Raw genomic sequence first — 44,342 nt, 5'->3', positions numbered from 1 at the left:
AGCAAAGGGCGAGCAGAGGGCATGCGGCGAGGATAGCGCATTTTTGCGCTATGGCGGCGGTGAGCGTGGCGCGAGCAAAGGCCATGCGGCAGAATAGCGCATTTCTGCGCTATGGCGGCGGTGAGCGTGGAGTTAGCAAAGGGCGAGCAGAGGGCATGCGGCGAGGATAGCGCATTTTTGCGCTATGGCGGCGGTGAGCGTGGCGCGAGCATGGGGCATTGGGCGAGGATAGCGCACTTTTGCGCTATGATGGCGGTGAGCGTGGCACGAGCATGGGGCGAGCAGAGGGCATACGGCGAGGATAGCGCACTTTTGCGCTATGATGGCGGTGAGCGTGGCGCGAGCAAAGGGCATGCGGCAGAATAGCGCATTTCTGCGCTATGGCCGCGGTGAGCATGGAGTTAGCAAAGGGCGAGCAGAGGGCATGCTGCGAGGATAGCGCACTTTTGCGCTATGGCGGCGGTGAGCGTGGCGCGAGCAAAGGGCATGCGGCAGAATAGCGCATTTCTGCGCTATGGCAGCGGTGAGCGTGGAGTGAGCAAAGGGCGAGCAGAGGGCATACGGCGAGGATAGCGCATTTCTGCGCTATGGCGGCGGTGAGCGTGGCGCGAGCACAGGGCATGCGGCGAGGATAGCGCACTTTTGCGCTATGCGAAGGTGAGCGTGGCGCAGGCATGCGGCATGCGGCGAAGATAGCGCATTTTGCGCTATGGCGGGGGTGAGCGTGCGTGCAAGAGCGACACCTCCGGTATGAAGCGCGCCCTGCGCGCGTAAAAAGCCGCATTGCACCCTGAAGTGCAACACGGCTTCCTTTCCTTTGCCTATAGATCCGCAGCTCAATGCGCCAGCGGCGCGTCTCCGTCCTCCCGCTTCTGCAGCCCTTCCTTCTTCAGGAGCCAGCACAGCACGAAGGCGATGCAGACGAACACGATCGAGATGACATACAGATTGTGGTACGCGCCCGAGAACGCGGTTTTCACGTGTTCGAGCAGGTCCGGCGCGAGTCCCTTCGGGATACCGCCCGTCTGAATCTCGCCCGCGGTGCCCGCTGGCAATTGATCCGCGATCCCCTCGATGCCCTTTTTGATGTCCCCGGCCAGCAGCGAGCCGAACACGCTGAGTCCAATCGACGCGCCGATCGACTGGAAGAGCTGCACGGTCGACAGCGCGATCCCGCTCTCCTCCTTGCTGACCGACTCCTGGACGATCAGATTGTCCCCGCCGAACAGCGCGCCCAGCCCGACGCCCATGATGACGAAGCTGACGACGACGAAGATGACGCTGACGTCGATGTCAAACTGCAGCATCAGCGCCAAAGCGATAATCGGCAGCGTGAACGACAGGATAAAAATCGTCCGGTACGCGACTCGCGTGATCAAAAATCCGACCAGAATGCTGAACGGGATCGCCCCGCCCATGAACGCCAGATTCAGATACCCTGAAGCTCTCGGAGACAAGCCCATGACGTTTTGCGCGAAAAACGGGAAGTTGGCGAACGTGCCCATGACGCCAAGCATCAAAATGAACACGAGGCTCGACAACACGACGACGTTGCGATTGCGGAACAGGTGAATCGGGATGATCGGCTCATCCACGCGCCGTTCGATCCAGATGAGCAGCGCCGTCAGCACGACGAACAGGACGAGCATGCCGATAATCAGCGGCGAGCTCCATGACAGTCCTTGCGTCTCGATGAGCACGGGCGCGAGCAGCAGGGACAGCAGCGCGAGCATGAGTGTCGCGGCGCCGAGCCAGTCGATTTTTTTCTTTTCTTCGCCTCTCTTTTCGACCATCCCGAACCACATGACGGCCGCGGTCAAAATGCCGAACGGCAGGTTGATCAGGAAAATCCAATGCCAGTTCACGTGCGAGATAAGCTCGCCGCTGATCGTCGGTCCGAGCAGCTGCGGGAGAATCATGAGCGGGCCGAACAGCGCCTGCAGCTTGGCGCGCTGCTCGAGCTCGTACGTATCGCCCAAAATGACCATCGCGAGCGGCATCAGCCCGCCTGCGCCGATCCCTTGAATCCCCCGTCCGACGAGCAGCATCGGCATCGATTGCGCCAGTCCGCAGACGAACGAGCCCGCGATGAACAGCCCGATGCACGCGAGATAGACGCGTTTGCGGCCGTAAAGATCGGCCAGCTTGCCGAGAATCGGCATGAACAGCGTCATGGACAGCATGTAGATGCCGGCCACCCAGCCCATCAGCGGCAGCCCGTGCAGGTCCCGGATGATCGTCGGCATCGCGGTGGAGACGATCGTCTCGTCGAGCTCCGCGAAAATGAGGCCGAGCATTAATCCCGTCAGAACGAGCGCTTTGTTGTTTTTGCGTCCGATCGCGGCTTGCGCGAGTGGAGCCATAGCCATTAGCGTTTGCACCCCTTTAAATCGGCGGAGCCCCCCGCCTCCCGGGACGGCGCTCCGCGCTTTGAACTGTCGCCATCTTACGACCGGTTTGTGAACTCAATATGAAATGCGCAGCTCCCAGCCGGCTCAACATGCCGCGCCTCCGAACCGCCGCTCAATGCCCGCCCGCGGCCATTTCCGGCTTTTCTCCTTTTGCGGGAATCTCGAGCTTTGACCGGCCCATGAAAAAGACGGCAGCTAGCGCCAGGCCTGCGGGCACGAGCGACCAGAGGAACATGTGCGAGATCGAGGACGACAGCGCCTCGACGATCTTGTGCAGCGTATCCTCGGGAATGTTGGCGCGGTTTTCCGGCGTGAGCGATTGGCGGATGTCGCCGAGCGCCGCGCCCTCCGCACTGTCCGCCCCCGCGAACGCTTCCTTCATCTTGTCCGCGAGCGAATTGCGCTGCATGATGCCGAAGACGGTCAGTCCGACGGTCATGCCGAGCGATCGCACGAACGACATCGTCGAGCTCGCCGAGCCGCGCCGGTTGGCGCCGAAGCCGTGCATGCTCGCCATCCCGAGCACGGAGAACGAGAAGCCGACACCGACGCCCGTGACGATCATGTACCAGACCAGCGTCGCCCGCGACGTGTCCGGCGTGATTGTCGACAGCAGCACGGCTCCGATCACGAGGATAACGGCGGACAAGGTCATGACGTTTCGATAAGACGTCTTCATGGCCAGAAATGCGCCGATCTGGGAGGAGACGACCGAGCCGAGCGTCAGCGGGAGCAGAATAAGGCCCGAGTTCGTCGCGGAGCCGCCGTTCACGCCCTGCACGAAGATCGGGATGTACATCGCGAACGTGATAAACGCTGCGCCGTAGAACAAGCCCGCCACCGTGCTCGAAGCGAACAGCCGCTGCCGGAACATATCGTAGGAGACGATCGGATCGGCCGCCTTCGTCTCCGCGTACAGGAACACCGCGAACAGCACGAACGCCGCGGCGAACAGCGAGACGATCTGCGCCGAATCCCACGCGTACGTCCCCCCGCCCAGCTCCAGCGCGAACATGAGGCTGACGACCGCGCCGACGAGCGTGGAGGCGCCCCACCAGTCGATCCGTTGCTTCATATGAACGCGGGACTCCTTGTAGCCGAAGACGATCAACGCCAGCGCGACCAGACCGAGCGGAAGATTGATGTAGAAAATCCAGCGCCAGTGGACATGGTCGGTAATGTAGGCGCCGAGCAGCGGTCCCGCAAGACTCGAAGTGCCGAAGACGGCGCCGAAGATGCCGGACATGCCGCCGCGCTTTTCGACCGGAATGACGTCGAACAGGATCGTGAAGGCGATCGGCACGAGCGCGCCGCCCCCGATGCCCTGGATGGCCCGGTAGATCGACAGCTCGGTGATGCTCGTCGCCGTTCCGCACAGCACTGAGCCGAGCAGGAACATAATCATGCCAAAAATGAAAAACCGCTTGCGTCCGTACATGTCGGACAGCTTGCCGAAGATCGGCATGCCCGCCATCTCCGTGACGAGGTAAGCGGACGTCACCCAGACGATCTTGTCGTAGTCGCCGAGCTCGGAGACGATTGTTGCCATGGCGGTGCCGACGATCGTATTGTCGATGGCCGCCACGAAGATGCCGAGCATCAGTCCGGCGAGGACGATGCCCAGCTTGTTGCCTTGCGAAGCGTTCATGATTAAACCTCCCAAGTTAAACGATATTGGATTAAATGCGCACGCGCTGACCGACCTGGGCGCGCGAGTCCACGCGCAGCTCGCGGCTGTATTCGACGCGTCCGATCTTGCATCCGGGACCGATGACGATGTCCCCGCCTTTAACGACATCGGCTTCCGTATACTGCAGCTCGACCTGATCGCCTTCGATCGTGCCGGCCTTCAGCGAAGCGGCTCCCCCGGACGACACGAGATTTTTCAAGGCGCCCATTCGGCTGCGCCGAACGCGCAGCCGGCCTCCCCCGAGCTCGCCCACGCTGCTGGGGCCGAACAAGCCGAGATCCAGCCGATCGGCGCTGAGCAGACCGCCGCAGACGATCGCCCCGCGCAGTACGGCGTCGCCGAGCTCCGCGTCTTTGTCCACAGCAAGGTGGCCGCTGAGCCTCACTTTTTCGCTTCGCAAGCCGCCCTTTACCTTCAATTCGCCCGTTCCCCCGATCTCTCCGCTCACAAGGTCGGTCTCGACGCCGCAAGTGCCGGTGAGCTTGATCGCAGCCGCCGTCAGCCCGCCGCGCACGGCGACGCTGCCGGTACAAGCCAGCCTGCCGCAATCCAGGTCCCCGCGAAACTCGCACTCGCCCGTAATCTTCACTTGGCCGAAGACGCCTCCGTTCGAAGCGCTGGTTCCGACCAGCTTAAGCGCGGGCCGGCTTTGGTTATCCATTGGTTTTCGCCTCCTCGCCGATTCGGGCCGACGGATGCTTGCGAAGCTCGGTCCGATACTCTACGCGATCGATGACGCAGCCTTCGCCGATCGTCACCCGATCCCCTCGCACGATTTTTACCGTCGCATGATCCAGCTCGATCACATCGCCTTCGATCGTATCGGCTACGAGCTCCTGCGCGAAGCTCGGCATGATATGCTGCCACAGCGATTGCCAGGCGCCGGTCCGTCCCTTGCCGATGCGGATCGCTTCGCCTCCAATCTCCTTGGCAGCGCCTCTGCCCTGCAGCTTCAGATCGATCGTGTCCGCATTCAGCAGCCCGCCGATCTTGAAGGCGCCTTCCCCTTCGAGAACGTCCAGTTCGCAATCCTCTCCGACGGTCAGCATGCCGTTCAAGCGCAGCCGCCGCCCCGCATAGGTCCCCTTCACGGCAATCACGCCGTCGATCGCGGCCTCGCCGATGCTTGCGCCTCCCGTGATATCGAGCGTGCCGTCGAGGTCGAGCTCGGCAGCCGTCAATCGTCCGTCCACACGCACTCGGCCGTCCGCGTTGAACAGCTGCGCTTCCACTTCGCCGGCTACCTTACAGACGCCGTTAATCGCTATCTTTTTGTAGACGCCGCCTGCCGCCGTGCCGATGCCGTCCATTTTCAGGTCGCCGATCATCTCGTTCGTCATCTCCGCATCCTCCTATTTAATTCAGCTTGCTCCTCAACTGCTCTGCGAGCTCCGCCAGTTGGAGCCTGGCCACGATCTTGACGCCGGCATCGAAGTGCAGCGCAGACGGCGCCGCCGCGAGCGCGAACATCGACACGCCCATCTTCCGCATGAACAGCAGCTCGCACGGCTTGCCCTCGTAGGAGGGAAAGTGATTCCGCAGCGTTTCCATCAACAAATCGCTCTCGATAAGGCTAATCTCGCCCCCGGACAGCAGCTGATCCGTCGCGAACAAATACAACAGAAGCTCGAACGCGTATGTCTCCTGACCGTTCAACTGCGCAGGCGTGCTGTGCCGATTGATCGAAACTTCCGAAACAATGTTACGTTCCATCAACTCATGCTTGGACAGCGACAGGTCGGTTTGATAAGGAGACAGCTTGCCGGCCAGTTCATCCAGCGACAAATCTTCCTTCATGTTCATGATCCGATCGATTCTCGCCAATATCATATCCTTCGGGAAAAACGTTTCCTGCCCGGTAAAGGTAGACTTGCGGATAAACCATTCCTCGGGGATAAGCTGCTTCCGCTTCCAGCGATACAATTGACCGTAAGAAATGCCCATCAGCTCAAGCAGGTCTTTTTTGGAGATTAATTCGCGCTCCATCCTTCTCACCTCTGATAATAATGTAACATAACACTGTTACGTTGTAAACGGGCGAAATGAGATGAGCGGGATTCAGCATGCTGCGAATTTCATTGTAATCGGCGCGCTGGGAATGCGCTTCCGTCTGCGGTAGCTTAACGGTCTCGGTCTCTGGACCGAGCGTCAGGCATTCGGAGGTTGCGGGCGAAGAGCGTGTACCGGGGCACGTCCAAAATAAAAAGCCGACCCATTTTGAAGTCGGCTTAGATCCAAACCATCGATATTTACATTTGCTTTTTATTCATAACAGCGAATCTCGAATAACCGGGCATGGTCCAGCCCATTCGTGCCGTCGACATCCACACGCAGTTTGATTACATTCTCCTCGTTCACTTTTCGGACGATTTGCCGGAGATAGTTATTCTGGACTGAAAACAACAGCCGGTCTTCAGATTCAGGGTCGGCGTACCCCACCGTCACACGGAAGTCCTTGATCGTCTCCGGCTGCGGCCCCCATTCCATCGTGTTCAATACTTCGTCGGAATGGGTCAGGGTCAGTCTGCGATGCATGCCTGTGTCGAAGACGAGCACGATCTCGCTGATCGACACTGGCGCCGGCCACTCCAGTTCGATCCAAGGCGCCGGGTCGCCGGGCTGCGACATCCAGCGGTGCGTTCCGGGGACGGTCAGTTCCGGTCTGGCGCCGCCCGGTCCATGCATCGATCGGGTATAGCCGTCGGTTACGTTGGCGGCTTGACCTTCCGGCTGTTCGGAAGAAGCGCGAATGACCGCACTTGACGCCAAGTTATCGTTTGCCGGCGCAATACCGGGTAGATAAACATCCTGTTTCAAAAGCTGCCGCTGAACGTTTTGAATGAACGCCATGTCGGAAAGCGCATCGCTCAGCGTTAATCCGGATTGAACGATTAAAGCGGCAGCCGTGCCCGCGCCTTGTCCCATTGCGGCGCAGGTCCCCATCACACGCGTACTGGAGAAGGCGATATGCGTTGCCGAGATGTTTCGTCCGGCGAACATGAGATTGTCCACGTTCGCGCTGATGAGCGCTCTGAGGGGAATGCCGTACACATACGGGCTGAACGGTTGATGGGCCGGATTCAGCTCGGTCGCATCGATGCCTTGCGGCGGATGCGTGTCCATCGGCCATCCGCCGTATGCGATGACATCGTCAAAGTGACGCGCTTGTTCCAGATCTGCCTGCGTAAGCAAGTATTTTCCGACAAAACGGCGCGACTCCCTTTTTCCCGGAACGAACCCGAACCAGTCCAGCGCCCAATTCTCCGATTCAGGATGATTGCCGCTGTTCTTGATATGATCCCAGACGCCCAGCATAATCGCCAGCAGTTCATCCCGAATCGTCTCGTTATCGGCGATCGTGTCCATCATGCCGCCGAATTCGACCCACCAATAGCCGTATTCCCAGGTAGCGTGGTTACGAAACTTCAGATCGTCTTCCGAAAACTTGCGCGCCCAAGCGGGCGGTATGAACCGCATAGGCCGCCCGGTATCCCGGGTGGTGAACAAGAGCGACGATCCCTGCCGATAAGAGTCCCCGTTCTCATTGGCCAGTGTCTCCCCGTACTCGCCGGCCGCCTCGCGCCCTGTCTTATATAACGCGCCCGCTTCCATGCCAAGCCGTCCGTCCCCTGTGCAATCCATATACAATTTGGCATGGATCCGGAACCGATGCTCCGTGCTCTCCCGGACCGCCAGTGCGGATACAATCCTCCCCTCCTGCACCTCCGCTTCAATCACCGTCGTGTTCAGCAATAACGTCAGATTCGGCTCGGCCCTGCATTTCTCGTAAAGGATCAAGTCGAACATCGAGGCGCTCCGCTGGGGATTGCGAAAAGCGTTTTCCAGCAGAATTTCCTCAATAATGCCGCCTTCGCGCGCTTCCGTTTCCAGTTCCTTTCTACGTTTGGAGTTTGCCGCCCCGACGATATGCATCCGTATTTCGGAAGATGCGTTTCCCCCCAGCACAGGCCGATCCTGGCAGAGCACGACTTTTGCACCGTTGCGGGCGGCTGCGACCGCTGCCGACACGCCCGAGATACCTCCCCCGGCTACTAAAATGTCAGGCTCCAATGTTTGATTCGCCACCAAAAGAAGATACCTCCGTTATGATCGAATTTCAGTAAAGAAGGGCATTCGTCGCCTACGTTCAGCCGTAGCGTTCGTTGATCGCATCTCCAAGCCAGGCTCCCTGACGGACAAGCCTGCGCTGCAAAGTCTCGATATCGATGGCGCGCGTCTCGCGCAAGCCTTGTTCGGCCAGAATCGCCGCTGCAGTGCCGGCCGCTTCGCCCATGGCGAAGCAATTCGGCATGACCCGGGTGGAGCCTTGCGTCGCCCGGTCGGTCGAGATCGCCCTGCCTGCTACGATGACATTGTCTATGCCGACCGGCAGCAGCGCACGATAAGGGATGCCGTGCGATTCTCCCGGCGGCAGATGGACCATCGTCATGCCGCTCGTCGGCTTCGCCATATGAATATCGATGAAGTAGGCGTTGCGCGCGATGTCGTCCGGGAATGAACGGCATTTGAGAAAATCGTCTGCCGTGACGATGTAATCGCCGACGATCCGGCGGGTCTCCCGGATGCCGATCTGCTCTCCTGTCAGTGTAAGGAAGGCATGCTCGAAGCCCGGAATCGATTCCCGGAGCCACTCGGTAATGTGATCGACGAGCGCACGGCCTTCGATCGCGCCGCGCGTGAGGTCGTCGGCGTTCGAGCCGTCAATCCCGAAGACGTGCCCGAAGTTAAAGCCCGCCGTATGGTCGTTCAGCCAAGAGATGCCGGCCCAATCTCTCGCGACGCGCAGCCGCCCTTCGCTTTTCGCCTTGTTGATCGCATGCTTCAGGTCGCTGCCGTGGGTGTCGGCGCCGGCGAGAAACTTTTTCCGGTCCAGATTGTTGAGGACGAAGCACATCGTGCCCGGCTGAAGCTCGCCGTCGTCCCCGCCTTTAACCAACTGCCCTCCCGCCAGATGCGTCAGGTCGGCATCGCTCGTCGCGTCGATAAAGAGCGCGGCCTTCACCGCCTGCGTCCCGGATTTGTTGTGAATGACGACGGCCTCGACCATGCCGTCTTGCTGAACGACGTCTCCGACGAACGTATGGTACAGCACTTTGACGCCGGCCTCCGCCACTTTATGGTCCAGCAAGCGTTTTAACACTTCCGCGTCAATCGGCACCCAATCGAGCTCATTCCGCCACTCCTCCTGGAACGAAGCCTCCATCTTCTGCTTCATATCGTCGAGGATCTCCAGGCCTATGCCTCGAATCACCGGTTTGACATGATCGGTATACGGGCAAAAGGCGGGAACCTGCGACACCGTCGCCATACCGCCCAGATAGCCTCTTTGCTCGATGAGCAGCACGGATGCCCCGTTCCGGGCAGCGGCGAGCGCGGCGCCGACGCCGGCCGGACCGCCTCCGGCCACGACGACATCCACATTCGCGTAGACGGATAGTTCGCGCGCCGGCAAGAGAAGCGTTTGTACGGGATCGGTCAATGAGAACACCTCCAACAATTTGTATTCATTGTACCTCCACTAAAGCTTCATTTTTAGTTTCATTTTTGTTTCACTTTTCCCTATAATGTAAACAGAAGAAGCGAATGCGAGGAATTCATCATGCCGAATAAAAAGAAGATCACGCTGCAAACGATAGCCGATCAAATGGGGCTGACCGTCCATACAGTATCCAAGGCGCTTCGCGGTCTGCCGGGTATGTCCGAAGAGACGCGCAGCGAAGTGATCGGACTGGCCGCCCGCTTGGGATATCGGTCGAAGGAACAAGAGCGGGGCATGGCGGTGGAGCGAATTCCGATTTATTCCTCGAAGCCCCGGAGATTCGCGTTTATCGTCCCGCATGAGGGACTTGTCTTTATCCATCAGCAGTTATATGAAGGGGTCCAGTCGAGGCTGGCTGTGTTCGGTCATATGCTTGAGATGCTGTTTGCGCCGCCGGAACAAGGATCCGAGGCGGCATTCGAGGATTGGGCGGACACGCATGGCCTGCACTATACAGACGGTCTTTTTCTAACGCCAATGATCCCCGCAAAAATGGAAGAACAATTGCTGCGCTTGCCTGTAACCAAAATATTGCTCAACTATCCGCCGCCCGCCGCCCAAGTGGACAGCCTGATCTGGGACGTCTCCTCCGCCGTTCATCAATCCGTGCGGTACTTGCTGGATCGGGGACACCGGCGGATTTTGTATATCGGAGACATCCGTTTGCATCGAGGCTTTCGCCTGCGCTGGCAGGCCTTCCAGGAAGCGATGAATTCGGCCGGATTGCCCGCGGAAGAAGACCGCCACCTGACCCGGGCCGGATCGAAGGAATGGTATACTGCCATGCTGTCGGATCTGCTCATACGGGAGAAGCCGACCGCGATTCTCTCCGGCCTTGAACAGGATCTGGCCTGGGTGTATTACGGATGCAGCCTGCTGGGCCGCCACATTCCAAGCGACTATTCCCTGATTGGTCTGGAGCATGCGCCGAATGCGCACCTGCCGGATTTGACCCGACCTGAGATGCCCGTCAAGGAGGTTGGCGTTCGCGGCGCGGATCGCATGCTGTGGAGACTGTCCAATCCGAATCTTCCGTATGAGCATATCCGGCTTCAAGGGGGATTCCACAGAGGGTCGACGGTATTGGAGGCACCTGCTGAATGATTTGACGCAAGCTTGCCTATCGCTCCCCTGGGCCATCAACTGCTGCTGCTGTTCTGGAACTTATATTCGCTCGGGCTATTGCCGCTGTATTTTTTGAACACTTTGGAAAAATAGGCGCGATTGGAGAAACCGAGGGTGTACGCCACGTTTTCCACCGTTTCGTTCGGCTGGCTGAGCATCGTAATCGCCATATTCATCTTGTATTGGTTGACGTAATCGGTAAAATTGACGCCTGTCATCTTTTTAAAATAGCGCGAGAAATAACTCGCATTCAAATGCAGGTGATTCGCCATTTCTAAAGAGGAGACCATACGGTCGATATGTTCGTCGAGGAACCGGTCGATCTCCTGCAGTCGAATCTCTTTTTCCTGACCGGATACCGGCGCCAGCGTATGCTGCCTCCACAGATTCCGCAGTTCCCGCTTAGTTAATTGCGCGGCTTCCTCGACGTGTACGGCCTGACCCAGCAAGATAAAAAAGCGGCTCTCGGCGATGCCCTTCGATTCGAACACCATGTGACGGACGAGATCGCCGCAAATTTCTTTGACCACCCGCGGCTGGAGTCTCTCGGCGACGACCTGCTGAATCCAGGGATTGATGGCCATATCGATCCATGCGGCATTGCCTTCCTCAAGCGCCAGCGACAGCAAACTCCGCTCCTTTTCCCAGCCCCGCTCCGGCATTTGCCGGAATCCCCCGGATTGTCCCACGGCGGCAATGGCCGTTTTTTCCGGATTGCTATCGTAGAAAAGGTTGTCCCGGCGTTCGTTCAGCGATTTATAACCGGTGTCGAATTTCTGCAAGGGCACGGTCTGCTCCGCATAAAACCCGCTCACCTTGATTTTCAAATATTGCTCGACTTTTGCGCGAACCGATTCCATAAAATCGATCAGCGGTTGATAGGACACATCAGGGCCCGTCACATTCCAAATGAGATAAATCCCCGACTCCTGCGTTAAAATCGGCGTAATCGCCCCATGCGCTGCGGATAATTCCATGGCAATATTGTTCACCGCGAAGTGAATCAGGCGTACATCCGCGTAGCCGTAGCGCTCGATCAAGGAAGCGGCGTCGACATGAAGGAAGCCTTGGCGGAAATACGGAAGCTTCCAGTAGAGGCCAAGGCGCTCGCCTAATGCGAGCGTCTGCGCGGCATCGATGCCCGGAGACAGCAACTGCGCCAGCAAGCTTTGCAGCAGCACTTCTTTGTTGCGTTCGACGGTCTGCCGGAGCGAATATTGTTCCAGCAGCTCCTCTCTGTTGCGAAGTCGATTTTCCGCCTTGCGCAGACTTGTCCCCAGCTGCTCGATCGATAACTCATCCTTGATCAGATAATCGTCGGCTTCGAGCTGGAACGCTCGTTTGGAATATTGGAAGTCTTCATAACAAGTCAGGAACACGAGCCGGACCTCCGGCTTGGCCATCCGGAACGCTTCGGCGAGCTCGAATCCATCCATGCCCGGCAGACCGATGTCGACGATGACGACATCCGGCAGCGTCTCATGAAAATCCTCCAGCGCCCGATCGCTGCTCGACGCCGAAGCCACAAGCTTCAGCTCGATATCGAGAGATTCCAGCAAGTACGCCACATACTCCAGCATCGGGACATCGTCATCGATCAGCATGACCTTCATCATCATTGTCCGTCTCCTTTCCGATCGCGATCGGGATGTAAAAGGTAAAGATCGTTCCGCCGCCTTCGCGCGCCGCTGCCTTCAGCCGCGCCTGATCCCCGTACAGAACTTGCAATCGGCGTGCCGTATTGACCAGCCCTACGCCTTTCTCTGGCTGCGACGGCAGCTCGTCCGCCATCCCGAGCATCCGCCGGTTCAAACGGGCGAGGTTCTCCTCGCTGAGCCCCCGGCCGTTGTCTCCGATAACGATCACCAGCATGCGGTCATGAATCGCGGCGCTCAGATCGATGGTCGGATTTTCCGGCCTGGCGGACAATCCGTGTTGAATGGCGTTCTCGACGATGGGCTGCAGAAGCAGCCTCGGCAGCTCGATCGATTCCGTTCCCTCTCCCAGCTCGTAATGGAACGCAATGTGCATCCGGTTGCGAATTTGCATGACCTGCACATAACTTCCGAGCACCTTGCACTCTTCGGCCAGCTTAAGCGGTTCGTCGATATGAACGTAGGCCCGCAGCAGCTTCATCAAAGCGTCGATCATCGATCCGTGCGGCTCGTCACCGCTCAGCAGCAAGCTGACTTTGATCGAATTGAGCGTGTTCAGCAGAAAATGCGGACGAATCTGCGCGGCCAACGCTTTAAGCTCGAGCAGGCTTTTCTCCTCCTGCTCGCTTTCCACCTTTAACAGCAGTCCGTTGATGTCGTCCAGCATCTGGTTAAACGCGGCGGACAGAACGGCTACCTCGTCTTTGCCTTTCACGGGAATACGGACATCGCGCTTGCCCCCCACGTACTGCTTGACACTGAGACGCAGCAGGCTTATCGGTCTGTTGATATGACCCGCCCAGAACAGGGACAGGATAAGGAACGCGAAGAAAAACAAGCCCACGAGCGATAGGGACACCAAAAACTCCCGGTTAATCTGGCTGTCGATAAACGTTCGAGGCATCCTGCTGGTGAGTTCCCAGCCCGTCTTCGGTATGGAAACCCTTGTCGTCAGCATGCTGCCGGAATCCCCGGGCATGGGTTTGCCTTTAACGGCAATGATCTCGCCCGACCGGTCGGCGAGCGTGAAGCTCATGTCGGGATTGCCGGTGTCCAGCAAGCTGTGGAAATAAGATTGGGGGATCCCCACGAACATGGTCGCCAGCTTCTCGCGATTGCGCGGATCGACGATGAGGCGGGCTGCATAATAGTAGTCCGGAGCGACGGCAGCCTCGCCGGAAGCAAACCATTGCAAAGAAGTCGTTTCCTTCTCATCGAGTCGACTGCTTTCCCGCAAAAAGGACGGCGGCAGCGCAGAGAATACGGGAACGGATTTATCGCCCATTATCATTCGGCTTTTCTTATTTACGATCATCATCTTCAAGTTGGCGTCCGCCGATTGCATCAACAACAGATCGGCCACGGAATCGAGCCGCGTGTAAGATTGAAAAGTCGCGAAATCGGCAAAGCTTTCGGCATCCTTCAGATGCCGAAAGCTCTCCAAAATATCCGGATTGTACGTTTGGGAAAAATAAACCGATGCGAACGAGATGCTGTCGATCGTCTTATCCAGTTGGTTCGCAATGACCGTCAGCGTTTCTTCGTTGGAACGAGCGAGTTTGTCGCTTACGTTCTGCTTGACCGAAGAATAGGCCCAAAAGGTTACGGCAATAAACGGCAAGAGGATAAGCATCAGGAACGAGAACTGCATTTTGCGGTGAAACGAAAATCGGCTTAACCATTCCATGACATCGATCGACCACCCGAATTCCCATAATACGCTTTATTATAGCTTATCCCGTGCCGGCTCTCCGTCCGTTAACTGCTTTATTTGTTCGCATCGACCACTTTTTTCACTTCATTTGTCATCGTCGTCTTCACTTCATCGAAGTCGAGGTGGTTCAGCATATAGCTGGAGAAGCCGTTCTCCACGATCGTTTTTAATTCGGATCCATAAGGCACGCTGAACGCGTTCGGCACTTTGATGCGCGGATCGAACAACGTCTTGGTCAACGATTCGGTGTCGATCAGATTCTGATTATCTTTGAAAAAGTCTTTGATCAGCGCGGCTCCGTCGGCACCTTTGTAGGCGGGAACTTCGTTCGTGTACTTGGAAGATTCCTTCGACATCCATCTCACGAAGTCGTAGGCCGCTTCCTTATGCTTCGATTTTGCGCCGAGCGCAAGCGGAGCGCCGGAAATGTTGGTCATGCCGACTTCTTGCGAATCGACGGATCGCGGAATCGGCGCGTATACCATCTGGAAGTCGTGCGGGAACTTCTGCAGGTTCAGGCCGGCTCGTACGACATAGCTAGGTACCGCCAGCATGCTGGCATTGCCGGCAAAAAACTGCTGCAGGACATGGTAGTTGGAGGCCAGCACATCCGCATACGGCTCCACGCTCTTGTCCTTCTCCTCCATGTCGCGACGCAGTTCGAAGAAGTACTTAAAGGAAGGATCGTCGAAGATCGGGTTCAAGTCGGCATCCAGCTGCGGATTCGGGCGTTCGGTATAAGCGATGACATTGGCGTATTCGCCCCAGGTGTGGAAGTACGTCCCGTAATGTCCGTCCACCGTCAGCTTCTTGGCATAATCGCGGAAGTCGTCCCACGTCCATCCCATCTCGGGAAGCTTTAGTCCCGCCTTGTCCAGATGCTCGCGATTGAATACGGTGAGCCATTGCGTCGAGCTCGTCAAGAGGCCGTAAATTTGATTGTCGAACTTAACCAGCTTTGTATATTCGTCTTCAGGCTTCACATTTTCTTTGTCAAAATACGCGTTCAGCGGCTCTACAACGCCCCTCGAAGCCCGTTCAAGCACTTCATCTTCGTTGCCGGTCATGAACACGTCAATGACTTCGCCGCTTCCGATCATAATGTCCAATTTTTTCACAAAATCCGTACTGTTGCTGTTTTGTACGAGGGAGACGTATTCCACTTCCACTTTATCCTGCGATTCATTGTACGCCTGAACGGCCTTGTACGTCGGCTCATCCGGATTGTTCGCTTTAAACGTGTAAAATTTGATCTGTTCTTTGCCGGCCGCCTGCCCGCTTGCGGTGGGTGCATTCGATCCGGATGCCTTTGTCCCGGATGCATTCGTCCCGGATGCGTTATTGCCGTTGTTGCTTCCGCATGCGGCCATGGAGAGAACCACGAGCAGACTCGTTGCCCACATTGCTGTTTTCTTCAAAATCATTTCCCCCTTTAGTGGATGCTGCAAGCTCATTATACAGCCCTTGATACTGCCCATACCGTCTACAAAATTGAGTTGTTTGCGTATACATTTTTGACCTGCCGAGTGCCGATCATCCTTTGACCCCGCCGATCGCAATTCCGTTTATGACCTGTTTTTGCAGCAGGAGGAACAGCACGATGAGCGGTACGATCGCCGCTACGGAAGCCATCATCATCACCGCGATTCGCGTGCCGAATTCCTCCTGGAAAAATTGCATGCCCAGCGGAATCGTGAATAGCTTTGTCGAATTCAGCATGATAAGCGGCCCTTGATAATCGTTCCAGGTCCAGATGAATTTGATGATTCCGACCGTCGCCAATATCGGTTTACTTAAGGGGAGCATGACGTTCCAAAATACGCGGAAGAATCCCGCGCCGTCCAATTCCGCCGCTTCCAGCAAATCGTTATGGATACCCGCCATGAATTGGCGCAGAAGGAAAGAGAAATAGCTGGAGAATATTCCCATCAGTATCAGTGCGGTATGCGTGTCGTACAACCCGATTTCCTTAATCATAATATAACGAGGAACTAAAGTAGCCTGCTCCGGAATCATCATAAATGCGAGCATCAGGCTGAACACGAGTCCCCGGCCTTTGAATTCCAATTTGGATAGCGCGTATCCGGCCATGGAAGAAATGAGGATCGTCGCCAGGGTGGAGATGGCCGCAATCTTGATCGAGTTCATGTAAAACAAGCCGAAAGAGACGTCGCCTAGCCATACCGCTTTGAAGTTTTCAACCCAATTCCATTCCTTCGGAATCCATTGAATCGGAAACGTCCACACATCCTTTTCCGTCTTGGCGGCGGCGGACAGCATCCAGAACAGCGGCAGCAGGAAAAATACAGATAATGCCGCAAAGAAAAGAGTCAAAATCAGCCTGCTTGTCTTTATTCTAGTCAATAGCATCGCATGAGTTTCCTTTCATAGCGCATTAGTAATGGACTTTCCGGTTTTGCGAGATCCAGGTAATCGACGTGACGATCAGTATCATCAGGAACAGCGCCCACGACATGGCCGAAGCGTATCCCATCCGGAAGCGCTCGAACCCTTCCTCATAAATTTGGTAGACAATGACCGTGCTTGCGTAATTCGGGCCTCCGTTCGTCAAAAACTTGATTAGATCGAACACCTTGAAGGAAGAAATGGTGCTCGTGATCGCCAGAAAAAATATCGTCGGCCCGAGAAGCGGAACGGTAATGCGCCTGAACTGCTGAATGCCGGTCGCGCCGTCGATTCTGGCGGCTTCGTACAGTTCCTCCGGAATGTTGGACATCCCTGCCAGAAAAATAATGATCTGATAACCGAGAACCTGCCAGATGTAAATGACCATAATCGCGATCAGCGAGAAGCTCGTATCGACCAGCCAGCGCGGCGGGTTAGACATGCCCAGGTCCATCAGCATTTGATTGAGCGGACCCTTGGACGGGTGATAAAGCGCCTGCCATACGGCGGCAATCGCGACGGTCGAGCAAATATACGGAATAAAGAAGGCCACTTTAAAATACGTCTTCGCATACAGCTTTTTATGAATAAGCCCAGCGAGCACGATCCCGATCAGCATCGTGAGCGGTACTGTGCCGACCGTAAACCATACATTGTTCTTTAGAGCAAGGATAAAATGATCGTCCTTGAACAATTGAACGAAGTTGTCCAGTCCGATAAACCGGATCGCCGACAAACCGCCTACCAGGTTCCACTCGGTAAAACTGAGCACGAGACTGGCGATCAGCGGAAACAGAGAAAGGACGACAAGGCCGACGACTTCCGGCGCGATAAAGATCCATCCGGCCCATTGCTCTCGCCGTTTGCGCGTCCAATACGACTTTGGACGGACAGCCGCGACCGATTTGCGGGCAATCACTTGATCATTCATTTGCGCTTACCTCCAACTAAATATGTGGATTCATTGTAGCAAGAGGCTTCGGACATTGCGGTACAGCCTTGCGACTCTTTAATGTGCATTATTTTGACCTTCTGGACAATAAAAAAAATCGGGACGATTCTCGCCCCGATTTCTGCCTTACCTATTTATTGCCTATTTTTTCAGTCGGCTGTATTCAGTCGCCGATCAGCAGCGCTCTTGCCGGCGCCGCATCGATCCCGGTCATCTTGAGCGGCGCGATGACGAGCCAATAAGAACCCGCCGCGACGTCCTTTAGGCGCAGGCCTTCGACGATGACGACGCCCGCGCGCATCAGCGTGCGATGCGTCGGATATTCCTCCTGCGACCGCTCGATGCCGAGCGCGTCCGTGGCGGCGACCGCAATGCCGATCTCGGCCAGGTAGCGCGCTCCGTCTTCGCGCAGGAAGACAAAATCCATCAGAAATTCCTCGCTGAACGAGCTGCTCGTCTTGAACAGCAAGCGCTCGCCCTTCTGGATATTGAACGGCACGAGGTCATCCTTCGTGATCGAATCCTTCACATGCATCAAATCGAGCACGCGCGCCGGGCCGACCAATTGCTCCAGGGAGATCGTCTCGATCGTAGCGCCGCCCGCCAGCATGTGCAGAGGCGCGTCCACGTGCGTGCCCGTATGGACGTTCATCGTCAGCAAGCTTTCGTGCGGCTTGCCCTGATCGTGATTTTGCACGTTTTGAATGCTCGGCTTTTTCGCTTCGTAGTTTTTCCAGACCTGCATCCCTTCATCGATCGTCATGCTGATGTCGTAAATACGCGGCATCCGATAACTCCTCCTCCGATTAAAGGCTGCCCGCACAGGCGGACAGCCCTTTCTTTACTTGCTTGTGTTCGATACCCAAATAACGTTGTCCTCGTCCTGTCCGTTCACCGGCCACCAATGGAAGCCGTCCTGATGGAGCAGCTTGTGCGCCTGCTGCGGTCCCCAAGCGCCGGCGGAGTAATAAGCCAGGTCCGCGGCATGCTCCTGCCAGGCGGCCGCGATCGGATCGACCAGCTGCCACGCTGCCGCAAGCTCGTCCCAGCGGGTGAAGTAAGTCGAGTCTCCGCGGGCGGCATCGAAGATCAAGCGCTCGTAGGCTTCGGGTGTATTGATGCCGATCTGGCAGCTCTGGCAGAACTCCATCGCGACAGGCTGCACCGTCATCTCGTTGCCCGGCTTTTTGGCGTTGATCTTGATATAGATGCCCTCCATCGGGTTGACCCGGATGACGAGCAGGTTGGGCTGAAGCTGCTGACGGCTCGCGAACAGCAGGTTGCCCGGCACGTTCTTGAACTCGACGACGATCTCGGTCGACTTGACCGGAAGCCGCTTGCCCGTTCGAACGTAGAACGGGACGCCGGACCAGCGGAAGTTGTCCACGAACAGACGCGCCGCGAAAAAAGTCTCGGTCGTCGAATCCGGCGGCACCGAATCCTCCTCGCGGTAACCATTAAGCGGCTGGCCCCTCAGCTCGCCCGACGTGTACTGCCCGCGGATAACGCGCTCGCGCACCTCGTCGCCGGATTTGAAGCCGCGCAGGGAGCGAAGCACCTTGACCTTCTCGTCGCGGATCGCTTCGGGATCGAGATGGCTCGGCGGCTCCATGGCGATCATCGTCAGCATCTGCAGCATATGGTTCTGCACCATGTCGCGGAGCGCGCCGGACTTGTTGTAGTAGGCGCCGCGTTCCTCGACGCCGACCGTCTCGGCCAGCGTGATCTGGACGTTCGCGATATGCTGTTTGTTCCAGAGCGGCTCGAAGAAGGCGTTCGCGAAGCGAATGACCTCGATGTTCTGCACCATTTCCTTGCCTAGATAATGGTCGATCCGGAACACTTCTTCCTCGCGGAACACGTGCCGAATCTCCTCGTTCAGTTTGGACGCGGACGGATAGTCGTAGCCGAACGGCTTTTCGATGACCAGTCTGTGCCAGCCTGCGCTCTCCAGCATGCCGCCGTCGCGCAGGTTCCGGGAGACGGTGCCGAAAAGCTCCGGCGCGAGCGCCAGGTAGAACAGGCGATTGCCGGGAATCGAATAACGCGCCTCAAGCGCCTCCGTCGACGCCTTGAGCTCGCGGAAGCCGTCCACGTTGCCGATGTCAAGCGAGTGGTACGTAAAACGCTCCGCAAAGCCCTGCCAGTCCTGACCGTCTCCGATCTTGTATCGGCAAAATTCCTTGATCGATTCGAGCACGTCCTCGCGGAACTGCTCGTCCGTTCGCGGACGGCGCGCGAGGCCGACGATCGCGAATTTGTCGCCGAGCTTGCCCTCACGGTAAAGACTGTACAAAGCCGGGAAAAGCTTGCGGCGGGCCAGGTCGCCCGTTGCGCCGAAGATAAAGTAAACCGCGCCTTCCGCGGTTACGTTGTCGTTCAGTTGATCCGTCATGTGTTCGTCATCTCTCAATGCGATAGGATAGCGTGCGCCCGAGGTCCGGTCGGATCGCCGAAAACGCCTCTCGGACTGCAGCGCTTTAAAGCCCAAATTTTACCCTTACTCATGCAAAGTAGTTTATCATAATTGACTTATTTTTTACAGCCTGCCCGCCCGTGTTTCAAGCGAATGCGGATCGGGTAATTCAGCATAACTTTGCAATAGGGAAAAAACGGCCGAATGCCGAGGAGGTCAGCGATTATGGCCATACGCTTCAACAATGTGACCGGTTCCGCCCGGCTCACGTCCCGGGTATCCCCGGTCAATCGGATTACGCCGCTCCTGCCGTTCCAAGAGGTGCTCGACGAGGAGACGTATCGGTACGTGCGGGACGAGGACGAGTCGAGACGTCCGCCGTCGCCGGCCCCGCTGCCTCCTCACGTCAAGCGCGCGGCCGAAGCCGCTTCGTCCGTCGTGCAGCAGGCGATCGAAGTGAATTACGCGGTCGACAGAGTGTATGCAAGTCCGTCCGACGACGCGATGATCGAGCTGCGGGACAAAGCCGAGAGCTTAAGCCGCAGCCTTCAATCCGAGCCGGAGCTTCAGCTTGATCCGGGTATCGAAGAGCGACTTTCCGCCGCATATTCGCCCATGGGCTGGCGCAGGGTCGCCGAGCCGCTGGCCGAGCAAGCCCCTTGGCGGATGATTCCCATACGCGAAGCGATCTATACCGATCAGATGCAGCTGCAGTCGCTGTATCCCGACACCGGGCTGTTGCTCAGCGCGGAAGCGTGAACGAATAATAAATTTAAAAGGCCAACGTCCTTAAATATACAGGATGTTGGCCTTTTGACTTAAATGCCGCAAGTGTAATCCGCCAATTGTAGCGTTTCCCCGTTCAGCTTGCGCAGTGGCGACGACCGTTCCGACGCGATTAATGCGAGCCTGTCTCCGTCCAACGTCTCATACTCGACGCTGAATGCGCTGTCGCCCGCCTCCGCAACGTCCATCCACGACGGACCGCGGCTTGCCATTTGATCGGCGAAGGCGCGAAGCAGGCCGCGTGGATCATCTCCGCTCTCCCCGATGCCGAGCTGGATCGCCGCCTGCGCCGCGTCTACCGCCTCGACGACGAAGCCGTGGCGGCCGGGCGCGCCCTCGCAATCGAAGCGATCCGCCGATTCGGCAGCCCTGCATTCACCGAATAGATAGACTGCCAGCAGCACGCCGTCCGCGTATCCGAACCATCCGCGTTCCCGGAAGATCCATTCGCCCTTCGGCAGTACGCCCGCAACTCCCTTCGCTGCCGCCGGGTATAGCGCGACGGCCGTCCCGCGGTGGAAAAACGTCTCTCCGCCCTCCGAAGCATGACGCGGATCTCCGGCCGAATATCCCTCTCCGCAAGGGAAAAAGTAGAGCCGGTTCGCGCCCGCGACGGCCGCGAGCGGCAGCGTCACTTCCCAGCGATGCTGCTCGTTGTCGAACTCGGCCGCGCGCTCGAGCAAACCGCCGACGGCAAACCGTTCCGCGCGATATAAATAGCTGTGCAGCGGCTGCCGATCCTCGCCCGCAGGACGAATGAGCCGCTTAGACTCTTCCGGCGCGGAGCGATCCAGCGCGGCGCGCCTCGTCGGGGCCGGCGCTTCGTGCAGCAGGAAGCCGGCGTATTCGACTCGGAGCAGCTCGTCCGGCAGCGCAAAATCGCCGAACTGCACGTAATCGAAGGCCACGTTGCCGTCTCTCGGCAGGTCGGCAGGCAGACTGCGCATCCTTCCTCCAGCCCAAGCGCCGCCTAAGTAATGCCGCGCGCGATAAAGCCACAGCGCGTCCAGCAGCTCGGCGGCTTCCGAACGAACGGTCGCATCCCGCACGACGTCCTTCACGCAGACGAACGCCTGAACCCAGTGCCAGAACCAGGGCAGAGCCCCGTATTCCGCCATGCCTTGCTCCCGCACGCGCGTCAGCGTCAGGCGAAGGTCCCGCAGGCCGGCTTCTAGCAGCTCCGAATCTGCGAAGCGGTCGCCGAGCAGCAGCTTCGTGGCCGTATACTTGGCCTCATGATGACCGAAGGTCCGCTGCGCAACGCGGTAGTAGGCGCTGCCATGCAATCTGACGATCGCCGTCTCGACCGCTTGCGCGAGCGACGCCTCCATCTCTGCGCCATACCGGTCCGCGAACCAGATCAGAAGACAGCCCATCAGTTCGGCGGGCAACGGGTTGATCGGCGCGAGCCGAGGCTCCGGATGCAGGCCGAGCGGCCAGTGGCCATAAGTCGGGCTCCCGGAATCGCCGTCCTGAAGCGCGAGGATCGTCGTTAACACGTTGGTTGCCAAAGCTTTGCCAGCCAGCCGATCGCAGGGCGGCTCGACATTCGGATCGCTGCATACCGCGAACAGAGACGAAGCCGCATAAAAATTGTTTCGGATATCGCCATGGGTCCACAATCCGCTGTCCAGCAGCGGCGCCGACCACGCGGCGGCCGCGGTCTTCAGCCGAACCTCCAGCAATCGCGCTTGAATGTGCATCTCGGTCATGCTTCGCATCGCTCCTGTTCCAGTCAACTCGGCCGAGCACGCACAGGTATTGCTGCGTCCGTTTGAACGGTATCCCTCTCGGTCAGGCAAGGCCGCTATGCTTGTATTTTAACAGTATCCCTTTCGCTCAGGAGACAGGTTTATCGAATTATTTGCAAAAAAATGCCTCTTGCTCGCGCTGTCTCGCGCACCTCCTGTTCGAAGGGGATATAGTTCAAACGCGTCAGCCTACAAGTCCCGACCGTTCCTGACCCAAGGGGATACCGTTCAAACGTGTCAGCCTACAAGTCCCGACCGCTCCTGATCCACGGGGATACCGTTCAAACGATCGGCGCCACGCCGATTTTTGCTTATTGTCCGAAGAGAGCATTAATGCCGTACGCTCGCCATCGGCCCCGGCTGGCCAAGCAAGTAACCCTGCGCATAAGGCACGCCCATGGCGATGAGCTTGTCGAGCTCCTGCTGCGTCTCCACACCCTCTGCGATCAGTCCGATGTCCATCCGATCCGCGGCTCCGACGAGCGTGCCCAGCATATGCTCTTTGAACGTATCCGCATGCAGGCCGCTGACGATCGATCGGTCCACTTTGATATAATCCGGTCTCAGCTCGACGATCGACAGCAAAGAGGAGTAACCCGCTCCGACATCGTCGATCGCGATCTTGTAGCCTTGGCTCCGGTAGTGCGCCAGCACGCGCTGCACCGAGCCGAAGTCGCGGATGCTCGAGCGCTCCGTAATCTCGAAGACGACCTGATCCGGCGTCAGTCCGTGCGCCTCAAGCAGCGCCAACGTCTTCCAAGGCGCGAACTGCGGCGCATCGATAATGCGGGGCGACAAATTCAGGAACAGCTTCTGCTCCTTCGCGAGGCCCGCGCTGCCCGAGATGGCCCGTTCCCTGGCAAGACGATCGAGCGCATAATCCTTGCCCGCGCGCTCCGCGAATTCGAACAACGGCAGAGGTCCGCTGAAAACGTCCGTATCCATCGGTCTGGACAACGCCTCGTACCCGAGCGGACGACGCTCGCGAATATCCACGATCGGCTGGTAGACCGAGCGCAGCGCCTGCTTTTCCAGAAGCCGCTCCAATTCGCCGAGCCTGAGCGCGTCGTCCAGCGCATCCTCGCGCTGACCGCTCTGCATCGCTTCCCGCGCCATCTCGTGCAGCTTGCGGCCGGTTGCCTCGCCTCGTTTAAACTCGCCGAACGCGCAGCCTGCGCGCAGCGACGGCTCGCCCGGCAGCTCTTCCCGCAGCGCAGGCTCCAGCAGCCGCTGCTTGTACGCCCTCGCGGATCGCATGAGCTCGCGTCTGAAGCGGCCCGGCTCCTCCTGCTTGTCCGCACAAAAAAAGAGCATCAGGTCGTTATGCACCCATTTCGCCGCGTACGGCTTGGCCGGCTCTGAAAAGCTTACCTCAAGCAGCTCCTCCGCCCTCTTTTTCCACCTCGCCTCGATCAGGGAAGCCGCGCCCCCTACCGCGCCGTTCCAATAGAAGTAAAGCAGGGCCGCCTCTCTGTCCGCTACCCTGGAAATGCCCGGCCCCGGATACGTTCCCAACGCCATCGTGTCTCCTCCTCAAGCCGTCTTATGCCCGTTCCTCGACGGATGCGGCGAATGCCTCGCTGATGGCATACGCGCTTCCCGGCCGTTCTTTGGCCTTTTTCTTGCACGCCGCGGCCAATCGCGACAATTCCTCATGACTGACGGCACCCGAGCCGTCCCAGCGGATAACGGCGATCGACAGCGAGACGCCGGGCTGCTCGACGGCGACGCCATGGCGGTCCAGGACCGTGGTCGGCCGGGCCGTCCCGTACATCGGATCGACGCCTGCATGGAATCGGTCGATGAAGGTGCGGCAGCGCGCCTCGGGATCGGGACGATCGCTGATCGAGATAAAGTCGTCTCCCCCGATATGCCCCAGAAAATGATCGGCCCCGTCTTCCTGGTTAAGGACGCTGCCCAGTACCGATGCTGTGTAGCGGATCATGTCGTCGCCGGCGCTATAGCCGTAGCTGTCGTTAAACCATTTAAAGTAATCCAGGTCCGCGTAATAAACGCTGAACGGCTTTCGCATTTTAATGCGCGCTTCGATCTCCCGGCGAATGCTGTCCCCGCCGGGCAATCCCGTCAGCGGGTTGACACGGCGAGCCGCTTCGGCTTGCAGCGATGCGAACGATTCGAGCAGCGCCTTCACGGTGACGCCGCCGACATATTTGCCCTGCTCGGTTACGATGACGGTGTCGTATAGCTGCGAATCCGGACGTTCCATGGCCAGCCTGGCGACCGCCTCTACCTGCATGTCCGCTTCCGCGACGAGCGGCGCGTTCTCCATGATCTTGTCGATGGTCCGGTTCCAGTACAGCGGCATGCCGAACTTGGACGCCAGCATCCGATTCAGTCTGTCCCGCGTGATCAGGCCGCGCGGCTGACCGGCGATTTCCACGACGATGCTGTGGGTATCGGGCTGGTGCTCGAACCACTCGGCCGCGGCCGAAACCGGCGTCTCAGGCGGCATCGCCGCCATCTCGGTCGCCAGGCGTCCGACCGTCAGTCCCGACTCTCCCTCCGACCAGGGACCGGACGCCTGGACTTCCGCCGGCTTCCTGGCCGGCTTCGCGGATAGCTTGGGCACGCCGGCTATCGCTTCGTCCAGCGATCGGCAGGCGAGCGCGCCCGCTTCCAGCATGCCCTCCATCAGCAGCTGCTCGGCCTGTTGTCCCTGTGCCCGCTGGCGTATAAAAATAAATCCGAAGCCGACCGCAACACCCGCACCGTCTTCGACGATGCCGCGAAGCTGCGCCTCCAGCTCGGCTCGGGCCGCCTGCCGGCGGCGTTCGTCCTCCGGCAGCCGTACGGCGAGCAGGAGCAGATGCTCCCCCTGCCAGCCCCACAGGATTTGGGAGCGGCTGTCCATCCATTGCTTCAGCTTTTTTTTCGGCCAAGCCGCATGGCCTGGACCAAGCCGCCCTGCCAGCATGCCGACGCTCGCTTCACGGGAGCCTCCGACGATCGTCCTGACGCATGCCGGATTCAGCAGACTTTTTACCCATTTACTCATGGTAGCCGCCTCCACTGACAACCTGCTTCTTACCTATTGTAATCTCAATTCATTAACGGAAGGTAATATTTACCGTCAGAAAATAAAAAAATTGTCGATCGCGGTCGAACGTCGGATCGCAGATGCTCGCATTCGGGCATAAAAAAACCGCACAGGACGCGATAGCGCGCTCATGCGGTTGCCTTGCTTTTCGAAGCGATAGGTCATTAGATTATTCCGCCAATCCGTTGCGGTGCGCGTAAATCGCCGCTTGGGTACGGTCCTCGACGCCGAGCTTGCTGAACATGTTCGTCAGGTGGTACTTCACGGTTTTGATGCCGATGAACAGCTCGTCCGCGATCTCCTGGTTGGACTTGCCCTGCGCGATCAGCTGAAGCACTTCCATCTCCCGGTCCGTCAGCTCCTCATGCGGCTGGGCCTCAACCTGCGCCGGCCTTCTGAACCGGTTCATCATCTTGGAGGCGACCTGCGATTCGAGCACCGACTGGCCGCGAGCCGCAGCCCGGATCGCGTCCGCGATCTCGCTCGCCCTCGATGTCTTCAGCAGGTAGCTGAACGCACCGGCCTCGATGACGGGGTACATCTTCTCGTCGTCGAGAAAGCTCGTCAGCACGATGACGCGGCATTCCGGCTGCTGCTCGAGCAGACGGCGCGTGGTCTCGATGCCGTCCATGCCTTCCATGACCAGATCCATCAGCACGACGTCCGGATCGTACGCCTTGGCGAGCCTCAGCCCTTCTTGGCCGTTGCCCGCTTCTCCCACCACTTCGATGCCTTCCTCGGTACCCAGCACCGCGGCCAGTCCGATTCTCACCATCTCGTGATCATCGACCAGCAGCACTTTGATCGGCTGTTGCTCCGTCATCTTCCCACCCTCTCTCTTCCGTCATGATCGGCACCCGGATCTCGATGCGCGTGCCCTTGCCCGGCGCGCTGGCGATGTTCAGGGAACCGCCGAGCTCGTTCACCCGTTCTTCCATGCTGACGATCCCGTAAGAGGCGTGCTTCTTTTCCTGAAGATCGAAGCCGACGCCGTCGTCCCGGATCGCCAGTCTGACGGTGTCTCCCCGTCTATGTAAGGCGATGTCCATCTTGTTCGCGCGGGCATGCCGGAGCGTGTTGGACAGCGCTTCCTGCACCATGCGGAACAGATGGTTCTCGATGCCTTTGTTCAGCGGCAGGTCCTCGTCCATATCGAGCGAGATATCGATATCGACCTTGGCCCGCATTTCCTTCACCAGCTCCGGCACCGCTTGGGACAGCCGCTTGCCTTCCAGATGGACGGGCCGCAGGTGCAGCAGCAGCGCGCGCATCTCGGACTGCGCGACCGAGGACATCTCCTCGATGAGGGCGATCTGCCGTCTCGCCCGCTCGAAGTCCTGGTCCATCGTACGCCCGACGGCCGTGGCCGTCATGGAGATCGCGAACAGCTGCTGGCTGACCGCGTCGTGAAGCTCGCGCGCGAGCCGCTGACGCTCCTCGACAACCGCACTCATGCGCGCCTTCGCCGCAAGCTCCGTGTTGTTGGTCGACAGCCGCTGCAGCGAGGCGACCTGCTCCTCCCACTTGCGGCTGAAGCGTACGAGCTGTTCGGCGAGCAGCCCGATCTCATCCTTGCCCATGTTCGGCAGCGGCTGCACCGGACTGCCCCGCTCCATCAGCAGCAGCGTATGACGCATATGCTCGATGCGGCTGCGCGTCGGCAGACTCCTGAACAGACCGAAGCCGACGCCCGCTACGATGAGGACGCCGACTGCGGTAAGGCCGAAGGTGATGACGGTCGACCACGACTCGAACGGAGCCGCGAGTCCCTGGCTTTCCAACAAATAAATGACGACGAAGCCGATCCCGAGGGAGAACAGAACAGCTTCGCCGATATGACGCCAGACCATTATGCGCTCCTCCTCAGATCGGCCTAATGCGAATATTGCCGACGATATAGTTGAATTGCAGTTTAATCTGCTGATCCTGGCGCGCCAGGCCGGGCGAGCTCCACGACATGCGCCGCATCATGCCCCCGTCGCCTTGGCCGTCGACCGTCACCTGGCCGAGCAGCACATTGGCTTCGACCTGCACCGCGTAGTCCTCGGGGACGACGATCTCGATATCGCCGACGATGCCCTGCAACACGACGTTCGTCACATTGTCCTCGGGCACGACGCCGTTCAGGTCCAGCCTAACCTCGCCGTACAGATGCCAGCAGCCCATCGATCGGAGCACCCAGCCCGGCCGGTCCTGTCTCATGTTAAGAATGAGCCTCGGCCTGCTCGCGTACCCGACGCCAGGAGAGGGTCTGACGCGCAAATAATAGATCGCCGCGAGGATCAAGCCGATCGCCAGCACGAGTCCGATCTGGTTGACGACCAGCACGATGGCGCTGACGGCGATGACCGCAACCGATAATCTGCTGCGGTCCTGCCTGTAGCGCTCGATGCCGAGCCATAGCAGGATGGCCGCGTTGACCATCGCGAAGCCCGCGATGGCGCCGACGGCCAGATAGAGTCCGGCGGCGATGAACACCAGCGACTTTTTGGACAAGTTCAGGTTTCTCATACCGGCCGCCTCCTCTCGTACGATCGTCTGCGCTGCGGCCTGTCGCCTTCCTATCGCGGATAAAGCCATAACGGACGGGATCGTCCGTTATGGCCTCGGCGAGCATCCTAGCTAGCATACCACATGTTTCCTGCGGCGTGAATGCCGCCTGTCGTCGTTGCTTACTCCGCCGAAGCGGACGGAGGAGCGATGCGGCTCTTCAACGCGGCCAGCTCCTGGTCGACCTTCATGGCTTTGGCCGGATCGACCGAGGACGGCGCTACGGATACGCCTCCGAAAGGCGCGCCGGGCAGGCGGGCGACATCGGCTTCGGCTTCCATTTGCAAAATTTTCTCTTCCATCCGGTAGAAGCCGCGCGACGCGTTGCCGCTCTCGATCGTATGCGTCTGGCTCGATTGCGCCAGCTGCTTGCGCGCCTTGGCCATTTGAGCGCGGGCCGCCAGCTCGTTGCGCTTGTTGCGCAGCTTGTAGAACTCTTCCTTCATCTCGTGCAGCTGGCCGGTCAGCTCGGCAACCTGCGCGCTCGCTTGGCTGTGCAGCTCTTGCAGGCTGTTCGCCTGGCCTTCGTAGTAAACCTTCTCCTCGAGCAGCTTGCGGGCGATGCCTTCGTTTCCCGACAGCAGCGCTTGCTCGGCTTGGCCGATACGTTCCGCGGAGATGCGGACCGCCTCGTCGAGACGCTGCTTCAGCCGGCGTTCGGCCGCCATCTGGCGCGCTACCGTCACTTCCGCGTCGCGGATCTCCACTTCCATGTCGCGAATATACTGGTTGAGCATGATGACCGGATCTTCCAGTTTGTCCAGCAGCTCGTGCACCGATGCCTTCGTCATGTCCTTCATTCTTTGAAATACGCCCATTGTATTATTCTCCCTTCGATTGTTGTTCAAATTTGGTAATGCGGGCTTTCAGTTCTTCGATCTCCTTCTTGAGCGCCTTCTTCTCGATATCCTCCATCATCGCGTCCAGCGTCGACGAAGCCTGCGAAGCAGGAGCCGCCGTCTGGGGAGCGGGCCTGGCAGCCGGAGCCGCAGGACCGGGACCCGGCCAGGCGGTGCCGGAGTTCCAGGAAGAAGCGGGCGGTGCCGGCGGACGTTGTTGCGGGGGCGTCCAGCCGCCGTGTTGGGGTGGCGGTGCCCAGCCGCCTTGGCCGGCATTCGGCCCGCCGAAGGCGCTGCCGCCGCCGAAGTCCGAATCGCGGGGAATGATGAACCCGGCGATGATATAGACGAACAGCACGGTACCTCCGGAGAAGACGGTCACGATGACGAGCAGGATTCGAAGCAGCGTCGCGTCTACGCCCAGGTAGTCGGCGAGTCCCGCGCACACCCCGAACAGCTTGCGGTCACGGGTCGATCTATACAGCTTGCGCATCGTTTACCCTCCTTGGTCCAGCTTGCGTTTCAGATTTTGCAGCTCGCGGTCTACAGCCTGGGAGACCACCGTGCCGGCTTGGTAGACGAGCTCCTGGCCCATGCGCCGCAAATCTCTGAGGCTCTTGGTCTCCAGCTCCATGTCCGTCAGCCGGTCGTCCACCTTGCGCAGCATCTGCGAAGGATCGACGCTCCCCGGCGAGAAGCGGGCGTTCAACCTTTGCTGCAGCTTCAGCGACTCCATCCGGGCGATGTAGAACTGCCTGCGGTCGTACACGCTGCGATATTCGTCCCGCAGCTCCTGGAGCAGCTGCTCCAGCTCCAGCAGCTCGCCGCGGCTCTGCTCGTACAAGCCTTGGTAGCGCTCCGCCCGCTCTTCATGGGCCACCTTGTCGGCGAGCGCCAGCTTCGCGGCGTTCTCCTCGCCTGCCTTCAGCGCGGTCAGCGCCTGTTCCTCGCGGCGCTGCGCCCATAGCTGCGCGTCCTTCAGCTGCTTGTGCATCTGGTCGGTGTGCGCGGCGTATTGCCGTTGCAGCGCCTCGCATTGACAGATCTCCTGATGCGTCGACCAGAGGAACTGGTCGATCAATCTTACCGGGTCTTCCGCGTTGTCCAATCTCTCGTTCAACGTTGCGACCGTGATATCCCGCACTCGTTTGACTACGCTCATTTTTATGGATAACCTCCTTTGCTTACCATCTGCGGGCACGGCCCGTCTTGCCGCTCAACATCGATATTCCCAGCACGATCAGCCCGATCGCCGCGACCCAGAAGATTACGACCGACAGCTTGCCCAGCAGCATGAAGCCGCCGATGATGCCGATCACGATGCCGATCAGTCTGTAACCGTTACGCCATGCCATGACGCCAAGCCCGATGATCGCGATCGGAATGAGCAGACCGATGACCCACCCGACCAAATGACCCAGCTTACCGAAGAGAAGAAGTACGCCAAGCGCGATCAGCACCACTGCCCAACCACTGTTCTTTTTCAACTCGTCTCACCCCTTTGCGTCGTTTCCTGTTTGCTTTACCTCACAAACTCATTGTAAACGTTCGGACGCCTCCGGATAACGGACCCGCGCACGGAATTGGCCCTGGACTACAGTCGAGGGCCGGCACGGTCTCAAGGTGCCTAATAAGGCGAATTTAGACGAATCGCCTGCCGGCAGCGCCCTCTGACGCCATATGATTAAAGGCTCCGCCCGCTTTTTCGGGGCAGAGCCTTCTTTTCACAGCCAGGTCCAGCCCGGAAACATCGCCGCCTGGCCTAGGTACGCGCCTTTCTCGTCGATCAGATTCCACACTACCGCCTGCTCGATGCGGAATCTTTTGCCGCTGCTCGATACCCTGACGCCTTCGTAGCAGTCCGAATACCCTTTTAGTCTGACATCCTCCATAAAAGCTTCCCGAACCTCGCGCTGCATCGGCTCCGCCGTCAATCTCGAGGGCATTCGGGTAAACGACTGCCAGTCCATTTCCCATAACGCTTGTGCGGTCCGATTGCCGTAATTGAGCACCGGGTCTTCCTCGGTCCCATGCGACAGCAATGCGAACGGCGCTTCGTATAAATCGTCCGATGCCTGTCCCGCCCGACCAGCTTTAATCAACGCTTTGCCCGTTAATGCCCGGTAGCTGTCCATGAGCAGCCGGCTATGCCGCTCCAGCCATTCGCCGTCCTCTACGCCCATTCGCTGCACGCTCCTTCCCATTTCCCCATTGTACTTCCGTTTCACCCGCGGTCAAGATGGACAATAGGAAGTAGTCACGGGCGGGTGCCCCCCGCGATGGTCTTAGGTTTGACGGCACGGATAGAATGTCCGCGCGATAGCGCAAAATGACATTAACTTTAAAAGGAGGCATTCAGAATGAACGAGAGCCAGCATATCATCGATAAGGAAGAACAAGTCGACACGTCGAAGGTGGGCGACACGATCTCCAGAATGGACGCTTCGAAAAAGGACGAGATCCTGAGCAACTTCGAGGCGTTCAAAAGCTATCTGAACAGGCGTATCGCGCTTGGCGAATCGCTCGGCCTGTCCGAGGAGCAGCTCGCTCAGGTGGCGGAGAAGGTCGCGGACTATCTGGCCCAGCACGAAGATCCCCGCAACGCCGAGGAGAACCTGCTGCAGGAACTTTGGAAAGTCGGCGATCAGGACGAGCGGCACAAGCTTGCGCATATGCTCGTCAAGCTGGCGCAGCAATCCTGATCTGAATATCGCCCTGAGATCGCGTTCGATCGCCGCGCGAGCGGCGGTCGATCTCTTACCGAGGCAAGGAGGAAAGGAAGATGGACAAAAAAACGAAAAAAAAGACGCTGCGCTTTGCCGAAAATTTATACTGCCGCTTTCAGGATGACGAAGTGCCCGCGATGGGCGCCCAGTTGACCTACTATTTAATTTTGGCGATATTTCCTTTTATGATTTTCCTTGTCGCCTTGATCGGCTTCACGCCGTTCACGACGTGGGATATGCTGGACGCCCTGCACAAGGTGCTGCCGCAATCCAACAGCCAGGTGCTTGTGGATTGGATCAAAAACGTCCAGGACAACCGCAGCGGCGCGCTGCTGTCGTTCGGGATCATCGGTTCGCTATGGTCGGCCTCGAGCGGCATCAATGCCATCATCAGAGCGCTGAACAAAGCCTACGACGAGCCGGAAACCCGTCCGTTCTGGAAGGTCAAGGGCTTGTCGCTTATCGTCACGATCGTCCTCACGCTCGTCATCGTCAGCAGCTTGGCCTTGCTCGTATTCGGCCGTTGGCTCGGCGAGTGGATTTTCAAGACGTTCGCGTTACCCGATTTCTTCGACGAAGTCTGGTCCGTAGCCCAGTTTCTCATCCCGATCGTGATCATCGCGCTTGTATTCACGGCCATGTACAAGTACGTCCCCAACCGGCATCTGAAATTCAAAGAAGTGCTTCCGGGCGCCCTCTTCGCTACGGTCGGCTGGATCGTCGCTTCGGGACTGTTCGCCTTTTACGTCAGCAACTTCGCCAACTATACGAAAACGTACGGCAGTCTAGGCGGTGTCATCGTATTGCTCACCTGGCTGTATATCAGCAGCATCATCGTCGTGCTCGGCGGAGAGATTAACGCGACGCTCGCATTCGACCGGGAAGGCAAGAGCAAGCCTGAATGCAAAAAGTATACCCACTCCATCACGAACGTCTGGAATAAAGTCAAAAACTGGCGTTCTCCCAAGCGTGGCGACAAAGGAAGAAAGGTGCCGCCTCACGTGCATACGTAAGTAAGATCCTGCCGATTCGGCTTCCCCAGGATTACGAAAGAGTCGCCTTGCGATCGGACTCCGCCTTCGCCAGATGCATGATGCAAGTCACTGTTGAAGCTTTTGAAGTCCGGAAGCGGGTTCGATATAAAAAGGCCGGAATGTGGATTCCGGCCTTTGTTCTGCATGCATGCCTTATCGCGATGTCGACGTCCTCATCTTCGAGTATCGTCGCTCCCTCATCTGTCCGCTGCCGCAACCTTCTGCCGATGCGCCACATAGAACAGCAGCCCCGTGAATATGGCGCCGCCCACGAAGTTGCCCAGCAGGACGGGGAACCAGTTCCACAAGAGCATGTCCGCAATCGAGTAGTTTCCTCCGAGCATGATTCCTGCTGGCAAAAGAAACATGTTGACGATCAAGTGTTCGAAGCCTTGTCCGAAAAAAAGCAGCACCGGCATCCACATCGCCGCGATCTTGCCGATCGTCGAAGTGGAGGACAAGCTCATGATGGCGCCAAGCGCGACCATCCAGTTGCAGAGCGCGGCCTTGACGAAAGCCAGCATCCAACCTTCTGCGCCGATATGGATATAGGCGCTCGTCTTGCCCTCTGCCGCGGAGACGACCGCCTGCACGAGCGGATTGCTCATATCATGGCCCATCTTTGTGATGGTCATCGCATAGAATGCCGCGTACAGGCCGGCCCCGATCGCGTGACCGAGGAGCGCCCAGGCGAAGCTCGAGGCCATTTTTGCCGCGCTTGTCCGTCTCTTGAGCACGGCCAGCGGAAGCGCCGCGAAGCTGCCGGTCACAAGTTCCAGACCTAATAGTAAAATAAGAACAAATCCCATCGGAAACAGGACGGCGCCCGCGATCGGCATCTTCGTCTGTACGGATGCGGTGTACGCCAGCGTCGTCGCGCATCCGAGTATTGCGCCCGCCATTGCGCTCCTCGCCAGCTTTTGCGATACGGGTAACTTCGCCTTCGCTTCTCCCATCGCAATCAGACTTTCCAACATCTGTCCCGGCTTCACATAATCCATGCTAACGCCCCCTAAGCTGCCGCCGGACGAGCGCGATTCCGCTTCGCTCCGGCTTCTTCGCTTCATTATAGACAGGGACAGTCTGCTGCGCTGTGACTAACTTAACTGCAAAAAAGACAGCCGCCGGCTGTCTCGAAAATCTTGTTATGTAACTCTACCTGTTCTACGATTTGCTAGAAAAAATAAAAAAACAAGAAATTAAAAAAATTTCTTGAATTCGTAGTTATGGTGCCGGTGAAGGGACTCGAACCCCCACTCCCTCTCGAGAAGCGGATTTTGAGTCCGCCGCGTCTGCCATTCCGCCACACCGGCATATTAAATTAGGTTTAAATAAAAAAATGGCGCGCCCTAAGAGATTCGAACTCCTGGCCTTTAGATTCGTAGTCTAACGCTCTATCCAGCTGAGCTAAGGGCGCAAATATGAAGTTGGAGGCGCCACCCAGACTCGAACTGGGGGTAGAGCTTTTGCAGAGCTCTGCCTTACCACTTGGCTATGGCGCCAAGAACTTAGATGGAGCGGAAAACGGGATTCGAACCCGCGACCTTCTCGTTGGCAACGAGATGCTCTACCACTGAGCTATTTCCGCATAGGTTAGTTAGTCCGAGGGCCAACGTCGTCGTTGTCTTCGTTAATGTTTTCCCCCAAAAGCGACTTTTTTATATTAACAAATCCCCTAGAGAATTGCAAGCGGTAATTTAAATAAAGATGAAATTGTTTGTCGGACGCGGTTCGAAGGCGGTATCTTGGGGCCAAACGTGGCAAAGTGACGTTGCACAGCGCCACATCCCGGGACCTCAACGCCAACGGTGGCCAAGTGACGTTGTACAGCGCCACATGCCGGAACCTCGGCTCCAACCGTGGCAAAGTGACGTTGCACAGCGCCACATCCCGGGACCTCAACGCCAACGGTGGCCAAGTGACGTTGTACAGCGCTACATGCCGGAACCTCGGCTCCAACCGTGGCAAAGTGACGTTGCACAGCGCCACATGCCGGGACCTCGGCACCACTAGTGAACAAACAACGCTCTACAGCGCCACATGACGGAACCTCGGCACCCACCATGGCCAAGTGACGCTTCGCAACGCCACATGCCGGGTTCCCCGCCCCCAACCGTGGCGCAAAACGACAAGACGCTGCCAAGAGCTTCTCTGCGAAATCGTGAAACCGGCCGAAGCGAAGCAGCCTTTGGGGCAGGCCTTTCAGTCTGCCTGCGGCCGGACAATGCTCATACGGAACCCGTATAAATCTCCGTCTCATAATCGAACGATACGTACCCGTCCTGCTGATAACGATCGAAGATATCGCGCAGGTCGCGCATCATCGGCTCATAGTTCGGGTGCCCCGGCACCGGGGTATACGAGGAAGAACGCAGCCGCCCGCTCAAGCCGTCGAAGTCGAACAGCTGGCGGTTGGGAAAACGAGCTTCCCGCTTCGTGCCCGGCTCGAAAAAGGCCGCGAGCTGCTCGGGCGTAATGTTGCGATGGTTCACCGTCGCATAGTCGGTGCCCAGACGCAGCAGCAGCGCCTCGTACGCCTCCAGGAACGGCGTGCCGCTCGTGAGGCGCGTATTCCAGATCAGCGCCGCCTTCCCCTCGGGCCGCAGCAGCCTGTGGAACTCCCGCTTCGCCGCCGCCTGATCGAACCAGTGAAACGCTTGGGCGCAAACGATAAAATCCGCCGAAGCGTCGGGCAGCCCCGTTTGCTCCGCCGCGCCGTTCACCGCCTTGAAGCCGGGATATCCGCCCAGCGCCCGCTCCGCTTCCTCGCGCATCGCCCGGTTCGGCTCGACGGCCGTGACCGGTGTGCCCCGATCCAACAAAAGCCGGGAGAAGATCCCGGTTCCCGCGCCGATGTCGACGACCTGCGAATCGCGCCTCAACCCCGCTTCCCGATACAAATAATCAATAGCGCCTGCAGGATAGCTCGGCCTGTACTTCACGTACGTTTCCACACGATCGGTAAAACGCTCTTTGTTCTCCATTTCCGCCGCCTCCTCGCTCTATTTTACTTTTCCCCATTTTCCTCGGCGCTCTCCCCTTGCCAAAGCTTGCGGAAGCTTTCGCTCGAAGCGAGCAGCTCCGCCGCCGTGCCCTGCGCCTCAATGCGGCCGTCGCTCAGCAGGACGATCCGGTCGGCTCGCGCCAAAGCGGCCTTGCGATGAGAGACGACGAGGCAGGTCGCGCTGCCTTTTGCCTCGAACAGGCGCTCCCACAGCCGCCTCTCGGTGTCCACGTCGAGCGCGGAAGACAAGTCGTCGAACACGTACAGCTGCGCGTCCCGCGCGAGCATGCGCGCCGCCGCCGTCCGCTGCGCCTGTCCGCCGGACAGCTTCACGCCCCGCGGTCCGACCATCGTCTCCAGGCCGTCCCTCAGCCCTTCGATGTCCTCCTCCAGCACGGCGGCGTGCAGCGCGCCCGCGAGCTCCTCGGGCGTCGACTGCGCGCCGAGCAGGATGTTGTCCCGCAGAGTGGCGCTGTACAGCCTGGGAATCTGGGCGGTATACGCGCTCTGCGGCGGTACGAAGAAGTCCGCGGGTTGCGCGACCGGCTCGCCGTTCCAGCGGATCGTGCCGCGTTCCGCTGGCAGCAGGCCGAGCAGCGCGCGCAGCAGCGTCGTCTTGCCCGAGCCGACCATACCGGTGATCACGGTGAAGGAGCCGCGGGGCAGCGTCAGATCGATGTCCTCGATGCCCCTTCCCGTCTCCGGATACCGGTAGGTCAGGCCTGACGCTGCGAGCTCGCGCAGCGGCGCCGCCCGAACGACCGGCGCGAGCGTTTCCTCCTCCCCATGCCGCGCCGTAGCTCCGTGCCGCTCCTCCTCGTCGTTCGCGTTTCCTCGGCCTTCCTTTTTACCCAGTCCGATATACGCCTTCCGTACGAGCAGCGCCGGCGACGCGCCGCGCAGCATCTCCTTGAGCCGGCCGAAGCTGACGTCCATCTGCTTGTAGTAGGTCATGAAGTTGCCGACGTTGGAGATGAGCTGCGTCACGAACGTCAAATAATAGACGAACAGCGAAAAGTCGCCGATCGTAAATTCGCCGCCCCTCATCTTAATGCCCGCCAACAGCAGGATGATGCCCGTGCCGAGGTTGACGGAGTTGTTGAACACCGACGACAGCGTCTCGGTCAGCAACTTGTCCTTGATCATCGACTGCCGCCTGCTCTCGCCCAGCTTCGCGAACCGGTCAACAACCCGCTTCTCCGCGCCCGCCACCTGAATGGCCAGCACGCTGCCGAACATCTCGCTGATCGCGCCCGTCACTCGGGCCGTCGACTCCCGGCTTGCCGCACGGTACTTGCGGATGCGCGTCGTGGCGATCTGCGCGGCCGTGACGACGAGAATAAGCGGCACGAACACGAGCACGGTCAATTCCGCGTCGATCGAGAGCAAAATCCAGCTGGCCGCGACCACAAAGCCGACGAGACCGAGCGTGTCCACCGACCAGCTCGTCGCTTCTTCGGCCTGCTCGACGTCGTCCCTGAAGTTGCTGATCGCTTCGCCGGGAGAGCCGGGGAGCGCGCGGGCGCCGGGCGCACGCAGGACGTGGGCCAGCAAGTTGCGCCTCAGCAGGCTGGAGATGCGGTACCGGAACGCGACGTCCGTGAGAAATCCGCAATAAATGAGCGCGATGCGCGCCAGCGCCGCGGCGATGAGAAGGGCTGCGATCGCGCCGGCACCGAAGGGGAACGGATGCGTGCCTTCCAGATGATCGAAGAACGCTTTGGTCAGCAGCCCCGGCAGCAGCGGCGCCATATGAATGAGCGTCCATGCCAGCAGGTTCAGCACGTACAAGCCGGGCCGGTAACGCAGCATCCGCCAGAAAAAACTGCTGGTTTTCATACGAGCACCTCCTCCATGCCGACGGCCAGCATCCGGCTGAAGCGGGAGTCGGGATCGCCCGCAAGCTGCGCGCGCTTGCCTTGCTCGACCACCCGCCCCTGCTCCAGAATCGCGATCTCGTCGGCACGCTGAATCGTCGCCAGCCGGTGCGCGATGATAATGCAGGTTCGGTTTTGCAGCAGCCGGTCTACGGCCGCCTCGATTCGGCTCTCCGTCAGCGGATCCAGACGCGACGAAGCTTCGTCCAGGATTACCAGCTTAGGATCGGTTAGGAATACGCGGGCAAAAGCGAGCAGCTGCCCTTCGCCGGCAGACAACCCGGCGCCGCCCGACGACAAATACGTATCCAGCCCGTCCGGCATGCCCGCGAACCAGCCGTCCAGCCCCAACTCGGACAGCACGTCCATAATGCGGCTATCTGGAATTCGCTCGTCGAAAAGCGTCAGATTGTCCCTGACCGTGCCGGCTAGTATTTCGATGTTTTGCGTCACCATCGCGACGTACCCGCGCAGCTCGCCGAGCTTGAATTCGCGCAGGTCCGTGCCGGACAGCGTGACCGCCCCCTGCTGCGGGTCGTAGAAGCGAAGCAGCAGGCGCGCGATCGTTGTCTTGCCGCTGCCCGTTCGTCCCAGCAAGCCAAGCGTGCGGCCGCTCTCCAGCCTCAAATTCACGTCGTGCAAAGTCGGCGGCCCCTCTTCTTCGTAGGAGAAGGTGACGCCGCGCAGTTCGACGGCGGCCGGACCGCTCGGCAGCGAGGCGCCGGGCCCGTCCTGAACAGCAGATCGCGTCGCCAGCAGCTCGCCGATCCGAACAAGGCTGGCGTCCGCCTTCTGCAGGTCCTCGAGTTGAGTCCGGATCTTCTCGATCGGCTTCGCCAGCAGCTCCGTATAGTAGAAGACGAGATACGCTGACCCGATCGTAAGCTCGCCCCGCTTCCAGAGAATCGCGCAGACGACGAACGCAGCTGCGTTGCCAAGCGCGAACACCAGGATCGTCGTGCTCCACATGAGGAAGTAACCCATAAAAGCCCGCACGCGCATAGGCAGCATCCTGCGGGTCATGTCATAAAAGCGGTTCATCGCGAAGCCGACGGCTCCGTTGGCGCGGGTGTCCTCGGTACCTTCGAGCTGTTCGCCGATAAAGCCGTAATATTCGGCGTTGGCCTGCCGCCACCGCGTCCAGACGGGGACCGCGAACGCCCGGATACGCTGAATCGCCCAGATGCTGCCGCCGACGAAGACGGCCATTACGATGCCGATCCAGAAGTTCTCGCGGAACAGCAGGACGAGGATGCCGAGCGTGAGCAGCCCGTTGCCCGCGAGATTGATCATAAAGCTGGAGAAAAATTGCGCGAGCGCGTTGACGTCTCCGTCCACCCGTTCGATGAGCGAGCCCGACGTATGCTTTTTGTGAAACGACATGTCGAGCGACAGGCAATGCGCCGCAAGATCGACGCGCAGCTTGTTGGTCGTCTTCCAGCCGAGATTTTCGCTGAAGTAGGAGGCCGCGACGGACACGCCCTGCTGCAGCAGGGAAAACCCGATAAATAGCGCGCCTGCATAGTAAAGCGGCGTCAGGCTCCCTTGCCCTTGCGCCGTATCGATAAAGTAGCGAATGATTTGCGGATTGACGAGCTGCAGCGCGATCGAGGACAGCAGCAAAATGCCGAGTCCGATCAGCGCTCGCCATTCGGGCAGCAAATAGCCGCGCAGCATGGCGCGGTATTTTCCGCCCGGCTTGTCGCCGGATATTTGGTAACTCACTGCCTGATTCACCCTCCTTGAACCGCATGCCGTCTATTATACACGTCAGGCGGCGACCAGGGCAGACGAACATGCCAAAAAAAGCCCGCAGCCCCGCGGGGCGTCGGACCTTCATGGCCGCTGCAAAAGTTCGTTAGTCACTTGAAAGTTAAGCTCTTGGACGTTAAGTGCTAGACCGTTAAGCGCTTGAACCATAAGGCTTGCCCGCCCCTACAGCTTGATTGCCGTCGACAGCAAGCCCTGCACGTAATAGCGATTCGTAAACGTAAACAGCAGGATAAGCGGCACCGACGCGACCAGATAGCCGCCGAACGTCACTGACATGTTGGACGAGTACTGTCCGGTGAAGCTGATGAGCAGGCCTGCCGCGATCGTCAGCTTCTCGTGGTCGGCGATCGTGATCATCGGCCACAAATATTCGTTCCAGGCGCCGACGATCTACATGATCGCGAGCGTCCCCATGATCGGAATGCAGAGCGGCAGCGCGATATGGTAGTACAGCTTGAAGTCGTGCGCGCCATCCATCTGGGCCGCCTCGAAGTAATCCTTCGGAATGCTCTCGAAAAACGATCGCAGCAGGAAAATGCCGAAGATCGGACCGCCCGTGACGATCGGCAGTATGAGCATATACGCCATTCTTTGCCGAAAAACTTCATGCGGGCGAACGTGAACGCCGACAGCGAGGCGATCAGCAGCATGCCGCCGTGCCGACGCCGGCGACGAACACCGTGTTGAGCAAATAGCGCCAGATGCTGCCGAACGCGCTGGACACGTTGCCGACGCGAAGCGGCAGCGTCGGATACCACCGGGTCGCGGTGAACGCCACGTCCGACTTGAACGCGCCCCACAGCGTGAAGCCAGCACCAGTTCGCCGTACGCAGCGGCGAAGCGGCAGCCGCGGCCTCGGCACGGCGTACAATCCGTTCGGCGTCGGCGGCATTATCGTTCAGGTATGCCCTGGGCGGAGGAGGCTGCCGCGGGATAAAAGAAAAGACGCCGCATCTGCATGCAGCAGATCGACGTCAAGTCTACAAATCTTTATGCGTCAATGCCCAGAGGGAGCGATTGCTGACGGAAAGCGAGGTCGCTCCTGCGTTCAGCGCTGCCGCAGCCTCGGCGGCATTGTCGATCAAGCCGCTCGCGACGACGGGAATGTCGGGGAGGGTGTCCGCGAAGGCGCCGATGATTTTGGGAATGGCGCCGGGCATGATCTCGACCGCGTCGGGCCGGAGCGATTCGGCCAGCGACAAGCCCGCGGACAGCGCACGCGAATCGATGACAAACAGGTGCAATATGGCGTAAAGCCCGATTCGCTTCGCCTCTTTGATCAGATGGGCTTTGGGCGTGACGACGCCGTCCGCGCCGATCCAGTCGCGCAGAAGAACAAGGCTTTCCTTGTCGGTGCTCGACAGCCCCCTTACAAGGTCCAGATGGACGAACACGCCTTTGCCGCGGGCCCTCGCAGCTTCGGCAAGACGGGCGACCGCGTCCGCGGTGCCGTCCATGACGAACAAATTGGCTGTGCCGCTCGCCAGCGCCTGCTCGCCGGCCTCCTCGGAGCGGACCGCGGCAATGACCGGACTTTGCGCCAACCGGTGCAGCAGTGTCATTTAGGGGTCCACCTTTCCTGCTGGATCGTCCGACGCGCGCGCGGGCAGCAGCCTGATAACCCGGTATCCACCGTCGAAGCCGGCCGCCGTTACATACTGCCGCGAGCCTCTGCCGAAGGCGTCTTCGTGGGCGAAGTGTACATGACCGCAGAAAAGGCCGATCAGATTTTCTGCCGGATTGCTCAGCAGCAGGTCGTAAAAGGCGAGCGTCGCCTTTTCCGGCGGTTCCACCTGCCATTGCTTCATTAGTTCTGCATCCCACCCCTGTGCAGCCATCATAATCGGAGAACCCCAGACGCGCACGACATCCGGCAATAACGAGGGTACGTAAATCGGAATGTGCATAAACAGCAGCGTAGGCAAGCCCCGCGACAGCGCTTGTTCGAAGGCGGCCAGTTGCGCTTCCGATATCTGATAAGTGCTATTGTCTACGGCGACGAGCAGCACGCCGCCGATCTCAAGCGTTCGGAAGGCTGGATCTCCCGCCGTGAACGGCGCGAACTTGGGGTATTGCTCGGAGCGGGTCGCCTCGCCCCACGGACGGCCTGGGTATTCCCAGTCGTGATTGCCCGGCGTGTACAAATAAGGCGCTCGCAGACCCGACAGCCGCTTTTCCAAAAAGGCCAGATTCCCCGCAGTCGCTCCGTTTACGATATCTCCGGTCAGCACGACGCCGTCGGCCTGCAGGTCATCCGCATAAGCGAGCGCCCTGTCGAAGCGGATCTGCGTATCCAAGGTGTCGAAGTTATAGAGCCGAATCGACTCCGCCAACGTCTCGATGCCTTCCGTCAGATCGGACGCGTTCATATGACTGTCCGTCACGTGCAACAGGGTGACCGGCGCCGGCAAACCCGCGATGCGAATAATCGTCTGCCTGTCGCTGTTCGTTTGTACGTGTTCATACCTCAAGCTTATCCCCTCCATGCCGCATCCCTTGTACGATTTCTGCCAAGCTTCGTATGACCTTATCCGCCATGGGGCGTTCTTCTGCAGGAATTCCCGACATAGTTAACCATAACGTATATAGCCCCGCCTGTTTGGCCCCCGTTATGTCGGTATCGTAGTTGTCTCCGACCATCGCTGCGCTCGAAGCTTCCCCGCCGCACCGTTGGAGCGCGCAATGGAACAAATACGGCTCCGGTTTGCCTACGTACGTTGCCTTCATATTCGACGCTGTCTCCAGCGCGGCCGCGAGCGCCCCCGTCTCCGGCACCGGACTGCCGCCCTCACCCGGATGAAAGGCATCCGCGTTCGCGGCGATTAGCATCGCCCCGGCAGCGACCGTTTGGCTCAGCCATTCCAGCTTCTCATAAGTGAAGGTCGGATCGAGCCCGACGACCGCTGCGTCGACCGCTCCCTTTTCGCCCGGCTCCAGCACATGATGCCCGGCTTTCCGAAGCGCGACGAGGAACGCATCGCTCCCCGCCGCCGCGAGCTTCAGACAGCCATGCCGCTCCCTGAGATAGCGCCCCGTATATTCGGTAGCCGTCACGATGTCACTGGACGAAGCTTGGATGCCCATGCCGTTCAGCTTACTGGCGATCTCGGCTGCCGAATGCCTGGAATTGTTCGTTACGAATTGAATCGGATTGCCTACCGATCTGAGCATGTTTAACGCTTCGCGCGCGCCCTGCATCGGCTCTCCGCCGCGGTAGAGCGTTCCGTCCAGATCGAACAGCCAGGTACGAATGGCGGATAGCCCTCTCGCTTTTATTTCGCCCGACATATTTGTTTACCTCCTCCGGTCTGCCGGCAACAAAAAAACTCCACACGGCAAACGAAGCGGAATCGCACCGCTAGCGTTAGCCGTCTGGAGTTATCGCTTGTCCTTAGCCCCAAATCGACGAGGCCAGTATATCACGCATCGCGCCTCGCGGGCAATAGCCTATGCCAGTATTTACGATTGTCGTTGTTTCGACTACGATTTGGAGGTAAACTTTGTCTATGATTGCTGACTATGAGAGGAGCATTGCTTTGGCCCCGCACTATTCGATTGCTTATCAGGCTGGCAGTATCGATGAGAAGACATGGTTAAACGTCCGGCCCGCTCCTATAGCCAATTATCTGTGGGAAAAGGATACGTATGCCCCATACCGCCCGGAAACAAATGCACAGCTCTGCTGGACGCAAGATGCGCTTCTAGGCAGATTCGTTTGTTACGAACAATCTCCTGTCATTCGTTATTTAGGCGCCAACGAACCGGTTTACCTCGACAGCTGCGTCGAATTTTTCCTGCAGCCGATGCCGGAGACAGACCGTCGCTATTTGAATTTCGAATTCAACGCGGCTGGCACGCTGCTGCTTGGCCTCGGCGTAGACCGCAACAATCGGGACCAGTCTTACGGTCTGGAGCCCGAACGCTTCTCCATCGTCGCCGAACGCGGACTTGCCGACGAAGCGGGCCGTATCTACTGGACGTTATCCTTCCGTATTCCGCTCGATTGGCTGGCCGAGGTGTTCCCCGGCTTTTCCGCCGCGCCGGGCCATGCGCTCAAGGGCAACTTTTACAAGTGCGGATCCGAGACGCCAGTCGCGCATTATGTATCCTGGTCTCCTGTCGGCGTTCCGACGCCGGACTTTCATCTGAGCGAATATTTCGGGACATTATCCTTCGGTGAATAAGGCTGTGGCAGCGCTCCTCTGCTCCTAAGACGGAGCAGGCGAGCGTTTTTTTATTTCATTGATGTTAAACCATGCGAACCATTTATCAGGTGAACCGAGAAATAAAAAACTCCCTTATCTATTAAGGGAGTTTAGCACTTTTATAAAGTTGGTGCGCGTAGAGGGACTTGAACCCCCACGGTTGCCCGCCAGATCCTAAGTCTGGTGCGTCTGCCAATTCCGCCATACGCGCAGATGGCCAGTGTCTAGCCGGCTGTAAAAACCAAATGGCTGGGGATCTAGGATTCGAACCTAGGAGTGACGGAGTCAAAGTCCGTTGCCTTACCGCTTGGCTAATCCCCAACGGATAAGAGAATGGATGGTGGAGGCTGAGGGGATCGAACCCCCGACCCTCTGCTTGTAAGGCAGATGCTCTCCCGGCTGAGCTAAGCCTCCGTATGTATGGTGACCCGTGGGGGAATCGAACCCCCGTTACCTCCGTGAAAGGGAGGTGTCTTAACCGCTTGACCAACGGGCCATAAAAGCTGGAGCTCTCAACCGGGATCGAACCGGTGACCTCATCCTTACCATGGATGCACTCTACCTACTGAGCTATGAGAGCTTATGTTCACAGAGCTTGCGCCCTGAAAACCGGATGCGAAACGAAGATGCGCTAGAAATTCTCTTCACCTGTGCGGCTTGCCGCTGGTCTGCTTGAAGCAAACCGTAGGATAAGCCCTCGACCGATTAGTACTCGTCAGCTGCACATGTTGCCATGCTTCCACCCCGAGCCTATCAACCTCGTGTTCTTCAAGGGGTCTTACATACTGGGAAATCTCATCTTGAGGCGGG

At 58.8% G+C, this 44,342-nt stretch carries 40 protein-coding genes, 9 tRNA genes and 1 rRNA gene; 5 read left to right on the top strand and 45 right to left on the bottom strand.

The annotated features are described in order from the left end of the window. Nucleotides 1-836: 836 nt before the first annotated feature. The 7 genes from KVT38_RS06790 to KVT38_RS06760 form a co-directional block, all read right to left on the bottom strand. The gene (locus KVT38_RS06790; protein WP_254639048.1) at nucleotides 837-2,369 is read right to left on the bottom strand and encodes an MDR family MFS transporter; all 1,533 of its coding nucleotides are present in this window, start codon (nucleotides 2,367-2,369) and stop codon (nucleotides 837-839) included. Between the two features lie 154 nt (nucleotides 2,370-2,523). Further along, the gene (locus KVT38_RS06785) at nucleotides 2,524-4,059 is read right to left on the bottom strand and encodes an MDR family MFS transporter (RefSeq protein WP_217592934.1); all 1,536 of its coding nucleotides are present in this window, start codon (nucleotides 4,057-4,059) and stop codon (nucleotides 2,524-2,526) included. Between the two features lie 31 nt (nucleotides 4,060-4,090). After that, the gene (locus KVT38_RS06780) at nucleotides 4,091-4,762 is read right to left on the bottom strand and encodes a hypothetical protein (RefSeq protein WP_217592933.1); all 672 of its coding nucleotides are present in this window, start codon (nucleotides 4,760-4,762) and stop codon (nucleotides 4,091-4,093) included. After that, a complete protein-coding gene (locus tag KVT38_RS06775; protein ID WP_217592932.1) occupies nucleotides 4,755-5,441 on the bottom strand; it encodes a hypothetical protein in 687 nt (228 codons plus the stop codon). Before KVT38_RS06775 ends, KVT38_RS06780 begins: the two co-directional genes overlap by 8 nt. 16 nt (nucleotides 5,442-5,457) lie before the next feature. Continuing rightward, nucleotides 5,458-6,087, bottom strand: a complete 630-nt coding sequence (locus tag KVT38_RS06770; RefSeq protein WP_217592931.1) for a YhbD family protein — start codon at nucleotides 6,085-6,087, stop codon at nucleotides 5,458-5,460. Between the two features lie 276 nt (nucleotides 6,088-6,363). Then, entirely contained in the window at nucleotides 6,364-8,187 is a 1,824-nt protein-coding gene (locus tag KVT38_RS06765; protein WP_368859061.1) for an FAD-dependent oxidoreductase, read from the bottom strand. A gap of 61 nt (nucleotides 8,188-8,248) precedes the next feature. Continuing rightward, a complete protein-coding gene (locus KVT38_RS06760) occupies nucleotides 8,249-9,601 on the bottom strand; it encodes an FAD-dependent oxidoreductase (RefSeq protein ID WP_217592929.1) in 1,353 nt (450 codons plus the stop codon). A 120-nt stretch (nucleotides 9,602-9,721) separates the two neighbouring features. On the opposite strand from KVT38_RS06760, the gene KVT38_RS06755 reads away from it, so the two are divergent. Beyond that, entirely contained in the window at nucleotides 9,722-10,765 is a 1,044-nt protein-coding gene (locus KVT38_RS06755) for a LacI family DNA-binding transcriptional regulator (RefSeq protein ID WP_217592928.1), read from the top strand. 35 nt (nucleotides 10,766-10,800) lie between these two features. Here the strand turns inward: KVT38_RS06755 and KVT38_RS06750 are convergent, their stop codons facing one another. The 7 genes from KVT38_RS06750 to zwf form a co-directional block, all read right to left on the bottom strand. Beyond that, a complete protein-coding gene (locus KVT38_RS06750; protein ID WP_217592927.1) occupies nucleotides 10,801-12,405 on the bottom strand; it encodes a response regulator transcription factor in 1,605 nt (534 codons plus the stop codon). Next, nucleotides 12,377-14,128, bottom strand: a complete 1,752-nt coding sequence (locus KVT38_RS06745) for a sensor histidine kinase (protein WP_217592926.1) — start codon at nucleotides 14,126-14,128, stop codon at nucleotides 12,377-12,379. Before KVT38_RS06745 ends, KVT38_RS06750 begins: the two co-directional genes overlap by 29 nt. Before the next feature lie 80 nt (nucleotides 14,129-14,208). Further along, a complete protein-coding gene (locus KVT38_RS06740) occupies nucleotides 14,209-15,573 on the bottom strand; it encodes an ABC transporter substrate-binding protein (protein ID WP_217592925.1) in 1,365 nt (454 codons plus the stop codon). A gap of 115 nt (nucleotides 15,574-15,688) precedes the next feature. Next, nucleotides 15,689-16,525: a carbohydrate ABC transporter permease gene (locus tag KVT38_RS06735; RefSeq protein WP_217592924.1), complete on the bottom strand. Its 837-nt coding sequence runs from the start codon at nucleotides 16,523-16,525 to the stop codon at nucleotides 15,689-15,691. 25 nt (nucleotides 16,526-16,550) lie between these two features. After that, nucleotides 16,551-17,492: a carbohydrate ABC transporter permease gene (locus KVT38_RS06730; RefSeq protein ID WP_217592923.1), complete on the bottom strand. Its 942-nt coding sequence runs from the start codon at nucleotides 17,490-17,492 to the stop codon at nucleotides 16,551-16,553. Nucleotides 17,493-17,676: 184 nt separating this feature from the next. Further along, on the bottom strand, nucleotides 17,677-18,300 hold the full coding sequence (locus KVT38_RS06725; protein WP_217592922.1) for a cyclase family protein: 624 nt from the start codon (nucleotides 18,298-18,300) through the stop codon (nucleotides 17,677-17,679). A 54-nt stretch (nucleotides 18,301-18,354) separates the two neighbouring features. Continuing rightward, entirely contained in the window at nucleotides 18,355-19,908 is a 1,554-nt protein-coding gene (zwf, locus tag KVT38_RS06720) for a glucose-6-phosphate dehydrogenase (protein WP_217592921.1), read from the bottom strand. A 246-nt stretch (nucleotides 19,909-20,154) separates the two neighbouring features. Between zwf and KVT38_RS06715 the strand changes: the two genes are divergently transcribed. Then, entirely contained in the window at nucleotides 20,155-20,688 is a 534-nt protein-coding gene (locus KVT38_RS06715; RefSeq protein WP_217592920.1) for a hypothetical protein, read from the top strand. 59 nt (nucleotides 20,689-20,747) lie between these two features. Here the strand turns inward: KVT38_RS06715 and KVT38_RS06710 are convergent, their stop codons facing one another. The 11 genes from KVT38_RS06710 to KVT38_RS06660 all read right to left on the bottom strand — a co-directional run bounded on the left by KVT38_RS06710 (nucleotide 20,748) and on the right by KVT38_RS06660 (nucleotide 31,096). Beyond that, nucleotides 20,748-22,427, bottom strand: a complete 1,680-nt coding sequence (locus KVT38_RS06710) for a hypothetical protein (protein ID WP_217592919.1) — start codon at nucleotides 22,425-22,427, stop codon at nucleotides 20,748-20,750. 369 nt (nucleotides 22,428-22,796) lie between these two features. After that, nucleotides 22,797-23,987, bottom strand: a complete 1,191-nt coding sequence (locus KVT38_RS06705) for an EAL domain-containing protein (protein WP_217592918.1) — start codon at nucleotides 23,985-23,987, stop codon at nucleotides 22,797-22,799. 22 nt (nucleotides 23,988-24,009) lie between these two features. Beyond that, nucleotides 24,010-25,482 (bottom strand): GGDEF domain-containing protein, encoded by a 1,473-nt coding sequence (locus KVT38_RS06700; RefSeq protein WP_217592917.1) that lies wholly within the window; start codon nucleotides 25,480-25,482, stop codon nucleotides 24,010-24,012. Between the two features lie 211 nt (nucleotides 25,483-25,693). Next, complete coding sequence (locus KVT38_RS06695) at nucleotides 25,694-26,347, bottom strand: response regulator (protein WP_217592916.1); 654 nt, start codon at nucleotides 26,345-26,347, stop codon at nucleotides 25,694-25,696. Further along, nucleotides 26,307-27,374 (bottom strand): sensor histidine kinase, encoded by a 1,068-nt coding sequence (locus tag KVT38_RS06690; protein WP_217592915.1) that lies wholly within the window; start codon nucleotides 27,372-27,374, stop codon nucleotides 26,307-26,309. Before KVT38_RS06690 ends, KVT38_RS06695 begins: the two co-directional genes overlap by 41 nt. 13 nt (nucleotides 27,375-27,387) lie before the next feature. Continuing rightward, nucleotides 27,388-28,035, bottom strand: coding sequence for a cell wall-active antibiotics response protein LiaF (gene liaF, locus KVT38_RS06685; RefSeq protein ID WP_217592914.1), 648 nt, complete (start codon nucleotides 28,033-28,035; stop codon nucleotides 27,388-27,390). Nucleotides 28,036-28,196: 161 nt separating this feature from the next. Further along, nucleotides 28,197-28,892, bottom strand: coding sequence for a PspA/IM30 family protein (locus tag KVT38_RS06680; RefSeq protein ID WP_217592913.1), 696 nt, complete (start codon nucleotides 28,890-28,892; stop codon nucleotides 28,197-28,199). A 4-nt stretch (nucleotides 28,893-28,896) separates the two neighbouring features. Next, nucleotides 28,897-29,406: a PspC domain-containing protein gene (locus KVT38_RS06675; protein WP_217592912.1), complete on the bottom strand. Its 510-nt coding sequence runs from the start codon at nucleotides 29,404-29,406 to the stop codon at nucleotides 28,897-28,899. Between the two features lie 3 nt (nucleotides 29,407-29,409). Next, a complete protein-coding gene (locus KVT38_RS06670; protein WP_217592911.1) occupies nucleotides 29,410-30,075 on the bottom strand; it encodes a PspA/IM30 family protein in 666 nt (221 codons plus the stop codon). Nucleotides 30,076-30,097: 22 nt separating this feature from the next. Then, complete coding sequence (locus KVT38_RS06665; RefSeq protein ID WP_217592910.1) at nucleotides 30,098-30,400, bottom strand: hypothetical protein; 303 nt, start codon at nucleotides 30,398-30,400, stop codon at nucleotides 30,098-30,100. Between the two features lie 237 nt (nucleotides 30,401-30,637). Further along, complete coding sequence (locus KVT38_RS06660; protein ID WP_217592909.1) at nucleotides 30,638-31,096, bottom strand: MEKHLA domain-containing protein; 459 nt, start codon at nucleotides 31,094-31,096, stop codon at nucleotides 30,638-30,640. A 177-nt stretch (nucleotides 31,097-31,273) separates the two neighbouring features. Between KVT38_RS06660 and KVT38_RS06655 the strand changes: the two genes are divergently transcribed. After that, a complete protein-coding gene (locus KVT38_RS06655) occupies nucleotides 31,274-31,615 on the top strand; it encodes a DUF3243 domain-containing protein (RefSeq protein WP_217592908.1) in 342 nt (113 codons plus the stop codon). An 80-nt stretch (nucleotides 31,616-31,695) separates the two neighbouring features. Beyond that, entirely contained in the window at nucleotides 31,696-32,652 is a 957-nt protein-coding gene (locus KVT38_RS06650; protein ID WP_217592907.1) for a YihY/virulence factor BrkB family protein, read from the top strand. A 218-nt stretch (nucleotides 32,653-32,870) separates the two neighbouring features. Here KVT38_RS06650 and KVT38_RS06645 read toward each other — a convergent pair whose 3' ends face one another. The 14 genes from KVT38_RS06645 to KVT38_RS06580 form a co-directional block, all read right to left on the bottom strand. Further along, complete coding sequence (locus tag KVT38_RS06645; RefSeq protein ID WP_217592906.1) at nucleotides 32,871-33,674, bottom strand: formate/nitrite transporter family protein; 804 nt, start codon at nucleotides 33,672-33,674, stop codon at nucleotides 32,871-32,873. Between the two features lie 226 nt (nucleotides 33,675-33,900). Then, nucleotides 33,901-33,986 (bottom strand) — tRNA-Leu (locus tag KVT38_RS06640). 27 nt (nucleotides 33,987-34,013) lie between these two features. After that, nucleotides 34,014-34,090 (bottom strand) — tRNA-Arg (locus KVT38_RS06635). Between the two features lie 11 nt (nucleotides 34,091-34,101). After that, nucleotides 34,102-34,175 (bottom strand) — tRNA-Cys (locus KVT38_RS06630). Between the two features lie 11 nt (nucleotides 34,176-34,186). Then, nucleotides 34,187-34,261 (bottom strand) — tRNA-Gly (locus tag KVT38_RS06625). A 640-nt stretch (nucleotides 34,262-34,901) separates the two neighbouring features. Then, nucleotides 34,902-35,657, bottom strand: coding sequence for a class I SAM-dependent methyltransferase (locus KVT38_RS06620; RefSeq protein WP_217592905.1), 756 nt, complete (start codon nucleotides 35,655-35,657; stop codon nucleotides 34,902-34,904). A 23-nt stretch (nucleotides 35,658-35,680) separates the two neighbouring features. Then, nucleotides 35,681-37,516: an ABC transporter ATP-binding protein gene (locus KVT38_RS06615; protein WP_217592904.1), complete on the bottom strand. Its 1,836-nt coding sequence runs from the start codon at nucleotides 37,514-37,516 to the stop codon at nucleotides 35,681-35,683. Continuing rightward, nucleotides 37,513-39,231 (bottom strand): ABC transporter ATP-binding protein, encoded by a 1,719-nt coding sequence (locus tag KVT38_RS06610; RefSeq protein ID WP_217593012.1) that lies wholly within the window; start codon nucleotides 39,229-39,231, stop codon nucleotides 37,513-37,515. Before KVT38_RS06610 ends, KVT38_RS06615 begins: the two co-directional genes overlap by 4 nt. Nucleotides 39,232-39,489: 258 nt before the next feature. After that, on the bottom strand, nucleotides 39,490-39,693 hold the full coding sequence (locus tag KVT38_RS06605) for an ABC transporter permease family protein (RefSeq protein WP_217592903.1): 204 nt from the start codon (nucleotides 39,691-39,693) through the stop codon (nucleotides 39,490-39,492). A 24-nt stretch (nucleotides 39,694-39,717) separates the two neighbouring features. Further along, nucleotides 39,718-39,906, bottom strand: coding sequence for an ABC transporter permease subunit (locus KVT38_RS06600; protein ID WP_217592902.1), 189 nt, complete (start codon nucleotides 39,904-39,906; stop codon nucleotides 39,718-39,720). 61 nt (nucleotides 39,907-39,967) lie between these two features. After that, a complete protein-coding gene (locus KVT38_RS06595) occupies nucleotides 39,968-40,219 on the bottom strand; it encodes a hypothetical protein (RefSeq protein WP_217592901.1) in 252 nt (83 codons plus the stop codon). An 88-nt stretch (nucleotides 40,220-40,307) separates the two neighbouring features. After that, nucleotides 40,308-40,889 carry a glycerol-3-phosphate responsive antiterminator gene (locus KVT38_RS06590; RefSeq protein WP_217592900.1) on the bottom strand — a complete coding sequence of 194 codons (582 nt, stop codon included), beginning with the start codon at nucleotides 40,887-40,889 and terminating at the stop codon, nucleotides 40,308-40,310. Then, nucleotides 40,890-41,798, bottom strand: a complete 909-nt coding sequence (locus KVT38_RS06585; protein WP_217592899.1) for a metallophosphoesterase family protein — start codon at nucleotides 41,796-41,798, stop codon at nucleotides 40,890-40,892. After that, nucleotides 41,788-42,615, bottom strand: a complete 828-nt coding sequence (locus KVT38_RS06580; RefSeq protein WP_217592898.1) for an HAD-IIA family hydrolase — start codon at nucleotides 42,613-42,615, stop codon at nucleotides 41,788-41,790. The genes KVT38_RS06585 and KVT38_RS06580 overlap by 11 nt, the downstream gene beginning before the upstream one ends. A 218-nt stretch (nucleotides 42,616-42,833) precedes the next feature. Here KVT38_RS06580 and KVT38_RS06575 point away from each other — a divergent pair, with 218 nt between their 5' ends. Further along, the gene (locus KVT38_RS06575) at nucleotides 42,834-43,511 is read left to right on the top strand and encodes a carbohydrate-binding family 9-like protein (protein ID WP_217592897.1); all 678 of its coding nucleotides are present in this window, start codon (nucleotides 42,834-42,836) and stop codon (nucleotides 43,509-43,511) included. Between the two features lie 149 nt (nucleotides 43,512-43,660). Here KVT38_RS06575 and KVT38_RS06570 read toward each other — a convergent pair. The 6 genes from KVT38_RS06570 to KVT38_RS06545 all read right to left on the bottom strand — a co-directional run. Further along, nucleotides 43,661-43,743, bottom strand: a tRNA-Leu gene (locus KVT38_RS06570). 35 nt (nucleotides 43,744-43,778) lie between these two features. Next, nucleotides 43,779-43,853, bottom strand: a tRNA-Gln gene (locus KVT38_RS06565). Nucleotides 43,854-43,870: 17 nt separating this feature from the next. Next, nucleotides 43,871-43,946, bottom strand: a tRNA-Val gene (locus KVT38_RS06560). A 7-nt stretch (nucleotides 43,947-43,953) separates the two neighbouring features. Next, a tRNA-Glu gene (locus KVT38_RS06555) sits at nucleotides 43,954-44,028 on the bottom strand. An 8-nt stretch (nucleotides 44,029-44,036) separates the two neighbouring features. Then, nucleotides 44,037-44,112 (bottom strand) — tRNA-Thr (locus KVT38_RS06550). Between the two features lie 105 nt (nucleotides 44,113-44,217). After that, nucleotides 44,218-44,342: ribosomal RNA gene (locus tag KVT38_RS06545) — 23S ribosomal RNA — on the bottom strand; the annotation flags it as partial.

The organism is Cohnella sp. GbtcB17 (assembly GCF_019091135.1).
In the GTDB taxonomy this organism is placed as follows: domain Bacteria; phylum Bacillota; class Bacilli; order Paenibacillales; family Paenibacillaceae; genus Cohnella.
The sequence above is the reverse complement of the archived record's forward strand: the minus strand, read 5'-3'. Positions and strand labels throughout refer to the sequence as shown.

Coding starts and splice junctions, on each gene's coding strand:
- KVT38_RS06660 (WP_217592909.1), bottom strand. CDS start 31,096: ATGGGCGTAGAGGACGGCGAATGGCTGGAGCGGCATAGCCGGCTGCTC.
- KVT38_RS06600 (WP_217592902.1), bottom strand. CDS start 39,906: ATGCTCATACTGCCGATCGTCACGGGCGGTCCGATCTTCGGCATTTTC.
- KVT38_RS06725 (WP_217592922.1), bottom strand. CDS start 18,300: ATGCCGCGTATTTACGACATCAGCATGACGATCGATGAAGGGATGCAG.
- KVT38_RS06595 (WP_217592901.1), bottom strand. CDS start 40,219: ATGCCGCCGACGCCGAACGGATTGTACGCCGTGCCGAGGCCGCGGCTG.
- KVT38_RS06620 (WP_217592905.1), bottom strand. CDS start 35,657: ATGGAGAACAAAGAGCGTTTTACCGATCGTGTGGAAACGTACGTGAAG.
- KVT38_RS06750 (WP_217592927.1), bottom strand. CDS start 12,405: ATGATGATGAAGGTCATGCTGATCGATGACGATGTCCCGATGCTGGAG.
- KVT38_RS06770 (WP_217592931.1), bottom strand. CDS start 6,087: ATGGAGCGCGAATTAATCTCCAAAAAAGACCTGCTTGAGCTGATGGGC.
- KVT38_RS06590 (WP_217592900.1), bottom strand. CDS start 40,889: ATGACACTGCTGCACCGGTTGGCGCAAAGTCCGGTCATTGCCGCGGTC.
- KVT38_RS06650 (WP_217592907.1), top strand. CDS start 31,696: ATGGACAAAAAAACGAAAAAAAAGACGCTGCGCTTTGCCGAAAATTTA.
- KVT38_RS06680 (WP_217592913.1), bottom strand. CDS start 28,892: ATGGGCGTATTTCAAAGAATGAAGGACATGACGAAGGCATCGGTGCAC.
- KVT38_RS06735 (WP_217592924.1), bottom strand. CDS start 16,525: ATGCTATTGACTAGAATAAAGACAAGCAGGCTGATTTTGACTCTTTTC.
- KVT38_RS06755 (WP_217592928.1), top strand. CDS start 9,722: ATGCCGAATAAAAAGAAGATCACGCTGCAAACGATAGCCGATCAAATG.
- KVT38_RS06745 (WP_217592926.1), bottom strand. CDS start 14,128: ATGGAATGGTTAAGCCGATTTTCGTTTCACCGCAAAATGCAGTTCTCG.
- zwf (WP_217592921.1), bottom strand. CDS start 19,908: ATGACGGATCAACTGAACGACAACGTAACCGCGGAAGGCGCGGTTTAC.
- KVT38_RS06615 (WP_217592904.1), bottom strand. CDS start 37,516: ATGAAAACCAGCAGTTTTTTCTGGCGGATGCTGCGTTACCGGCCCGGC.
- KVT38_RS06645 (WP_217592906.1), bottom strand. CDS start 33,674: ATGGATTATGTGAAGCCGGGACAGATGTTGGAAAGTCTGATTGCGATG.
- KVT38_RS06610 (WP_217593012.1), bottom strand. CDS start 39,231: ATGCTGCGCGGCTATTTGCTGCCCGAATGGCGAGCGCTGATCGGACTC.
- liaF (WP_217592914.1), bottom strand. CDS start 28,035: ATGAGAAACCTGAACTTGTCCAAAAAGTCGCTGGTGTTCATCGCCGCC.
- KVT38_RS06670 (WP_217592911.1), bottom strand. CDS start 30,075: ATGAGCGTAGTCAAACGAGTGCGGGATATCACGGTCGCAACGTTGAAC.
- KVT38_RS06705 (WP_217592918.1), bottom strand. CDS start 23,987: ATGGCGTTGGGAACGTATCCGGGGCCGGGCATTTCCAGGGTAGCGGAC.
- KVT38_RS06790 (WP_254639048.1), bottom strand. CDS start 2,369: ATGGCTATGGCTCCACTCGCGCAAGCCGCGATCGGACGCAAAAACAAC.
- KVT38_RS06655 (WP_217592908.1), top strand. CDS start 31,274: ATGAACGAGAGCCAGCATATCATCGATAAGGAAGAACAAGTCGACACG.
- KVT38_RS06695 (WP_217592916.1), bottom strand. CDS start 26,347: ATGACGGAGCAACAGCCGATCAAAGTGCTGCTGGTCGATGATCACGAG.
- KVT38_RS06775 (WP_217592932.1), bottom strand. CDS start 5,441: ATGACGAACGAGATGATCGGCGACCTGAAAATGGACGGCATCGGCACG.
- KVT38_RS06700 (WP_217592917.1), bottom strand. CDS start 25,482: ATGAGTAAATGGGTAAAAAGTCTGCTGAATCCGGCATGCGTCAGGACG.
- KVT38_RS06780 (WP_217592933.1), bottom strand. CDS start 4,762: ATGGATAACCAAAGCCGGCCCGCGCTTAAGCTGGTCGGAACCAGCGCT.
- KVT38_RS06730 (WP_217592923.1), bottom strand. CDS start 17,492: ATGAATGATCAAGTGATTGCCCGCAAATCGGTCGCGGCTGTCCGTCCA.
- KVT38_RS06675 (WP_217592912.1), bottom strand. CDS start 29,406: ATGCGCAAGCTGTATAGATCGACCCGTGACCGCAAGCTGTTCGGGGTG.
- KVT38_RS06690 (WP_217592915.1), bottom strand. CDS start 27,374: ATGGTCTGGCGTCATATCGGCGAAGCTGTTCTGTTCTCCCTCGGGATC.
- KVT38_RS06575 (WP_217592897.1), top strand. CDS start 42,834: ATGATTGCTGACTATGAGAGGAGCATTGCTTTGGCCCCGCACTATTCG.
- KVT38_RS06710 (WP_217592919.1), bottom strand. CDS start 22,427: ATGACCGAGATGCACATTCAAGCGCGATTGCTGGAGGTTCGGCTGAAG.
- KVT38_RS06580 (WP_217592898.1), bottom strand. CDS start 42,615: ATGTCGGGCGAAATAAAAGCGAGAGGGCTATCCGCCATTCGTACCTGG.
- KVT38_RS06715 (WP_217592920.1), top strand. CDS start 20,155: ATGGCCATACGCTTCAACAATGTGACCGGTTCCGCCCGGCTCACGTCC.
- KVT38_RS06785 (WP_217592934.1), bottom strand. CDS start 4,059: ATGAACGCTTCGCAAGGCAACAAGCTGGGCATCGTCCTCGCCGGACTG.